General features: G+C 73.9%; 44 protein-coding genes (1 of these 44 cut by a window edge). 27 read left to right on the top strand and 17 right to left on the bottom strand.

Annotation, left to right across the window (positions count from 1 at the left end; all coding sequences use genetic code 11):
• The 4 genes from ABD811_RS14460 to ABD811_RS14475 form a co-directional block, all read left to right on the top strand.
• The coding region (locus tag ABD811_RS14460; RefSeq protein WP_344946694.1) for an FMN-binding protein at positions 1 to 388 on the top strand (388 nt) is incomplete at its 5' end.
• Between the two features lie 50 nt (positions 389 to 438).
• Positions 439 to 1254, top strand: a complete 816-nt coding sequence (locus ABD811_RS14465; RefSeq protein ID WP_344946696.1) for an FAD:protein FMN transferase — start codon at positions 439 to 441, stop codon at positions 1252 to 1254.
• Positions 1255 to 1301: 47 nt separating this feature from the next.
• Positions 1302 to 1427 carry a hypothetical protein gene (locus tag ABD811_RS14470; protein WP_344946698.1) on the top strand — a complete coding sequence of 42 codons (126 nt, stop codon included), beginning with the start codon at positions 1302 to 1304 and terminating at the stop codon, positions 1425 to 1427.
• A gap of 89 nt (positions 1428 to 1516) precedes the next feature.
• Positions 1517 to 1729, top strand: coding sequence for a DUF4303 domain-containing protein (locus ABD811_RS14475; RefSeq protein WP_344946700.1), 213 nt, complete (start codon positions 1517 to 1519; stop codon positions 1727 to 1729).
• Between the two features lie 59 nt (positions 1730 to 1788).
• On the opposite strand, the gene ABD811_RS14480 is transcribed toward ABD811_RS14475, so the two are convergent.
• Positions 1789 to 3459, bottom strand: coding sequence for a serine/threonine-protein kinase (locus ABD811_RS14480; RefSeq protein WP_344946703.1), 1671 nt, complete (start codon positions 3457 to 3459; stop codon positions 1789 to 1791).
• 191 nt (positions 3460 to 3650) lie between these two features.
• On the opposite strand from ABD811_RS14480, the gene ABD811_RS14485 reads away from it, so the two are divergent.
• Positions 3651 to 3818 carry a hypothetical protein gene (locus tag ABD811_RS14485; protein ID WP_344946706.1) on the top strand — a complete coding sequence of 56 codons (168 nt, stop codon included), beginning with the start codon at positions 3651 to 3653 and terminating at the stop codon, positions 3816 to 3818.
• Positions 3819 to 3861: 43 nt separating this feature from the next.
• On the opposite strand, the gene ABD811_RS14490 is transcribed toward ABD811_RS14485, so the two are convergent.
• Positions 3862 to 4251 (bottom strand): MmcQ/YjbR family DNA-binding protein, encoded by a 390-nt coding sequence (locus ABD811_RS14490; protein WP_344946709.1) that lies wholly within the window; start codon positions 4249 to 4251, stop codon positions 3862 to 3864.
• A 233-nt stretch (positions 4252 to 4484) separates the two neighbouring features.
• On the opposite strand from ABD811_RS14490, the gene ABD811_RS14495 reads away from it, so the two are divergent.
• The gene (locus tag ABD811_RS14495) at positions 4485 to 6065 is read left to right on the top strand and encodes a M28 family metallopeptidase (RefSeq protein WP_344946712.1); all 1581 of its coding nucleotides are present in this window, start codon (positions 4485 to 4487) and stop codon (positions 6063 to 6065) included.
• Between the two features lie 59 nt (positions 6066 to 6124).
• Here ABD811_RS14495 and ABD811_RS14500 read toward each other — a convergent pair whose 3' ends face one another.
• Positions 6125 to 8146 (bottom strand): cellulose binding domain-containing protein, encoded by a 2022-nt coding sequence (locus ABD811_RS14500; RefSeq protein WP_344946715.1) that lies wholly within the window; start codon positions 8144 to 8146, stop codon positions 6125 to 6127.
• 490 nt (positions 8147 to 8636) lie between these two features.
• On the opposite strand from ABD811_RS14500, the gene ABD811_RS14505 reads away from it, so the two are divergent.
• The 3 genes from ABD811_RS14505 (at position 8637) to ABD811_RS14515 (ending at position 11576) form a co-directional block, all read left to right on the top strand.
• A complete protein-coding gene (locus tag ABD811_RS14505; RefSeq protein WP_344946718.1) occupies positions 8637 to 9440 on the top strand; it encodes an SAM-dependent methyltransferase in 804 nt (267 codons plus the stop codon).
• 64 nt (positions 9441 to 9504) lie between these two features.
• Complete coding sequence (locus ABD811_RS14510) at positions 9505 to 11094, top strand: class I adenylate-forming enzyme family protein (protein ID WP_344946721.1); 1590 nt, start codon at positions 9505 to 9507, stop codon at positions 11092 to 11094.
• Positions 11091 to 11576, top strand: coding sequence for a hypothetical protein (locus ABD811_RS14515; RefSeq protein ID WP_344946724.1), 486 nt, complete (start codon positions 11091 to 11093; stop codon positions 11574 to 11576). Before ABD811_RS14510 ends, ABD811_RS14515 begins: the two co-directional genes overlap by 4 nt.
• A gap of 61 nt (positions 11577 to 11637) precedes the next feature.
• Here the strand turns inward: ABD811_RS14515 and ABD811_RS14520 are convergent, their stop codons facing one another.
• Complete coding sequence (locus tag ABD811_RS14520; RefSeq protein ID WP_344946727.1) at positions 11638 to 12993, bottom strand: HEAT repeat domain-containing protein; 1356 nt, start codon at positions 12991 to 12993, stop codon at positions 11638 to 11640.
• Positions 12994 to 13148: 155 nt separating this feature from the next.
• On the opposite strand from ABD811_RS14520, the gene ABD811_RS14525 reads away from it, so the two are divergent.
• From ABD811_RS14525 to ABD811_RS14550, 6 genes are read left to right on the top strand one after another with little or no spacing between them, the layout of a single operon-like run.
• Positions 13149 to 17000 (top strand): amino acid adenylation domain-containing protein, encoded by a 3852-nt coding sequence (locus tag ABD811_RS14525; protein WP_344946730.1) that lies wholly within the window; start codon positions 13149 to 13151, stop codon positions 16998 to 17000.
• Positions 16997 to 23566, top strand: a complete 6570-nt coding sequence (locus ABD811_RS14530; protein ID WP_344946733.1) for an SDR family NAD(P)-dependent oxidoreductase — start codon at positions 16997 to 16999, stop codon at positions 23564 to 23566. The genes ABD811_RS14525 and ABD811_RS14530 overlap by 4 nt, the downstream gene beginning before the upstream one ends.
• A gap of 22 nt (positions 23567 to 23588) precedes the next feature.
• A complete protein-coding gene (locus ABD811_RS14535; protein ID WP_344946736.1) occupies positions 23589 to 25112 on the top strand; it encodes an ABC transporter substrate-binding protein in 1524 nt (507 codons plus the stop codon).
• Complete coding sequence (locus ABD811_RS14540) at positions 25109 to 26047, top strand: ABC transporter permease (RefSeq protein WP_344946739.1); 939 nt, start codon at positions 25109 to 25111, stop codon at positions 26045 to 26047. Before ABD811_RS14535 ends, ABD811_RS14540 begins: the two co-directional genes overlap by 4 nt.
• Entirely contained in the window at positions 26044 to 28248 is a 2205-nt protein-coding gene (locus tag ABD811_RS14545; protein ID WP_344946742.1) for an ABC transporter ATP-binding protein/permease, read from the top strand. Before ABD811_RS14540 ends, ABD811_RS14545 begins: the two co-directional genes overlap by 4 nt.
• Positions 28238 to 30655 carry a methyltransferase gene (locus ABD811_RS14550; RefSeq protein ID WP_344946745.1) on the top strand — a complete coding sequence of 806 codons (2418 nt, stop codon included), beginning with the start codon at positions 28238 to 28240 and terminating at the stop codon, positions 30653 to 30655. Before ABD811_RS14545 ends, ABD811_RS14550 begins: the two co-directional genes overlap by 11 nt.
• Before the next feature lie 42 nt (positions 30656 to 30697).
• On the opposite strand, the gene ABD811_RS14555 is transcribed toward ABD811_RS14550, so the two are convergent.
• Positions 30698 to 31636 (bottom strand): NAD(P)/FAD-dependent oxidoreductase, encoded by a 939-nt coding sequence (locus ABD811_RS14555; protein ID WP_344946748.1) that lies wholly within the window; start codon positions 31634 to 31636, stop codon positions 30698 to 30700.
• Between the two features lie 40 nt (positions 31637 to 31676).
• On the opposite strand from ABD811_RS14555, the gene ABD811_RS14560 reads away from it, so the two are divergent.
• Positions 31677 to 32444: a thioesterase II family protein gene (locus ABD811_RS14560; protein ID WP_344946751.1), complete on the top strand. Its 768-nt coding sequence runs from the start codon at positions 31677 to 31679 to the stop codon at positions 32442 to 32444.
• 11 nt (positions 32445 to 32455) lie between these two features.
• Here ABD811_RS14560 and ABD811_RS14565 read toward each other — a convergent pair whose 3' ends face one another.
• The 6 genes from ABD811_RS14565 to ABD811_RS14590 form a co-directional block, all read right to left on the bottom strand.
• On the bottom strand, positions 32456 to 33199 hold the full coding sequence (locus ABD811_RS14565; RefSeq protein ID WP_344946754.1) for a class I SAM-dependent methyltransferase: 744 nt from the start codon (positions 33197 to 33199) through the stop codon (positions 32456 to 32458).
• A 42-nt stretch (positions 33200 to 33241) separates the two neighbouring features.
• The gene (locus tag ABD811_RS14570; protein ID WP_344946757.1) at positions 33242 to 34324 is read right to left on the bottom strand and encodes a saccharopine dehydrogenase NADP-binding domain-containing protein; all 1083 of its coding nucleotides are present in this window, start codon (positions 34322 to 34324) and stop codon (positions 33242 to 33244) included.
• Positions 34321 to 36294, bottom strand: coding sequence for a phosphopantetheine-binding protein (locus ABD811_RS14575; protein ID WP_344946760.1), 1974 nt, complete (start codon positions 36292 to 36294; stop codon positions 34321 to 34323). The genes ABD811_RS14570 and ABD811_RS14575 overlap by 4 nt, the downstream gene beginning before the upstream one ends.
• 155 nt (positions 36295 to 36449) lie before the next feature.
• A complete protein-coding gene (locus ABD811_RS14580) occupies positions 36450 to 37283 on the bottom strand; it encodes an SAM-dependent methyltransferase (protein WP_344946763.1) in 834 nt (277 codons plus the stop codon).
• A gap of 109 nt (positions 37284 to 37392) precedes the next feature.
• The gene (locus ABD811_RS14585) at positions 37393 to 38607 is read right to left on the bottom strand and encodes an MFS transporter (protein WP_344946766.1); all 1215 of its coding nucleotides are present in this window, start codon (positions 38605 to 38607) and stop codon (positions 37393 to 37395) included.
• Between the two features lie 105 nt (positions 38608 to 38712).
• The gene (locus tag ABD811_RS14590) at positions 38713 to 39630 is read right to left on the bottom strand and encodes an NAD-dependent epimerase/dehydratase family protein (RefSeq protein WP_344946769.1); all 918 of its coding nucleotides are present in this window, start codon (positions 39628 to 39630) and stop codon (positions 38713 to 38715) included.
• A gap of 151 nt (positions 39631 to 39781) precedes the next feature.
• Here ABD811_RS14590 and ABD811_RS14595 point away from each other — a divergent pair, with 151 nt between their 5' ends.
• Together ABD811_RS14595 and ABD811_RS14600 are read left to right on the top strand one after the other, a co-directional pair.
• Entirely contained in the window at positions 39782 to 40483 is a 702-nt protein-coding gene (locus ABD811_RS14595) for a TetR/AcrR family transcriptional regulator (RefSeq protein ID WP_344946772.1), read from the top strand.
• A 30-nt stretch (positions 40484 to 40513) separates the two neighbouring features.
• Positions 40514 to 42043, top strand: a complete 1530-nt coding sequence (locus ABD811_RS14600; RefSeq protein ID WP_344946775.1) for an NAD(P)-binding domain-containing protein — start codon at positions 40514 to 40516, stop codon at positions 42041 to 42043.
• A 3-nt stretch (positions 42044 to 42046) separates the two neighbouring features.
• Here the strand turns inward: ABD811_RS14600 and ABD811_RS14605 are convergent, their stop codons facing one another.
• The 4 genes from ABD811_RS14605 to ABD811_RS14620 form a co-directional block, all read right to left on the bottom strand.
• Positions 42047 to 42709, bottom strand: coding sequence for a nitroreductase family protein (locus tag ABD811_RS14605; RefSeq protein ID WP_344946778.1), 663 nt, complete (start codon positions 42707 to 42709; stop codon positions 42047 to 42049).
• A 58-nt stretch (positions 42710 to 42767) separates the two neighbouring features.
• Positions 42768 to 43916, bottom strand: a complete 1149-nt coding sequence (locus tag ABD811_RS14610) for a carboxylate-amine ligase (RefSeq protein ID WP_344946781.1) — start codon at positions 43914 to 43916, stop codon at positions 42768 to 42770.
• Positions 43917 to 43942: 26 nt separating this feature from the next.
• Positions 43943 to 45091, bottom strand: coding sequence for a M20 family metallopeptidase (locus tag ABD811_RS14615; RefSeq protein ID WP_344946784.1), 1149 nt, complete (start codon positions 45089 to 45091; stop codon positions 43943 to 43945).
• 168 nt (positions 45092 to 45259) lie between these two features.
• Positions 45260 to 46297, bottom strand: coding sequence for a cobalamin-independent methionine synthase II family protein (locus ABD811_RS14620; RefSeq protein WP_344946787.1), 1038 nt, complete (start codon positions 46295 to 46297; stop codon positions 45260 to 45262).
• Between the two features lie 245 nt (positions 46298 to 46542).
• Here ABD811_RS14620 and ABD811_RS14625 point away from each other — a divergent pair, with 245 nt between their 5' ends.
• Together ABD811_RS14625 and ABD811_RS14630 are read left to right on the top strand one after the other, a co-directional pair.
• Entirely contained in the window at positions 46543 to 47454 is a 912-nt protein-coding gene (locus tag ABD811_RS14625; protein ID WP_344946790.1) for a formylglycine-generating enzyme family protein, read from the top strand.
• The gene (locus ABD811_RS14630) at positions 47448 to 47714 is read left to right on the top strand and encodes a MoaD/ThiS family protein (RefSeq protein WP_344946793.1); all 267 of its coding nucleotides are present in this window, start codon (positions 47448 to 47450) and stop codon (positions 47712 to 47714) included. Before ABD811_RS14625 ends, ABD811_RS14630 begins: the two co-directional genes overlap by 7 nt.
• Before the next feature lie 14 nt (positions 47715 to 47728).
• Here the strand turns inward: ABD811_RS14630 and ABD811_RS14635 are convergent, their stop codons facing one another.
• Positions 47729 to 48853 carry a DegT/DnrJ/EryC1/StrS family aminotransferase gene (locus ABD811_RS14635; protein ID WP_344946796.1) on the bottom strand — a complete coding sequence of 375 codons (1125 nt, stop codon included), beginning with the start codon at positions 48851 to 48853 and terminating at the stop codon, positions 47729 to 47731.
• A 150-nt stretch (positions 48854 to 49003) separates the two neighbouring features.
• On the opposite strand from ABD811_RS14635, the gene ABD811_RS14640 reads away from it, so the two are divergent.
• The 3 genes from ABD811_RS14640 (at position 49004) to ABD811_RS14650 (ending at position 51877) form a co-directional block, all read left to right on the top strand.
• Positions 49004 to 50239 (top strand): methyltransferase domain-containing protein, encoded by a 1236-nt coding sequence (locus ABD811_RS14640; RefSeq protein WP_344946859.1) that lies wholly within the window; start codon positions 49004 to 49006, stop codon positions 50237 to 50239.
• A gap of 12 nt (positions 50240 to 50251) precedes the next feature.
• Positions 50252 to 51262: an NAD-dependent epimerase/dehydratase family protein gene (locus ABD811_RS14645; protein ID WP_344946799.1), complete on the top strand. Its 1011-nt coding sequence runs from the start codon at positions 50252 to 50254 to the stop codon at positions 51260 to 51262.
• A 150-nt stretch (positions 51263 to 51412) separates the two neighbouring features.
• The gene (locus ABD811_RS14650; protein ID WP_344946802.1) at positions 51413 to 51877 is read left to right on the top strand and encodes an SRPBCC family protein; all 465 of its coding nucleotides are present in this window, start codon (positions 51413 to 51415) and stop codon (positions 51875 to 51877) included.
• A gap of 58 nt (positions 51878 to 51935) precedes the next feature.
• Here the strand turns inward: ABD811_RS14650 and ABD811_RS14655 are convergent, their stop codons facing one another.
• Positions 51936 to 53729, bottom strand: coding sequence for an ABC transporter substrate-binding protein (locus ABD811_RS14655; protein WP_344946805.1), 1794 nt, complete (start codon positions 53727 to 53729; stop codon positions 51936 to 51938).
• Positions 53730 to 54096: 367 nt separating this feature from the next.
• Between ABD811_RS14655 and ABD811_RS14660 the strand changes: the two genes are divergently transcribed.
• The 4 genes from ABD811_RS14660 to ABD811_RS14675 form a co-directional block, all read left to right on the top strand.
• The gene (locus ABD811_RS14660) at positions 54097 to 55290 is read left to right on the top strand and encodes a DUF6004 family protein (protein WP_344946862.1); all 1194 of its coding nucleotides are present in this window, start codon (positions 54097 to 54099) and stop codon (positions 55288 to 55290) included.
• Between the two features lie 108 nt (positions 55291 to 55398).
• Positions 55399 to 56364: a class I SAM-dependent methyltransferase gene (locus tag ABD811_RS14665; protein WP_344946807.1), complete on the top strand. Its 966-nt coding sequence runs from the start codon at positions 55399 to 55401 to the stop codon at positions 56362 to 56364.
• A complete protein-coding gene (locus ABD811_RS14670) occupies positions 56364 to 57014 on the top strand; it encodes an NHL repeat-containing protein (RefSeq protein WP_344946810.1) in 651 nt (216 codons plus the stop codon). The genes ABD811_RS14665 and ABD811_RS14670 overlap by 1 nt, the downstream gene beginning before the upstream one ends.
• A protein-coding gene (locus tag ABD811_RS14675; protein WP_344946813.1) for an ABC1 kinase family protein crosses the window boundary here: on the top strand, positions 57011 to 57671 show its 5' portion. The gene runs 656 nt beyond the window's last position; the window shows 661 of its 1317 coding nt (coding positions 1-661); the start codon lies at positions 57011 to 57013; the stop codon falls past the right edge of the window. The genes ABD811_RS14670 and ABD811_RS14675 overlap by 4 nt, the downstream gene beginning before the upstream one ends.

The raw sequence follows: 57671 nt of genomic DNA on the forward strand, positions 1-57671 counted from the left end.
CGCCGCGCCCGGGGCCGGCCGGTCATCGACCGCGCCCGGCCAGGCGGGCGCGGGCGGCTCGCGTTCCGGCGCGGGCGCCGGGGCCGGCGGTGCGGCCGCCGCGAACGGGCTGAAGAACGGCCTGTTCCGGGGCGGCGCCTCGGTCAACCCCTACGGCCCCATCCAGGTCACCATCAGGGTGGCCAACGGGCGGATCACCGGGGTCGCCGCCACCCACGCCACGTCCCCCGCCAGGACGCTGCAGGTCAACCGGCGCGCCATCCCGCTGCTGCGGCAGGAGACCCTCCAGGCCCAGAGCGCCCGGATCAACGCCGTCTCCGGCGCCACCTACACCAGCCGTTCGTTCGCCGCCTCGCTGCAGTCCGCGCTGGCGGCGGCGCGCGCCTGACCTCGGCGCAGGCGAGACCCCGCAGGACGCACGGAGGGCGGCACCCGAGCATGCACCACATCGAGCACGTCATGGGCACGGCGGTCGGCATCGAGATCGCCGACCTGCTCCCGCGCGGCACGCTGATCGAACTGGTCGAGCAGACCTGCGCCTGGCTGCACGAGGTGGACCGGCGGTTCAGCACCTACCGCGACGACAGCGAGATCACCCGGCTCGACACCGGCGAGCTGACGGCGGAGGAGTGCTCCCCGGACACGCGCGCCGTGCTGGACGCCTGCGCGGCCCTGCGCCGCCGCACCGGCGGCTACTTCGACGCGCGGGCCACCGGGCGGCTGGACCCCTCCGGGTACGTCAAGGGCTGGTCGGTCGAGGTCGCCTCCCGCCGCCTGGCCCGCGCGGGCGCCCTCAACCACTGCATCGACGCGGGCGGGGACGTGCGCAGCCGCGGACGTCCCGAGCCCGGCCGCGCCTGGCGCATCGGGATCCGCCATCCGTGGGAGCCGGACAGGCTGGCATGGGTGGTGACCGGCACCGACCTGGCCGTGGCCACGTCCGGCACCTACGAACGCGGCCACCACGTCATCGACCCGCACTCCGGCGAACCGGCCCGCGAGCTGTGCTCGGTCACCGTCACCGGCCCGGACCTGGCCGTCGCCGACGCCTACGCCACCGCCGCGCTGGCCATGGGACGCGACGGACTGCTGTGGCTGGCGCGGCTCGCCTCCTCCGGTTACGAGTCGGCCGCCGTCACCCACGACGGCCACGCCTACCGCTCCGGCGGGCTCCCCGTGGCGGCCGACACCGAGCCCCCCGAGCTCGCGGACCCGGGCGACGACCCCGCCGAACCGGCCGCCGCGCGTCCCTGAGCGGCCGTGTCCCGTCCCCGCCCAGCCGATCACGGAAGGCCAGCCCCATGCACAAGTTCTTCCTGTTCCTCGTCACCACGGCGCTGCTCGCCGGGCTCGGCGTCGGCGTCTCGATCAGCGTCACCGGTCCCGCACCGCCGCGCGACACCGGTGCGGCCGCCGAACGGCCCTGAGCAACGGCCCTGGGAGCCGCTCACCGGACGGCGTCCCCGCCCCGACCTCACGATCACCCCGCCGGAACGGTGTCTGGGATCCTCACGAGATGTCGTTCGAGGACCTGGTGACGCGCCTGGCCGACGCGGCCCGTGCCGCCTTCACCGAAGTGCGCCGGGAGCACCCCGGCGAGTCGTTCTACTGCTTCGGGCTCTACACCGACGCGTTCGCCGCCTACGTCCTGCCGACCTGCAATCGCCGCGTGGGCCGTGACGTCGACGCGGGTCCGCCCGTCAACCTGTGGACGATCAATGCCGGGTGACGGCTGGAACAGCGGCCGGCCGGCGGATGATCATCCGACCCGCCTGACGGCACGTCCGCTCAGGTCTTCCTTTTCAGCAGGCCGCTGGAGCCGCCGGCGCGGTACTCGACGGTGTCGTCGCCGACCAGCGTGAGGCTCTGCTTTCCCACGCTGGAGCAGGCGTAGCTGGGCTTGCTGTAGGTGACCCGGGTACGGATCACGATCATTCGCTCGCCCGACGACACCAGTTCGCCCACCCCGCGGCATTCGGTGGTCCCGTGGACGGTGCGGGTGGTGACGATCTCGCTGCCCGTCCGTCCCTGCCGGACCGTCATGCGGCGCGTCTGCCCGCCGGTGATCTCGCCCTCCCAGGTACCGACGAGCTTGGCGGGGACGGCGGCGCCCCCGGCGGCGTCCCGCGTGCCCGGCGATGCCTGCCGGGTGGCGGGCGGCTCGGCGGCGCGTCCGGTTCCCGCGGTGCCACGGGGCCGTTCCGAACCGGCCACGGCCCCTTCACCGTCGCCGTCGCCGGACGACGTCGCGACCACGAGGACCACGGCGGCGACGAAGACGGCCGCGGCGCTCGCGATGTAGACCGGCAGCCGCGAGCGGCCCGGGGCGGGCGGCCGCGTCTGCCACGCGGCCGGGTGGCCGGGCGGCGGCGCGCCGGGCGGCACGGTGCCCGGCACCGGTGTGCCCGGAGGCAGGGGCTGGGGCCGTGCGAACGGGGGCGGGGGAGCGGCGTGGACGGCCGGGCCGAGCGGCGGGCTCGGCGGTTGATGGGCGGCGGGCGGCCCGTGCGGGTGGGGCGGCGTCCCGGCCGGATCGTCCGGCAGCCGCCGGGTGGCGTCGGGCTGTTCCAGGTCGAGCAGCCGGACGGCGTATCGGCCGAGCCGCTCCACCAGGCCGGCGGGCAGCCACGACTCCCGGCGGACATCGTCCTCGGCGGCCCGGCGCGCGATCTCGTCGAGCGACGGGCGCTGCCGCGGGTCCTTGGCCAGGCAGTCGGCGACGAGGGAGCGCAGCGGCTCGGTCATCCCGTCCAGGTCGGGTTCGGCCGACACCACCCGCATCATCAGCGCGTGCACGCCGCCGTCGGGGGTGGCGAACGGCTGCCGTCCGGTCGCCGCGAACGCGAGCACCGATCCCAGCGAGAACACGTCGCCGGCCGGGCCGACCCGCTCGCCGCGCACCTGCTCGGGCGACATGAACGCGGGCGTTCCGATGACCGCCCCGGTACGGGTCGCGACGCTGGCGTCCACCGCGCGGGCGATCCCGAAGTCGATCACGCGGGGGCCGTCCAGCGTCAGCAGCACGTTGGACGGCTTGAGATCGCGGTGGACGAGCCCGGCGCCGTGCACCGCCCGCAGCGCGGCGGCCAGCCCGTGCGCCAGGCGCCGCACCGTGAACTCCGGCAGCGGCCCGTGGTCCCGCTCGACGACCTGGTGCAGCGTGGGCCCGGCGATGAACCCGGTGGCCAGCCAGGGGGCGTCGGACTCGGTGTCGGCGTCCAGGACCGGCGCGGTGAACTCGCCGCCCACCTCGCGCGCCGCCCGCACCTCGTGCCGGAAACGGCGGCGAAAGTCCGGATCATGGGCCAGTTCCGCGTGCACCAGCTTGATCGCCACGGTCCGGCCACCGGACGACCTGCCCAGGAAGACCCGGCCCATGCCGCCCGCGCCGAGCCGTGCCAGCAGACGGTAGGAGCCGATGGCGCGCGGATCCTCCGGACGCAGCTCCTCCAAGGTCACGTCCCGGCCTCCAGGGGTCGTATGATCGCGGACGCAGTATAACGACGCTCTGACACGGCGTTGAGGCGGCGCAAGAGCGGCCTGATCTGCGCCTCATCGACCAGACCGGCCGGGACGCGACACTGCGCGACACCTGACGGCGCTTCTTCGGCGGAGCCGCGGACGTCCTGGCCGAGGCGCTGGAACAGACCGTGCCCGGCCTCGGCGACGCCCGCGCCATGTGCGGCACGCTCACCTACATGTGCGGACGCAACTTCTCCATGCTGTTCTCCCGCGAACACCGCCCCGAGGAGGAGGACGAACTGTGCGCCCTCCTCCTCGGGTTGAGCCGCCGCGCCCTCGGCTACCCCGCCTCCTGAAGCAGGTCCGAGCGAGTTCGAGGAGCGCCCCGACCGGTGCGCGTCAGGCGGTGGCGGGCGCGCCGCCGGCTTCGTCCCGGCGCTGCGTGAGGAGCGCGGCCAGGCGTTTGGGAGCGATCAGGCGGTAGCTGTCCTCGACGAGTTCGGCGATCTCGTCCCAGTCCTGGTCGACGTCCATGCGGGCGCCCACCCACCCCTTGTGGCCGACGTACGCCGGGACGAAGAAGCGCTCCGGGTCCTCGGCGACCAGGGCCTCCTGCACCCCCGGGCCGCCCTTGAACATCATCGTCAGCCCGTCCTCGGTGGTCATCACGAACAGTTTGTCCCGCACCCGATACGAAGGCGCGGTGTGACCGCCGAACGGTTTCTCCACCGCCTCCGGCAGGGACAGGCAGATCTCCCGCAGCCGTGCCGCCGCATCCAGGTCTTCCATGCCGGTGCATCCCTTCCACCCCGAAGCAGGTCGCCCAGCCTAGGCGCACCCACCGACAATGCCGGTGGCGGGCGCGCGACGTCGCTTCCCGCCGGACGGCGGTGCGGATCCGGGGTGGACCGCATCGGGTCGGCGGCCACCTCCGGCCATGCGCGCCGCAGGGGAATGGCGCTACGTTCCGAGATCGAGCTCGGGGAAGCGTCATCCCCTTCGTCCCCCTGTGGAGCAGCCGAATGCGTCTACACCCTCGGAACGCCCACCTGCGCCGGGCCGGGTTCCGCGCCGCCACCGCGGTCGCGGCGCTCGCCCTGCCGCTGTCGCTGGCCGCCCCCGCCGGAGCCGATCCCGGCACGGCCGACCAGCGGCGCGTCATGGCGTCGATCACCGCGCCCGGCGCCAAGCGGCATCTGCAGACGCTGCAGTCGATCGCCAATGCCAACGGCGGCACCCGCGCCTCGGGCACGCCCGGCTACGCCGCCTCCCGCGACTACGTGGCGGGGCAGCTGCGCAAGGCCGGGTACAACGTGACCGTCCAGCCGTTCGAGTTCCCCTTCTTCCAGGAGAAGTCCACGGCGCTGCTGAACCAGGTCTCCCCGGACCCGGCCACCTACCGGCCGACCCCGCCGGACGGCAGTTCGCTCGGCGACTTCGCCACCATGACCTACTCCGGGTCGGGCGACGTCACCGCGACCGTGCAGGCCGTCGACCTGACGCTGCCGCCGGCGCCGCAGCCCGGCTCCACCAGCGGGTGCGAGGCGTCCGACTTCGCCTCGTTCACCGCCGGGAACATCGCGCTGCTGCAGCGCGGCACCTGCAACTTCGAGGACAAGGCCCGCAATGCCCAGGCCGCCGGCGCGGCCGGCGTGATCATCTTCAACGAGGGGCAGCCGGGCCGCACCGAGACCCTGCAGGGCACCCTCAACCAGCCCGGCCTCACCATCCCGGTGGTCGGCACCAGCTTCGCGGTCGGTGAGGACCTGGCCTCCCCGGCGGGCACCGTCGTGCGGGTCAGGACCGACACCGAGAGCGAGAACCGCACCACCTGGAACGTGCTGGCCGAATCGAAGAAGGGACGCGCGGACCGGGTCGTCATGAGCGGCGCCCACCTCGACAGCGTCCTGGCCGGACCGGGCATCAACGACAACGGCTCCGGCAGCGCCGCGCTGCTCGAGGTCGCCCTGCGCACGGCCGAGCTGAAACCCAAGAACAAGGTGCGGTTCGCCTGGTGGGGCGCCGAGGAGCTCGGCCTGCTGGGCGCCGAGCACTACGTGGCGAACCTGTCTGAGGCCGACCGCGCCAGGATCCGGCTCTACCTGAACTACGACATGGTCGCCTCGCCCAACTACGCCTTCAAGATCTACGACGGGGACGACTCCGACGGCGTGGGCTCCCCGGCCGGTCCGCCCGGATCGGACGAGATCGAGAAGACCTTCGAGAAGTACTTCGACGCCCTGCGCCTCGGCCACGTCGGCACCGACTTCGACGGCCGCTCCGACTACGGCCCGTTCATCGCCGTCGGCATCCCGTCCGGCGGCCTGTTCACCGGCGCCGAGGGCGTCAAGACCGCCGAGGAGGCCGCGCTGTTCGGCGGCACCGCCGGTGAGGCGTACGACCACTGCTACCACCAGGCGTGCGACGACCTGTCGAACATCAACGACCGGGCGCTCGCGGTGAACCTGGGCGCGATCGCCCACTCCACCCTCACCTACGCCTACAGCAGCGACCTGCCCGGCCCCGAGACCCGGACCGCGACCACGGGCGCCGCCCGCGCGGCCGCCGCCGGCCACGGCCACGACCACGGGCTGACCAAGTAGAACCTTCGGCGCGCGTGTACGCGCGCACGCCCGGGTGCGTTGCGTACACGGGCTCCTTCTCATTCGGCGTGGCAGACGGTGCCGTTGAGGGTGAACACCGACGGCAGGACGTTCGGGCCGCTGTATCCGGCGACGAAGCCCACGTTCACCGTGCCCCCGCCCGCGGCGAGTTCGGCGTTGTGGTCGAGGTTGGTGACCTTGACGTCCCGGCCGTTCTGCTGCCAGGCGCCGTTCCAGCCGCCGTTCATCTGCTGCCATCCGGTCGGCCAGGTGAAGGCGAGCGTCCAGCCGTTGACGGAGGCGGGGCCGGTGTTGGTGATGTCGACGCTCGCGATGTAGCCGTTCGACCAGTCGCCGTTGGCGCTGTAGCGGACGGTGCAGGTGCTGTCCTTCGGCGTGCCGGTGGTGAAGGTGAGCGGAGGCGACGCCCAGGAGACCTTGCCCGCGGTGTCGCGCGCCAGCACGTTGACGGTGTACCGGGTGCCGGGCCTGAGGTTGCGCGCCGTGAACGAGGTCCCCGCGGTCTCGCCGAGCTGCTCGCTGGTCGCGCCGTCCTGCCGGTACACCTCGTACTTGGCGATCGGGTGGTCCCCGGCGGCGGCCGCGGGCCAGGAGATCGCGGCGGTGCGGTCGGTGACCTGCGCGGCGGTGGGGGCGCCGGGCTCGGCCGGCGCGCCGGACGGCTTGCTCGCCGGGTGCAGGACGAGCGTCGTCAGCGAGTAGGGCGGCAGCGTCCGGGTCGTGGCGCCGCCGTCGCGCCCGGAGGTGATCGAGGTGCCGCCGTTGACGTGGGAGTACACGGTGGGAGCGCCGCCGGCCGGGGTGTACCCGACGTAGTCGAGGTTCACCGTGCGCTCGTTGTCGGGGTCCTTGTTCAGCAGCAGCACCGCCAGGTCGCCGTCGGGACGGCGCGCGGCGTGCGCGGTGACCAGCGGATCGTCCGTCCCGGCCTGGACGAACCGGTCACCGGGACGGACGAACAGGTTCATCATCGACAGCCCGTGGTAGGGCGCGAACGGCGTGTTGAGCGGCGGCTCGCACACCGACCCGTCCGGCGTGCACGTCCCGCTGGAGAGCATCCCGAAGTCGCCGTAGTCGGTGTGCCCGGCGACCGTGGACACCTTGTCGATGCCGTTGTGCACGTTCCACCAGTTGACGGTGAAGACGCCGTTCTTCAGCAGCCCGCTGTAGACGTCGGCCAGGAACAGCGCGCCCGGCTGGGTGTTGGGGCCGACCCCCACGTTGGTCTCGGTGAGACTGATGCCGAGGCGCCGGCCGCCGGCGTAGCGGTCGATCTGCCCGCGCAGCAGGTACATGGCGTCGTCGATGTGCGCGGACTTGGCCAGCGCCTCGGCCGCGGTGCCGCCGCCCGGGTACCAGTGCACGTCCACGAAGTCGATCTTCGATCCGGCGATCGACAGCACCGTCTGGTTCCAGCTGCCCGCGTCGCCCTCGCCGACCAGGGCGTCCGGCCAGTTCGCGGGCATGGTGAGCACCGCGCCGACCTTGATCGCCGGGTCGACCGCCTTCATCGCGTCGGCGAAGGCGACGACGCCGCGCGCATACGCCGCCGGGCTCTTGTCCGGGTGGTGGTCGGCCTCCCACGCCGCGCCGTAGTGGCCGTTGCCGTAGTTCTCGTTGCCGACCACCCAGTACCTGGTGCCGTACTTCTTGGTCACGTTGGCGTACCGCACCCAGTCGGCGGCCTCCTCGGGCGTCCCGGTGCCGTAGTTGGCGATGATCATCGGCTCGGCGTCCATCCGCTTCACCGACGCCATGAACGTGTCGAAGTCGGTGCCCGGCGCCACGTAGCCACCCGGAGCGGTGTGGTCCTTCCAGTGATAGATGTCGCCGTAGGAACCGCCCGGGTACCGTTTGACCCGCACCCCGGCCGACTTCATCAGGTCGGACACCGCCGTGGTGCCGAGCTGGGAGTCCCAGATCGCGTCGTTGATCCCGAGTCCGGTCTCCGGCATGGTCGCCAGCCCGCCCCGGACGTTGACGGTGACCGCGACCGCCGTGGACGCCGCGCTGGAATGCCCGGGGCCGACGAGAACGGCGCCGCCCAGAAGCGACGTCACGAGCGCGGCGAGAAAACGGCGAATCCGCATGGGATGTCCCATCGACACAGCGGTGATCAAGTGGCCTCATGCTGAGATCGCCCCACCCCCGTGTCAACGCCGACCCGAGCCGCCGCCCTCTTCCGCCGCCGGCCGGGCCCGCGCTGCAGAAACCGCGTCATGCCTGTTCAGCGCCCCTGTCCCGGCGTCTCCGAGGTGCCCGCCTCCGCCCTCGCGGCCCCTTCCGCCGCTCCCGCGTTCCGTGAAAACTTTCACGCCGGGTCCCACCGCCCGTGTGGACGTCGCGCCGGAGAGGAACCGGCCCCGCGACCGATTCGCCGTCTGGGTTGGAGGTGTTATGTAGCTGATTGCCGGTTAGCTGGTGTTTCGCTGGAGACTGGTGGGAACAGTGCGGCCGGAAAGGCGCGATCTGACACTAGGATGATCGTGAACATCGCACGGCGTGGCCCGTGACTCCTGCGTCAGTACGCACGGCCGGTGAGGAGCGACGGTGGCGGACGAGCGGCCTCGGCCGAAGGGTTTCGACCCGAGTGTGCCGAACATTGCTCGCATGTACGACTACTACCTCGGTGGCAAGGACCACTACGAGGCCGACCGGGTGCGGGCCGAGGAGGCGATGTCCGCCGATCCCACCCTGCTGTCCACGATCAAGGCCAACCGGGCCTTCCTCGGACGTGCGGTGCGCCATCTCGCCGAGCAGGGCATCGACCAGTTCCTCGACATCGGCACCGGCCTGCCCACCCAGCAGAACGTGCACCAGATCGCGCACTCGGTGAACCCCGACGCCCGCGTGGTGTACGTCGACTACGACGAGCAGGTCGTCGCGCACGCGCGGGCGCTGCTCGCCGGGTCGGGAAACGTGCGGATCGTCCAGGCCGACCTGCGCCGTCCCCAGGAGATCCTCGACCACCCCGACACCGGCAAGCTGCTGGACCTCAGCAAGCCGGTGGCGCTGCTGCTGGTGGCGACGCTGCACTTCATCCCGGACGAGGACGACCCGCCCGGCATCATGGCCCACCTGCGCGACGCCCTGGCGCCCGGCAGCCACCTGGCGCTGACGCACGCCTCGGCCGACGGCATCCCCGACGTGGTCGCCAAGGTCGTCGAGGTCTACAAGAAGACCTCCGCGCCCGGAACGCCGCGCACCGCCGAGCAGGTGCGCGCGCTGTTCGGCGACTTCGAGCTGCTCGACCCCGGGCTGGTGTGGGCGCCGCTGTGGCGTCCGGAGCAGCCGGTGAGCACCGAGGAGGCGCTGCGCATCTGGTTCTACGCGGGCGTCGGCCGCAAGTCCTGAGGTCGTGGCGGACCGGCTCCGATCGTTGGTCGTTGGGGAGGACATGGCCGAGGGAGAGGGCGACATGCGAGCCATGACGGTCGGGGCCGCGCTGGCGGACGCGGCGGAACGGGGCGGGGCGTTCCTGCACGACGGCGACGACACCCTCACGTTCGGCCGGTTCGACGAGCTGGCCGACCGGGTCGCGGCCGGGCTGCTGGCGCGCGGCGTCCGGCGCGGCGACCGGATCGGGCTGCTGGGCCCGAACACGCCGCAGTGGCTGGCCGTCTTCTTCGGCGCCGCGCGGATCGGCGCGGTCGTCGTCCCGCTGAACGTGCGGTACCGGGAGCGGGAGCTGTCGTACATGCTCGGCCAGAGCGGCGCCCGCATGGTGGTCAGCGTGGACGCCGTCCCCGGCTTCGACTTCGCGGCGTTCTTCGACGGCTTCCGCGCGCAGCTGCCGGACGTGCGCGACTACGTGTTCTTCGGCGGGGGATTCGCGGGCAGCGTCTCGTTCGACGAGCTGACCGCGACCCCGGTCGACGCGGCGGCGCTGACGGCGGCCCGCGAGGAGGTGACCCCGGACCACCCGCTGCTGATCCTCTACACCTCCGGGACCACCGGACGCCCCAAGGGCGCGGTCATCACCCATTGCGGCATCCTGGCCTCGGCTTCGGCGCAGGCCGAGCACTTCGCGATGGGCCCCGGCGACGTCCAGCTCGGGCACCTGCCGTTCAACCACGTCGGCGGCATCACCTGCACCATCATGACCGCGCTGGTCAGCGGGGGAGCGGTGGCGCTGGTGCCCGCGTTCGGCCCGGACGCCTCGCTGCGCGCGATCGAACGTCACCGCGTGACCGTCCTCGCCGCGGTGCCGACGATGTACGTCCTGATGCTCGGCCGCGACGACTTCGCCGACCGCGACGTGTCGTCGGTGCGGATCTGCATAGCGGGCGGCTCCAACATGGAACCCGCGCTGGCCGAGACGATCCGGCGGGGCTTCCCGGCGGCGTCGCTGTACGGCCTGTACGGGCTGTCGGAATCGTCGGGCGCGTGCGTCCTGTCGCGCCGGGACGACGACCCGGAGACGGTGTCCCGCACCCTCGGCGCGGTGATCGGCGACTTCGAGGCGCGGGTGGTCGGCCGGGACGGGGCCGTCCTGCCGCCCGGGGAGGCCGGCGAGCTGCAGATCCGCGGCGGCTGCGTGGCCGCCGGGTACTGGGACATGCCGGCGGAGACCGCCGAGGTCTTCCTGCCGGACGGCTGGCTGGCCACCGGCGACATGGTGGAGATGGAGCCCTCCGGGCACCTGGTGCTGCGCGGCCGCAAGAAGGAGATGTACATCCAGGGCGGCTTCAACGTCTACCCGGTGGAGATCGAGAACGTCCTGACCGCGCACCCGAAGGTCGCGATGGCCGCGGGGATCGGCGTGCCCGACGACGTTCTCGGCGAGGTCGGCCGCTTCTACGTGGTGCCCCGGCCGGGGGCCGAGCCCCCCACCGCCGAGGAGCTCACCGCCTACTGCCGGGACCGGCTGGCCGACTACAAGGTCCCGCGTCAGTTCGTCGTCACCACCGACGTGCCGCTGACCCCCGTGGGGAAGATCCACAAGTCCCTGCTCAAGGAGCGCCACCTGGCGGACTCCCAGGGCGCGGACGCGAGAGAAGTCTCGTGACCTCCGTGCACCGCACCGGCATCGGGAAGCTGATCTGTGAACGAGGTCCTGGCGCCGTGCGCCTGTGGGGCGTCGAGCGACCTGCGGACAGCTCGCTCTACGGCATGCCGGTCCAGGCGACGATAGTGCTCGAAGGCTCCGAGGAGCTCGACCAGGCCGACCTGCCCCTTGTCGCCGAGGTGCTCGGTGACGTCGACCGTTACCTCGAGGCCGGACTTCGTTTCATGCACGGGACGCTCGTCGGCGACCCGGCTTTCTTCGGCCTCGCCGAGGCGGACATCGATCCCTACCGGGAACTGCGCGCCACGGACCTGCCGGTGGACTCTCCGCAGCTCAACTTCTATGTCGACGAGTGGCACATACGCTTCGCCGAGGGGCGGTTCCCCATCTGCCACCCCTACGGCATCGCGGTCGCCTTCGAGCAGCGGACACCGATCCGGGTCGACGACCTCAGCGACGCCGAGGCATTCGAGATGGAGTGACCGGCGCCGTCCGTGATGCGGGACCGCGGGATGCGGGACCGCGGGATGCGGCGGCCACGGGTCAGCCCGGATCCAGAACGCGCAGGGCGTCGGCGGCGGCCCGTACGTCGGTGTCGGCCAGCAGCGCCAGCGCCGCCGCCCGGCCGTCTCCGGCCGACTCCTTGACCAGCCGCCGCAGCCGTGCGCGCACCTCCGGCCGCCGTGTCTCGGGGTGATGCCTCAGCGCGCTGTAGAAGTACCAGATCAGCACCGGATGCGCGGCCCACCTGCTCAGCAGCGCCTCCACGACGCGGGCCCGCTGCCGGCGTGCCCGCCATCCGTCCAGGTCCAGCGAGGCGAGGCCCTGCAGAGCGCCCAGCCGGACGTCCCCGTCCGAGTCGTCGAGAAGGGCGATCAGGGACTCGGCGTCGTGCCGGTCGCCCGCCGCCCCCAGCGCGCGGGCGGCGGCGCCGCGCACCGCCGGAGGCACCGCCGTCCGGCCTGCCACCAGCGCGCGCAGCCGCCGGACGGCGCCGGGTGTGCCGATGCGGCCCATCGCCCAGGCGGCGACCGGACCGGCTTCGCGGTCGTGCAGCCAGCGGACGGCCGCCGCCAGGCCGCGGTCCCCGCATTGCCCGGCGACACCGAGCAGGACCCTCGCCACGGCGGGGTCGCGTTCGGCGTCGAGCGCGGCGAGCAGGCGGTCGGCCGTCTCCGGCCGCGGATCCCGGGACAGGATCCTTGCCGCGGCCTGCCGCACCTCCGGCTCGGCGGCGGTGAGCGCGGCGACCGCGAGGTCCCGGCGGCCGCGCTGGGCGACCATGGTCAGGGCCGTCGCACGTGCCCTTCCCGGGCCCGAAAGCGCCACCCGCGACAGCGGGGGCAGCAGGACGTCGTCGTGTTCCCGCAGGTGCAGCACCCTCCAGACCACCACGCCCGCGAAGTCCCGGACCGCCCGCGCGGGATCGTCGAGCAGGTCGACCAGCGCCTCGACGTCCCCGGGCTCGCCCAGCCGGCGCAGCGCGACCAGCGCGTTCAGCCTGACGTGGTACTCCTCGTCGCGCAGCAGCCGCCCGAGCGCGGCGGTGACGGCCGGACCGGTCAGCCCCAGGCGGTCCGCCGCCGACGCGGCCCGGCGCAGGACCCGCGCGTCCGGGTCGGCCAGCAGTTCGACCAGAAGGTCGTGGACCGGCCTCTCGACGGCGCGCCGCCCGTCCCGCGGCGCCGGCTCCCCGCGCGTGGGCGCCAGGAGCCTGCCGAGCCCGATCGCCGCGGCCGCGCGCACCCCCGGATCGCCGTCCCGCGCCGCCGCGATGAGGACCGCGGTGTGCTCTGGGCGGCCGATCCGTCCCAGTCCTTTGGCGGCGGCCGCACGCCGCGGCGGGGCGGCCTCTGAGATCTCTCGCACGAAGAACGCGATCTGGTGCTCGGTCCCCACGGCATCTCCCCCTTGCCCAGGGAGACGTCCACGCCACCCGTGCGGTTGTCTCCGCCCGGCTCCTCCGGGAGGGGCAGGATGGTCCCGATGTGTAGGAATATGATAATCGTTATCGTGTTCATCCTGCTTCCTGGTGAAGGGGAGTCATGTTTGAGGTGTCGTCTTCGTCCCTGACTGTCGGGGTCGATGAGGTGGCCGGGGTGGTGGCCGAGGTGCTCGGTGTCGAGGCGGTGGATCCCGATGCGCCGCTGACCGTGCTGGGGCTGGACTCGTTCACCGCCGTACGGTTGCGTCGCAGATTGCGGGAGCTGGGACTGGATCTGCCGATGACGGCGTTTCTGGGGAACGCGACCGTCCGCAGCGTCGCCACGGGGGGCGCCGAGCCCGGGGAGCGTGACGAGGGATTCCCGCTGACGCCGTTGCAGGCCGCGTACTGGATCGGGCGGGATCCCGCGTTCCCGCTCGGGGGCGTGGCGACGTTCTACTACCGCGAGTACGACCGGGTGCCCGGGCCGGAGGGAGCGGAGAGAGATCTTGCCCGGCTCACCGCCGCGTGGAACCGGCTGGTGGCCCACCACCCGATGCTCCGCATGATCGTGGACGGGGAGGGGCGGCAGCACGTCCTTCCCACGGTCGACGAATACGAGATCGAGGTCGTGGATCTGAGGGCGGACGGCGAGCGGGAGGCGGACGCCCGGCTCGCCGCGATGCGCCATGAGTGCTCGCACCAGGTGCGCGACGCGGGGCGGTGGCCGTTGTTCGACGTCCGCGCGGCGTTCCTGCCGGACGGGCGGACGCGGATCCTCCTCGGGGTCGACGTGCTCGCGCTGGACCTGGCGGGCTGGATGCAGATCCTCGCCGAGTGGGGCGACCTGGTCGCCGACCCGGCGGCCGATCTGCCCGCCGCGCCGATCACCTTCGCCGAGCTGGTCGAGCGTCGCGCCGCCGACCCCGCCGAGGCGGAGCGCAGGGAACGCGACCGGGCGTACTGGCGGCGGCGGGCGGACGCGCTCGCACCCGGACCGTCGCTGCCATGGGCGACCGACCTGGCGGAACTGCGCCGGCACCGGTTCAGCCGGTGGGCGGGCGAGCTGTCGCCGGAGGAATGGAGCGCGCTGAGGGGACGCGCGGCCGGACGCGGGCTCAGCCCGACCGGCGTGCTGCTGGCCGCGTTCGGGCTCGTGCTGGCGCGGTGGGGCGCGTCCGCGCCGTTCTGCCTGAACACGACACTGTTCGACCGGCCCGACGACCCGGAGCTGGCGCACCTGGTCGGCGACTTCACCTCGACGATCCTGGTCGAGGTGCCCGACGCGGGCACCCGCGGATTCGGCGAGTTCGCGGCGCGGGTCAACCGGCGGTTCTGGACGGACATGGAGCACCGCGCGGTGTCGGGTGTCGAGGTGCTGCGGGACGCGGGGGTGACCGGGCTGACACCGCGCTATCCCGTGGTGTTCACCAGCGGCGTGGGCCTGTCGGACCCGGAGCGCGACCCGGCCGCGTGGCTGGGCGAGGAGGTCTTCGGCATCTCGCAGACACCGCAGGTGGCGCTGGACCACATCGTCCACGAGGAGGGGGGACGGCTGCGCATCGCCTGGGACGCGGTCGACGGCGCGTTCGCCGACGGGTTCGTGGCGGGCATGCGCGACGCCCACCTGCGGCTGCTGCGGCGGCTCGCCGCCGAGGAGGACGTGTGGGACGATCCGGGATTCGGCTGGGATCCCACCTTCCTGCCCGAGGAGCCGCTGGACCGCAGCCCCTTCGGCGACGCCGGGCCTCTGCTGAACGATCCGCTGCGTGCCGCCGCCCAGGCCATGCCGGACAACGCGGCTCTGCTGGACTCGGCGGGCGGGCTCACCCACGGGGAACTGGCCGAACGCGCCGAACGCATCGGCGGCGTGCTGGCCGCCTCGGGTGTCGGGCCGGGCGATCTGGTCGCGGTCGCCTTCGACAAGGGCATCGACCAGGTGACCGCGCTGCTGGGCGTGTGCGCGAGCGGCGCCGGTTACGTCCCGGTGGAGCCGTCGTGGCCCGCGAGCCGGATCGCGTCGGTGTGCGAGCAGGCCGGGGTGCGGACCGCCCTGGTCCCCGAGGGGTCGGCCGTCGAATGGCCCCCGCAGGTGCGGGTCCACGGGGTGACGGGTGAGGGAGAGCGGGCGCGGCCGCGTGCGGCCAGGGCCGACGATCTGGCTTATGTGATTTTCACGTCGGGATCGACGGGCCGTCCCAAGGGCGTGGCCATCGAGCACCGCGCGGCGCGCACCACCATCGACGACCTGATCGACCGGTTCCCCGTCGGTCCGGACGACCGGGTGCTCGGGCTGTCGGCGTTCAGTTTCGACCTGTCGGTGCACGACATCTTCGGTGTCATGGGCACCGGTGCCGCCCTCGTCCTGCCCGACGCCGACCGTCAGCGCGACCCCGGACACTGGCTCGACCTGATGGAACGCCACCGCGTCACCGTCTGGAACACCGCGCCCGCGCTGATGGAGATGCTCGTCGAGTACGCCGAGATCGAGCCGGAGCGGGCCCGCGCGGTGCTGGCGCCGCTGCGGCTGGTGTTCCTGTCGGCCGACTGGATCCCGGTGACGCTGCCCGACAGGATCCGGGCGCTGGCACCGCGGGCGCGGGTGGTGAGCCTCGGCGGGGCGACGGAGGCGTCGATCTGGTCGATCTGCCACCCGATCGGCGACGTGGACCCGTCCTGGCCGAGCATCCCGTATGGACGGCCGTTGCGCGGCCAGTCCTTCCACATCCTCGACCGGCGTGGACGTCCCTGCCCGGTGGGGGAGGCGGGCGAGCTGCACATCGGCGGCGACGGCCTGGCCCGCGGCTACATCGGCGACGAGGCCCAGACACGGGAGCGGTTCGTCGTCGACCCGGTGCTCGGCCGCCGCCTCTACCGGACGGGGGACCTCGGCCGCTGGCGGACGGACGGCACCATCGAGTTCCTCGGACGCCTCGACCGGCAGGTGAAGATCCGCGGGCATCGCATCGAGCTCGGCGAGGTGGAGTCGGCCCTGAACCGGGCGCCCGGCGTGCGGCACTCGGTGGCGCTGTCGGTGCGCGGCCCCGACGACCGGCCGCGGCTGGTCGCCTACCTGGTCGCCGCCGGTCCGGGCGAGCCGCCGTCCGACGACGCGCTCATCGCCCACCTGCGGGACCGCGTGCCCGACTTCATGGTGCCGAGCCGCATCCTCTGGCTCGAGGAGTTCCCCGTCACCGCCAACGGCAAGATCGACTACGCGGCCCTGCCGAACCCCTATCGGCGTGCGGCCGCGCCTCCCGAGCAGCGGCCCGCACGAGACCCCGCCGCCCCGCCCGCCGCCCCGCCCGCCGGACAGGACGAGGGGCTGGCGGCACTGCTCAGGCAGGCGGGCGAGCAGGGCCTGGACGTGGCGGTGCGCATCTCCGGCGGCACCCTGTCCCCGGCGCGGGCGCTGACGGCCGCGGGGGAGTGGGCCGGCCGGCTGTCGGCGGCGGCCGCGGGCCAGGGCGTCACCCTGCACGAGCGGCTGCCCGCAGACGGGCTGATCGAACTCGGCGTCGTCACGGCACCGATACCCGCTCCACCCCCCGAACCACCGGTTCCGCCGACTCGGCCGTCGGCCGAGACCGTCCGGGCGCCCGAGCCGGAGCCCGCAGCGACGGGCGAACCCGAGGCCGACCCGGAGCTCGAGCGGGTGGTGGCCGAGACGTTGGGCGAACTGCTCGGCGGCGTCCCGGTCGACGTGACCACCCCCTTCATGCGCCTCGGCGCCACCTCCCTCACGCTCGTGCGGGCGCACGCCAGGCTCACCGAACGGCTCGATCCCGGCCTGTCCGTCGTCGACCTGTTCACCAGGCCGACCGTGCGGGACCTCGCCGCGTGGATCACCGCCCGGCGCACGGACCAGGCCGTCGCCCTGCCCGAGCGGCACGCCGTGCGGGAGACCGCCGCCGACCCGGCGGCGCGCCGGGCGCACAACCGCCGGCTCGCCCGCCGGCAGGCCGCCGAGGCCGCGCGATGAGCGGGCGGGAGCCGCTGCCCGACCCGGACGCCGCCGTCGCCGTCATCGGGCTGGCCTGCCGGTACCCGGGGGCGCCGGACGCGGACGCGTTCTGGGACATGCTCGTCCAGGGGCGTGAAGGGCTGACGAGGCTCACCGACGAGGAACTCGCCGCCGGTGGCGTCCCCCGGGCGCTGCGCCGCGACCCCGCCTACGTGCCGGTCGCCGGTCTCATCGAGGGGCAGGACCTGTTCGACCCCGAGCCGTTCGGGCTCACCGACGCCGAGGCCGCGCTGCTGGACCCGCAGCACCGGCTGTTCCTGGAGTGCGCGTGGCGGGCGCTGGAACAGTCCGGCCACGGCGGCGGACGCGGCGCCGGAGCGGTCGGGGTGTTCGCCGGGGCGGCGCAGAGCGCCTACCTGGCGAGCAACCTCGCCGGTCGCTGGGACCCGACGGGCGGCGGCGCCGACCCCGCCGGGAGCCTGCAGACGGCGATCGCGACGCAGACCGACTACATGCCGCTGCAGGCCGCGTACCGGCTGAACCTCACCGGCCCGGCGGTCGCGGTGAACACCACGTGCTCCACTTCGCTGGTCGCGGTGCACATGGCGGCCCAGTCGCTGCTGTCGGGCGAGTGCGACACCGCGCTCGCGGGAGGGGCGTCGCTGATCGTGCCGCAGGGCCGCGGATACCTGCCCATGGCGGACGGTATCTACTCCCGTGACGGCAGGGTGCGCCCGTTCTCCGCGCACGGCAGCGGCGTCGTCTACACCCAGGGCGTCGGCGTCGTGGTGCTGCGCCGCCTGCGCGAGGCGCTGGACGACGGCGATCCGGTCCTGGCCGTCGTGCTCGGCTCGGCGGTCGGCAACGACGGCGCGGCGAAGGCGGGCTTCACGGCGCCGTCCGTGCGCGGCCAGGCCGCCGTCATCACCGAGGCGCAGGCGGTGGCGGGCGTCGGGCCGCGGCAGATCGGTTACGTCGAGGCGCACGGCACCGCCACCCGCATCGGCGATCCGATCGAGGTGACGGCGCTGCGCCGCGTCTTCGGCGACACGGGGCCGGCCTGGTGCGGGCTCGGGTCGGTCAAGAGCAACATCGGCCACGCCAACTCGGCCGCCGGGATCGCCTCGTTCATCAAGACGGTGCTGGCGGTGCGCGCGGGGACCCTGCCCGCGTCCCTGCACGCCGAGCCCGTCAACGAACTGCTGGGGCTGGACGGGTCCGCGTTCGAGGTCGTCACCGAGACCCGGCCGTGGACGGGCCCGAAGCTCGCCGGAGTCAGCTCGTTCGGCATCGGCGGGACGAACGCGCACGTCATCGTCGGCCCGCCGCCCGAACAGCGGCCGCCCGCGGAACACGGCGATCCGCGACCGCACACGATCATCCTCTCGGCGCACGGGCCGCGGGCGCTCCGCGACACCGCCGCCGGCCTCGCGGCATGGGCCGGACAACGGCCGGGCGTCGGCACGGCCGACCTGGCGTACACCCTCCAGACCGGCCGCGAGCACCTTCCGCACCGGCTCGCCGCCGTGGTCGCCGACGGCGAGTCCCTCGAATCCGCGCTGCGGGCGGCGGTTCCGGCGGGCCCCGTCTCGACACCCCCGCGCGTGGTGTTCGCCTTCCCGGGCGGCGGCAGCGCGCGGCCGGGGATGGGAGCCGAGCCGTACGCCGCCGAGCCGGTGTTCGCCGACTGCGTGGACGAGTGCGCGGAACTGTTCGCCGGCCTCCTCGACCTGGACATCCGGACGGTCGTCCAAGGCGAGGCGGCCGACACCGCGCGTGCCCACGGCGCGGTGCACGGGCTGCCCGCGCTGTTCGCGGTGTCGCTGGCGACGGCGCGGCTGCTGGAGTCCTGGGGGATCGGACCGCATGCGGTGCTCGGCCACAGCCTGGGCGAATACACCGCCGCGGTGGTCAGCGGCGCCCTGCCGCTGGCGGACGCCGCGCATCTCATCGCGGTGCGGTCCAGGGCGCTGGCCGAGGCCGCCGGTGACGGGGCGATGCTGGCGGTCCCGTTGCCCGAGCGGGACACGCGCGCCCTCCTCACCCGGCACCCCGCCGTCGATCTCGCGGCCGTCAACGGCCCGAACGCGTGCGTGGTGTCCGGGCCGCGCGCCGAGGTGGCGGAACTGGAGGCCGAGCTGCGCGCCACCGGCCTGGCACCGACCCGGCTGCGGTTCGACGGAGCGGCGCACTCGCGCCTGATCGACCCGGCGCTGCCGGCCATGCGCGACGCCGCCGCCCGGGTACGGGCGGGCACCCCGGCCGTCCCGCTGATCAGCACGGTGACCGGCGCGGTGGCCGACGGCGAGGTCGGCACGGCCGAGCACTGGGTGCGTCAGCTCCGGCATCCGGTGCTGTTCTCGCAGGCGCTGCGGACGACCGTCGACACGGTGGGCGGATCACCCGACGTGCCGGTGGTGCTCGTGCAGGTCGGTCCGGGCGCCGCGCTCGCCACCCTCGCACGCGGGCACGACCTGCCCGGGCTGCGCGCGGCCGTGACCACGCTCGCGGCCGACTGCGCCGAGGGCGATCTCGCCGGAGTGCGGGCCGCCGCCGGACGGCTGTGGACCCACGGCGTGGACGTCGACTTCACCGCCATGCACCGGCCGGGACGGCGCCGCGTGGCCGCACCCGGATACGCCTTCCAACGACGCCGCCTGTGGATCGACCCACCGGAACGGCCGGTCGTCCACGCCGACGGCGACGCCCCCGACGACACCGAGCCGCTGCAGATCCCCGTGTGGCGGCAGACCGCCCCGCTCGACCCCGTCGAGCGGCTGGACGGCCGGTGGCTCGTCGCCGGACGCCACCGGACCGAGGTCGACGAGGTCTGCGCCGTCCTCACGGACGCCGGTGCCGAGGCCGTCCCCCTCCCGGACGTGGACGACGCCTCGGCCGGGAAGTGGACGGGTGTCGTCACGCTCGCCCACGGCGGCGACCCGGACAGCCCGGACAGCCCGGACAGCCCGGACGGCTCGGACGAGCCGGACGCGGTGACCGAGGAGATCCTGCGGCACGCGCGCGTCGCGGAGGTCATCGCCGCCGCCGCCGAGCCGCCCGGTCTGCTGCTGCACGTCACCCGGTCGGCGCAGCGGGTCCAGAGCGCCGACCGGCCCGATCCGGTCGCGGCCGCGTCGCTCGCGCTGCCGCGCGTCCTCGCCCAGGAGCAGCCGGGGCTGCGTTGGCGCGCGCTCGACCTGGACGGCCGGGCGGACCTCGCCGCATCGCTGCGGGCCGAACTCGGTGACGCGACCGCGGCGGGCGGCTCCGGCGCGGAGATCGCCGTCCGCGGCGGCGACCGCTGGGTCCGCGGCATGCGGCCGTGGCGTCCGGCGACCGGGAAGCCGCGGACCGAGCCGGGGCACCTCGCCCTGATCATCGGCGGGCTCGGGGACGTCGGCCTGACCACCGCCGCCCACCTGGCCCGGCAGGGGCTGCGCGTCGTCGTCACGTCCAGGAACGCGCCGCCCGAGGACGGCGAACGCGCCGAATGGCTGCGGGTGCTCGCCGACGAGGGCCTGGACGTCCAGGTGCGGCAGGTGGACGCCGCCGACGCCCGCGAGACCACGGCACTGCTGGCCGAACTCGCCGCGCAGGCGCCGATCGCGGTGGTGGTGCACGCCGCCGGCGTCGTCGCCACCGCCGACCTGGAACCGCTGCGGCGCGTCACGTCCGAGCACGTCACCGGGCACGTCCGCGCCAAGATCGCAGGGGTGCTGGCGCTGCGGACGGCGCTGGACGCGCTGCCGCCCGACCGGCTGCCGCACGTGGTGGTGCTGATGTCGTCGGCGGGCACGCTGGTCGGCGGAATCGGCATGGGGCCGTACTGCGCCGCCAACCGCTACCTGGACGCCTATGCCGAAGCGCACGGCGGCTCCGGATGGGTCAGCGTCGTGTGGGACGTTTGGAAGGTCGGCCCGCTGGGCGGCGAGCGCGAGGTGCGGACGCCGTACGCGCTGGACGCCCGCACCGGCATGGGCGCCCTGGACCGCGTGCTGGCGAGCGGCGAGCGCGGCGTCCTTCCGCCCGTGGTTGCGGTCTCCGCCACCGACCTGCGGGAACGGATGGCCACGGCCGCCTTCACCGCGCCCCCGCCGCCCGGCGCGGCCGAGACCGCGGGCGGCGCGGGCCTGACCGCGGCGCAGCGCGCCGTTGCGGACCTGTGGTCGGAACTGCTCGGCGTTCCGGTGACCTCGCCCGACGCCGACTTCTTCGCGCTCGGCGGCCACTCCCTGCTGGCCACCCGCATGCTGACCACGCTGCGCGCCGGTTTCGGCGTCGAGTTGAGGCTCCGCGACCTGTTCGACCGGCCGACCGTCGCGGGCCTCGCCGAACTGCTGGAAGGCCCGGCCGGCCCGGCACCCGCCCCCGCCCCCGCGTCCGACGGCGCCCGCGAACCGGGCGACGGAACGTTCCCGATGACGCGCGTGCAGCACGCCTACTGGGTCGGACGCGGCGGCGGCTACGCCCTCGGCGACATCGCCTGCCACTTCTACCTGGAGTACGACTGCGCCGGCCTGGACCTGGCCCGGTACGAGGCCGCCTGGCGCAAGGTGATCGCCCGGCACCCGATGCTCCGCACCATCGTCACCGGCGACGGCCGCCTGAGGACGCTCGACCACGTCCCGCCGTACCGGATCCGCGTGCACGACCTGACCGGCGCCGACGAGCCCGTCCGCGCCGAACGGCTGGCCAGGCTGCGCGACCGCGTCTCCCGCGACCCGGGGCCGCCCGACCGGTGGCCGCTGGTGCAGATCCGCGCCGCCCGCCTGCCCGGCGGCCGGGTGCGGCTGTTCATCGGCGTGGACGTGCTGATCTGCGACGCCGGAAGCTACTGGATCATCGACCGGGAGGTCCGCCGCTGCTACGAGGATCCCGACGCCGCGCTGCCGGAGATCGGCGTGGACTTCGCCGCCTGCGCGCGGGCGATGGAGGCGGCCCGGGACGGCGACGAGTGGCGGCGCGCCGCCGCGTACTGGCGGGACCGCATCGACACCCTCCCCGGCCCGCCGCCGCTGCCCGTCACCGACGTCGACGGGCCGCCGCGATTCGCGCGCCGCACGGGCAGGCTCGGCACCGCCGAGTGGGACGCGCTGCGCCGCCAGGCCGCCCGGCGCGGCACCACGCCCACCGCCGTGCTGCTGGCCGCCTATGCCGAGACGCTGGCGGCCTGGTCGGACGCCCCGCACTTCGCGCTGACCCTGACCCTGTTCGACCGGCCGCCGCTGCACCCGGACGTCGACGCGGTGGTCGGCGACTTCACCTCGCTGCTGGTGCACGAGGTGGACCGCCGCACGCCGGGCTCGTTCGCCCAGCACGTCCGGGCCGCGCACCAACGGCTGTTCGCCGATCTCGACCATCGCGCGTACTCGGCGCTGGACCTGTTCGCCGAACGCTCCGCGCGCACCGGCGAGGTCGGATCGGTGCCGGTGGTGTTCACCAGCGCGCTCGGGCTGGAGGACCTGGTGGGCGGGGAACCCGACCTGCAGTGGGTCGGGGAGCAGGTGCACGCGCTCAGCCAGACGCCGCAGACCTGGCTCGACCACCAGGTCCTCGTCCAGCGCGGCGAACTGCTGCTGCAGTGGGACTTCGTCGAAGGCGTCCTGCCCGCCGACGAGGTGGACAGGGTGTTCGCCGGATACGTCGCGCGGGTGCGGCGCCTGGCCACCGAGCCCGGCGCCTGGGACGAACGCCCCGCGTCCGCGACGGTGACCGACGACGTGCTCGTCCCGCTGAGAGACGGCACCGGCGACCGCACCCTGTACCTGCTGCACCCGTCCGGTGGCGACGTCATGTGCTACGCGGAGCTGTCCCGGCTGCTGGACGAGCGGTTCTCCGTCGTCGCCGTCACCGACCCCGGGCTGATCGGCGTCGATCCGCCCGGCGCGGCACTGGACGACCTCGCCCGCGGCTACGCGGACGTGATCCGCCGCGACTCCGCCGGTCCGTACCTGCTGGGCGGCTGGTCGATGGGCGGCAGCGTCGGCCAGGAGGTCGCCCGCCTCCTCCACGAGCAGGGGGAGACCGTCGGCCTGCTGCTGATGCTCGACTCCAACGACCCCACGTACATCACCCCGATCGACGCGGCGGACCCGGACGCCGCCGACGCCGAGGCGACCGTCCGGCTGCTGGGCGCCCTGGAGGCGTTCCGCGGCGTCGACCTGGGCGTCGGCACACCGCGGGCACGGGCGGCGCTGCTCCGCATGCCCCCGGACGGCCGGCACGCGGAGGCCGCGCGGCGGCTGCGCGAGCACGGGCTGCTCGGCCGCCGCGACGACGTCAGAGACCGGATCGAGGTCTTCGCACGGCACCTGCGCGGCCTCGCCGAGCACACCCCGAAACGCCTCGCCGACACGACCACCACCACGTTGCTGGTGCGCGCCGACCGGCCCGCGTCCCGCAACTCCGGCATCGGGATGGGCGTGGACGACACCCCGCCCGGCCGGCCCGACCTGGGCTGGGAACGGCATCTGGCCGGTCCCCTCGACGTCCACGGCGTCGACGCCGACCACTACGGCCTGCTGCGGGAGCCCGCTCTCACCCGCGTCGCCGAACTGATCAACCGGGCGCTCGCCCGGCACTGAAACCGAACGGGAACCCCTCACGATGAATCCGCTCTCCAAGACCGCCGCCGCGGCGCTGGCCGCCGGGCTCGCCCTCACCCTGTCGGGATGCGGGGGCGGCGACGACGGCGCGGCTGCGTCGTCCGGCGGCGACACGCTCCGTTACGTCGCGGTCGGCGCGCCCGCCACCGCGATCAACGACCCGCACGGCGGCATCGGCAACCAGTCCGACCTGATCAGGTTCGCGCTGCTGTACGACGTGCTGACCAAGCCGAAGCCCGACGGCACCACCGAGTACCGGCTCGCCACGTCCATCACCCCGGACGCGACGCTGACCCGGTGGACGGTGAGACTCCGGGAGAACGCCGCGTTCACCGACGGGCGTCCCGTCCGCGCCGTCGACGTGCTGTTCTCGCTGCGGCGCGTCCACCGGAAGGCGGCCGAGAACTTCGGCAGGCTGCGGATGTTCGACATGGCACGGTCCCGCGTCGTGGACGACCACACCCTCCAACTGGTCACCACCAAGCCGTACGCCGAGGTGCCGAGGGCCCTGGAGTCGGTGACGTTCGTCGTCCCCGAGGGAACGACGTCGTTCGACAAGCCGCCCGCCGGATCCGGCCCGTACCGGATGACCGGCGGCACCCCGCAGCACGCGGTCCTGGAGCGCAACGACCGCTGGTGGGGGCCCAGGCCGCCGACGCGCCGCATCGAGGTGCGCGCCGTCGCCGACCCGCAGGCGCGCGCTCAGGCGATCGTCTCCGGGCAGGCCGACGTGGCCGGCAGCGTCGGCCCCGCCTCCGCCCGCCAGGCGCAGGGCAACCCGAACCTGAAGGTGGTGCGCCGGTCGGGCGTCGTGATGTACCCGTTCGTGATGCGGCTGGACCGCGCACCCTTCGACGACCCGAAGGTCCGTGAGGCGATCAAGCTCGCGACCGACCGGCGGGAACTGCTCGACAAGGTGTTCCTCGGTTACGGCGAGGTCGGCAACGACCTGCTCACCCCGGCGGACCCGTCCAGCCCGCGCGACGTCCCGCAGCGCCCCCGTGACGTCGCCAGGGCCAAGGAGCTGCTGAGGCAGGCCGGGCACGGCGACGGGCTGACCCTCACCCTGTCCACCACCACCTCCTACCCGGGGATGGACACCGCCGCCAACCTGTTCGCCCAGCAGCTGCGCGAGGCGGGCATCACCGTGCGCGTGAAGATGGAGCCCCCGGATACCTACTGGACCGGTGTCTTCGCCAAGAGCGACTTCTACACCGGCTACTTCGGCGGCATCCCGTTCCTGGACGTGGCGCGGGTGTCGCTGCTCGGCGACGCCCCCACTAACGAGACGGCCTGGAAGCGGCCCGCCTGGGACGCCGCGTTCGACAAGGCCCTGGCGACCAGGGACGAGCAGAAGCGGCGTGCGGAGTTCGGCACGCTCCAGCGGCAGCTGCGTGACGACGGCGGCTATGTGGTCTGGGCGGCCGGTGACGGCCTGGACCTGACCTCCGCCCGCGTGGCCGGCCTGCCCACCGGCGCCGGGTTCGAGAGCAACTTCGTCGAGCGGGTGCGGCTGACACGGTGACGGCCCGGATCCTCGCCTCCGCCGCGCGCACGGTCGTCGTCCTGTTCCTGGTGTCGGTCGCGGTGTTCGGCGCCACCGAACTCCTCCCGTCGGACGCGGCGCTGACGCGGTCCGGCGGGACGGCCGACGCCGAACTGCGCGCCCGCCTCGGCCTGGACCGCCCGGCCTGGCAGCGCTACGCGACGTGGCTCGCCGGCATGGCGCGCGGCGACGCGGGCCATTCCCTGCTCACCGACCGTCCCGTGGGGCAGATGGTCGCCGAGCGGCTGCCCGCCACGCTCACCCTCGCCGGGTGCGCCCTCGCCGTCGCCGTCCCGCTGATGTTCGCGTTGGCGTGGGCGGTCGGGTACGCGCCCCCGCACCGCCGTGGCACGCTGACCACGATGGTCACCGCGCTGGCGGCGGTGCCGCAGGCGGTGTTCGCGGCGGGCCTGGCGGCGGTGTTCGCCGGTGTGCTGGCCTGGCTGCCGCCGGTGTCGCTGGTGCCCGCGGGCGGGTCCCCGTTGGAGCGGCCGCAGATCCTCGTGCTGCCCGCCCTGGCGCTGGCCGTCCCGTCCGCCGCGTTCGGCGCGGGCCTGCTCGGCGGCGCCGTCGCCGACATCGTGCGCCGCCCGCACGTGACGTCGGCGGTGGCGCGCGGCGTGCCCCGGGCCCGGGTCGCCGCCCGGCACGTCCTGCCCTACCTGATCGCCCCGGCCGTGCGGGTGCTCGCCGTGGTGACCGGCGGGCTGCTGGCCGCGACGACCGTGGTGGAGACGCTGTTCGGCTACAGCGGGCTCGGCGAGCTGCTGGTCGGCGCGATCGGCAACCGCGACGTGCCGGTCGTGCAGGCCGTCGCGATGCCGGCGGCGGCCGTGGTGCTGGCCGGGCTGCTCGCCGCCGACGTGCTGGCCGCGCTCACCGACCCGCGGCGCGCTCCTGGGCGGGCGGTATGAGAAGAGCGCTGATCGCGTGGACGGTCGTCCTGCCGGCCGTGGTGATCGCCGGTGGGGCGTTCGCGCCGTACGACCCGGCGTCCTCGGTCGGCGCGCCGTGGACGCCGCCGGGCGGCGGGTTCTGGCTCGGCACCGACGACGCCGGGCGGGACGTGTTGTCGCGTGTGCTGGCGGGTGGTCGGGCCCTCACCGCCGTCGCGTCGGCCGCCGCGCTGGCCGCCGCGCTCCTCGGCACGGCGGGCGGGCTGGCCGCCGGCTGGGCGGGCGGCCGGATCGACCGGCTGCTGACCGGGCTGGCCGACCTGCTGCTGGCGGTGCCGTTCCTGCTGCAGGCGATGGTGCTGGCCGTCGCCCTGCCGCCGTCCGCCGCCGTGGTCGCCGGGACCGTCTGCGGTGGCGCCCCGCTCGGCCTGCGCGTGATCCGCGACCTGACCCGGCAGGCGCGGGACTCCGGATACGTGGAGGCGGCCCGGGGGCGGGGCGAGCGGACCGCCGCGATCCTCGCGCGCGAGGTGCTGCCCTCCCTGGCCGGAGCCGCCACCGCCGACCTGGTGATGCGGTTCGTCCTGGCGTTGCAGCTCGCGGCGGCGTTCGGGATGCTCGGCATCGGCCCCGAGCCGTCGACCCCCGACTGGGGGCTAATGCTGCGGGAGAACCTGCCCGGAGCCCGCCTGAACCCCATGGCGGCGGCGGCCCCGGCGGCCGCGCTCGGCGTCGTGGCGGTGACGGCGGCGCTGCTCGCGCGGACGTCCCGCACCACGCGCCGCTCCGTGCGCCACGTGGTCGATGCGGCACCTCCCCCCGCCGGTGCCGGGCTCTCGGTCGACGGGCTCGGCGTCGCCGACTCGACGGGACGACCCGTCGTCACCGGTTTCCGCCTGCGCGCCGAGCCGGGCGAGGTCGTCGCGATCACCGGGCCGTCCGGCGGCGGCAAGACCACGGCGCTGCGGGCCGTGCTCGGCCTGCTGGGGGAGGGGCTTCACCAGACCGGCGGCGCGGTGGGCTGGCGGGGACGGCCCGTCCCGGCCGGACGCGCCGCCCGCCGCTGGCGCCGCGCCCACGTCGGCCTCGTCCACCAGGATCCCGTCGCCACGCTCGACCCGCTGATGACCGTGGGCGCCGCCGTGCTCGACGGGCGGCGCCGCGGCCTGCGCCCGGCCGCCCGCGCCACCCTCACGCGGCTCGGACTCGACGCGGAACGGCTCTGGTCGCGCCGCGCGAACCGGCTGTCGGGCGGGCAGGCGCAGCGCGTGGCCCTGGCCCGCGCGCTCCTCACCGACCCCGCGCTGCTCGTCCTCGACGAACCCACCAGCGGCCTCGACCCGGCCGCCCTCGCACTCGTGACGGACGTCCTCGAACGGCGTCGCGGCGACGGGCGCTCCGTCACGCTGGTGGTCTCCCACGACCGGGACTTCGTCGCCCGCGTCGCCGACCGGATCATCGACCTGACCCCGCCCGGCGCCGGTCCCGCCGCCCTCCACAAGGCCTCCGCCGGGCCGCCGTCTGGGGCGGGCGAAGTGCTGGCCGTCACCGGCCTCGGACTGGCCCACGGCCCGACGGCCCTGCTCGACGTCGGCCGGCTGTCGCTGCGGCACGGCGAGTTCGTCGCCGTCACCGGGCCGTCGGGCAGCGGCAAGAGCACACTGCTGCGCGCCCTCGCCGGGCTGCACGCCCCGGAGCGCGGCCGCCTCAGCCTGCGCGGCCGGACACTGCCCTGGCCGCTGGAACGACGCGGCCCCGAGGACGTCCGCGCCGTCCAGTTCGTCGGCCAGGATCCGCTGGGCGCGCTCAACCCCGCCCACCGCGTCGCGACCATCGTGGCCCGTCCCCTTCGCCTCACGGCCGGGACGACCCGGGCCGAGGCGCGCGGGCGCGTCCCGGAACTGCTGCGCGCCGTGGGCCTCGACCCCGCGCTGGCCGCACGCCGCCCGGGCGAGCTGTCCGGAGGGCAACGCCAGCGGGTCGCGCTCGCCCGGGCGCTCGCCGCCGGACCGTCCGTGCTGCTGGCCGACGAGATCACCGCCGCCCTGGACGCCGCGTCCGCCGCCGCCGTCCTGCGGCTGCTGGCCGAGCTGCGCGCCGGCGGCCTGGCGGTGCTGCTGGTGACGCACGACCGCGCGGTGGCGGCGTGCGCGGACCGCGTCCTGCACGTCAACGACCGACAACTCCTAGGAACGGAGTCTTCCAGCCGTGCCCAGTGACGACTTCCTGAAGCCGCTGCGCGACCATCCCTGGATCGATGACGCCCGCCTCGCCCCGGACGGCACCACGGTGCGCCTCCGCCCGTCGGTGTCCGCCCGCGACGACCTCGCCGCCGAGTTCCTGGAGAACTGGGGAGAGGTCTACGACTGGACGTACTCCGAAGGGGAGGGGCGGCACGCCGACGACCTCGACCTGTCCGGATGGCGCGCCTCCGACACCGGCCGCCCGCTCCCCGTCCGGCACATGCGCGAATGGGTGGACCACACCGTCGACCTGGTGCTGAGCCTGCACCCGCGCTGGATCCTGGAACAGGGATGCGGGACCGGGCTGCTCATGTACCGGCTGCGCGACCACGTGGCCGGGTACGTCGGCACGGACGTGGCCGCCGCCGCCGTCCGCAGGCTGGACGCCGACGCCCGGCGCCCGGGCACCGCGTTCGCCCGCGCCGCCGCCCACGAGGCCGCATCGCCGCATGTCGAGGCGGCGATGCGGGCGGCGGGCTTCCCCGATGCCCGGCCCGACTGCGTGCTGCTGAACTCGGTGACCCAGTGCTTCCCGGGCACCGCCTACCTGGCGGCGGTGATCCGGGACGCGATCGCGCTGGTCGCTCCCGGAGGCACCGTGGTCGTCGGCGACGTACGGGACGCGCGGCTGCTGTCCGACTTCTGCCGGTGGGTCGAGCACGCGCGGACCCCCGACGCCGATCCCGCCGAGGTGGCGCGCCGCGCGGCACAGCGGGCCCGGCGCGAACCCGAACTCCTCTTCGACCCGCCGCTGCTCGCCCGGCTGGCCGCGCAGGCCGCCGCCGAGACGGGCCGTACCGTCCGCATGGGCGTCCATCCCAAGACGATGCGGGACGACACCGAGCTGACCCGCTACCGCTTCGACGCCGTCCTGCACGTCGACGCCCCTCCTCGCCCCACCCCGAGGCCGGTCGCCTGGGATGAGCTGCCCGGCGACCGCGCCGCCGCGCTGGCCGGGCTCACCGGCGGCGGAGCGGCGGTGAGCGTCCACGGCATCCCGCGCGACCGCCTGCCCGCGGCCCGGCTCAGGGAGATCGTGGGGGAGCGGGCGGCGGTGGTCGCCGATCCGGCGGATCCTGCCCTTCTCGGGGTGGTGACCCCTCCAGAGGCCGCCGCCGTGCCCGTGGACGAGATCGCCGGACGGCCCGGCACGGCGCACGACCCGTTCGTGCCGTTCACCGCGCGCCGGCTCACCGAGGTGGCGCGCGCCGTCCTGCGCCGGGACGTGACGATCGAGATCGACGCGGAGACCGGCCTGCCGGAACGCGCCGCCCGCGCCGCCGCGGAGGCGACCGGCACCGATCCGGCCCGGCTGCCGCCCTTCCTGCGGAGGCTGGACGGCGTGGCGGTGCTCGCGATGGCGTCCGCGCTGCGTCCGGCGGGCCTGACCCGGCCGGAACACCGGCTCACCGCCGACGAGATCGCCGACGCCGTCCGGGCCGCCGGCCGCCACCGCTGGATCCTGCGCCGCTGGCTGGACGTCCTGGTCGCGCAGGGCATGCTCGTCCGGCACGACGACGGCGCGTACGGCGGGCTGCGGCCGGTGACGCGGCGGGAGGCGGCCGCGGCCGCGGAAGGGCTGGCGGCCGACGGCGCCCGGATCGGCTACTCGGCGGAGACGACGCGCTTCATGCTGTCGGCGATGGCGCGGCTGCCCGAACTGCTGCGGGACGACCTCTCCATCCGCGCTCTTCTGTTCGGCGACGATGATGGCGTCGACACCGCCGACGGCGCCTACCGTGACAACCCCGTCAACCGGTATCTCAACGGTGCCGTCGCCGAAGTCATGCGGTGGGCGCAGCGGAACCAGGGCGCTCCGCTGCGGGTGCTGGAACTGGGGGCGGGCGTGGGCGGCACGACCACCGACGCTCTGGCCGCCCTCGCGCACGGCGACGTCGACTATCTGTTCACCGACGTCTCCCGCTACTTCCTCACCCTCGGCCGGGAACGCTTCGGCGCACACCCCGGCGTGCGTTTCGGGACCTTCGACATCAACGCCGACGCAGCCGCGCAGGGGGTGCCGCGCGCGTCGCTCGACGTGGTGCTGTCGGCCAACGTCCTGCACAACGCCCGCCACATCGCGAAGACGCTCTCCGGGCTCGCGGAACTGCTCGCCCCCGGCGGCCTGTTCGTTTTCGTGGAGACGAGCCGGGAGCTGTATTCGATCCTGACCTCGATGCAGTTCCTCATGTCCGCCCGTCCCGGCGAACAGCGCCTGCACCCCGACGACCCCAGGGCGGACGACGACCGTGTCTTCCTGAGCGACGAGCAATGGCTTGCGCAACTGGAGGATGCGGGGCTGCGGCCGTGGTTCACGCTGCCCCGCCCCGACCATCCTCTGGCCGAGGCCGGGCTCCGCCTGTTCGTCGCGCGCCGCGCCTAGGCGGAGCCCACGCGACACCGGGCTCCGCCTAGGCGTCGTGTGTCAGGAGGACGGGAAACCCAGGCCGGAGCGGAACAGGTCGCCTTCCATCCACAGCGCGGCCCGGACGCCGTCGGCGGCCCCCAGCGAGACGAGGGTGGCGGCGTCCGGCACGGCCGGGAGCTTGGCGGTGTCGCCCGCGGCGGCGACCCCCGGCACGGTGGTCTCCTGCAGTTCGTTGACGCGTACCGTGCCGTCGTCCAGGATCTCGCAGCCGAGCTGTGCCGCCAGGTCGGAGTGCTGCCGGGTGGGGGCGCGGTGGTAGACGGCCTGGCGGCGCAGGACGCCGCCGGCGGCGAACCGGATCGTCATGTCGCCCGGCTCGCCCGCGACCTCGGCGATGGGCTCGGACCGGACGGTCAGGCCGCGTTCGTCCAGCTTCTTGACGATCTGTTCGGGCAGGTCCAGCGGGCCGTTGGTGCACAGCACCACGTCGTCGCTGAACCGGTCGGCGACGTACAGCGCGAGCATCGCCTCCGGCGGGGTGGCGCCGAGGACGGCGAGCGACAGCCCGCTGGTCTCCCAGCCGTGGCAGAACGGGCAGTGGAAGACGCCGCGGCCGAACCGTTCGGCCAGGCCGGGGATGTCGTACGGCTCGTCGACCTGGCCGGTGGCCAGCACCAGGCGCCGCGCGCGTTCGCGGGCGCCGTCGGCCAGCTCGATCTCGAAGTCGTCCTTGACGCCCCGGGCCGTCACGACGGTGCCGGGACGGACCTCCACCGACGGGTAGGCGGCCAGCTCCTCGCGGCCGATCGCCAGCAGCCGCGCGGGCGGGAAGCCGTCGCGGCTCAGGTACATGTGCATCTCCGTCGCGGGGGCGTTGCGCACGCGGCCCCCGTCGACCACCAGGACGCGGCGGCGCTGCCGCCCGAACACCAGGGCGGCGCTCAGCCCCGCGGGCCCGCCGCCCACCACGATCACGTCGTACATGCCGGACTCCATGTGAAAACGATTATCATATGCGGAAGATAAGGAGGGGATCTTGGTCGACGTCGACGAACCGGGCGGCCCGTGGCTGCGCCGCTTCCTGCCGCGCCCGGACGCCGGGCTGCGCCTGATCTGCGTCCCGCACGGCGGAGGCGGCGCCGCGGCGTTCCTCGGGTGGGCCGAGCTGCTGCCGCCGGGCGTCGAGCTGCTCGCCGTCCAGTACCCCGGACGCGAGGACCGGATCGCCGACCCGATGCCGCGCGACATGGACGAGCTGGTCGCCGCGCTCACCGACGCCGTGGCGGCCGTCGCGGACCGCCCGTACGCGCTGTTCGGGCACAGCATGGGCGCGACCGTGGCCTACGAGGTCGCCCAGGAGGCGCGGCGGCGCGGCCTGCGCGGGCCGGTGCACCTGGTGGCGTCCGCGCGTGAGGCGCCGCACGACGAGAAGGGCGGCGACGTGCACCGGGGCGATGACGACGACCTGTACGCCGAGCTGATGCGCCTCGGCGCGACCGACCCGGCGGTGCTGGCCGATCCCGGCCTGCGCGCGCTGATCCTCGCGTACGTGCGGGCGGACTACCGGCTGATCGAGACCTACCGGCCCCGGCCGCTGCCCCCGCTGGACTGCCCGGTCACCGTGTTCCTCGGCGACCGGGACCCCGACCTCACCCCGGCCGAGGCGGCACGCTGGCGGCACGCCACCCGGGCGCGGACGCGTGTCGAGATCTTCCCGGGCGACCACTTCTACCTGGTGCCGCGCCGGCACGCCGTGCTGGCGGCGCTGCGGCGGGTGCTCGCCGCGGCGCCCCGGGCGCGCTGATCCCGGGGATCTCAGCGTCGCCACACGCGCAGCCGCTCCGGGACGTCCGGCACGGGCGTGAGCCCGGCGGCCGACAGCTCCTCGGCCAGCCGCTCGTCGGAGATGACGTGGCAGTCGAACGCGGCGACCTCCTCCCGGACCAGGCGGTCGCCCTCCCACGTCCGGTACGCGTTCACCCAGCGGATCATGTCGTCGCCGATGACGTCCGCCCGCGTCACCGTTTCGTACCGGTGGCGGCCGAGCGAGCGGCCGGGGACCTCGGTGGGCGGCACCGGCTCGGCCTTCTGCGGGTGCTGCGCCTCGACGACCAGCAGCCCGCCCGGTTCCAGCGCGTCCGCCCACCTGCGCCACAGCCGCGCCCGCTCGGCCGGGCCGAAGTGCATGATCACATTGAGCAGGACGACCGCGTCGACATCGCCGGGCGGTGCGGCGTCGGCCGCCTCCTCGGGCAGCACGGTCACCCGCCGCGCGGCCGCGTCCGGCAGCCGCGCCAGCCGGGTCACCAGGGCCGCCCGCATCGCACGGGTCGGCTCGATCGCGAAGATCTCCGCCTCGGGCGGCAGGAAGCCCAGCATGGCCTCGGTGAAGTGGCCGGTCCCGGCGCCGATCTCCGCGACGCGGCGCGCGTTCCGCAGCACGCCGGCGAGGGCCGCCGCGACGGCGTCCCAGTGGGCGAGGGGAAGGATCAGGTCGTAGTAGGGGGCGTTGACGGCGTAACCCAGTCCGCGGTCCGCCCTGGCCGCCTCGTCGGTCATGAATGGGGCCCTTCTGCTTTCGGGGTCGGTTTCTGGGGTCGGTCAGGTCAGCTCGACTCCGGTGACCAGCGGGTCGCCGGTCAGCCGGGTCAGGGTCCGGCGGGGGTCCAGCACGTCGGCGGCGAAGTGGACGCCGGGCGGGACCCGCCCGGCGAGCACGTCGCGGGCGGCCAGCGCCGCGACCACTCCGCTCAGCGCGTAGGAGTCGGGAGTGCGCAGGACGAGGCGGCGCGCACGCCCCGGTGCGGGGGCGCGGTGCACGGCCTGGAACAGCATCGTGTAGTAGGGGCCGGTGGCGGCCAGGTCGGCCTCGGCGGCGGCCACCACCGCCGGAACGTGCCGTTCGGGCGGCGCGTCCTCGTCGGCCCAGGCCACGGCGAGTGCGTGCGGGATCGCGTCGGTGACGTAGACGGTGTAGTTGCGCAGCTCGTCCACGCCCAGGTCGGCGGCGAGCCGGGACGCCTCCGCCGACAGGAACGGCCAGGCGTGCACCCGGCCCCGGAACCCCGGCAGCGCCACCGACCGCAGCGGGCGCAGCGCGTTCGGCACGACCGCACCGTGCCGCCAGGCGGCCAGCGCGGTGCCGAACCGGGGGCCTCGCGTCAGCAGCGCGTCCACCGCCGACACCGGGCCGATCGCGACGGCCCCGCCGACGTACACGTCCAGCCGGGACGGCGGCGGCCCGTCCACCGCGAGCAGGCGGGGCAGCAGCCCGGACAGCCCCGGCATCAGCCCCGCGGAGAAGAGCGCGGCGCGGTCGCCCAGGCCGGGGACGTGCCCGTCGCACAGCGCGTCGGCGGCCACCACGTCGCCCGCCGCGTCGACGTAATGCGCCCCGGCCGCCAGCGCCGCCCGTGCCACCCGGTCGAGCACCTGGTACGACGGTCCCGCGCAGTTGACGACCACGTCGCAGCCGGCGCAGAACGCGCGCAGCTCGGCGTCGTCGTTGAGATCCACGCGCACCGGCTCGGCGCCGGCCCCGGTCACCTGCGCGCATGCCGCGGCCGCTCGCCGCGGGTCGCGCCCGCCGACGCGCAGCCTGCCGCCCGGCTCCCAGGCGGCCAGCCGGTCGACGACGACCCGGCCGACCGCCCCGGAACCCCCGAGCACACCGATCGTCGTCATCCGCCGAAGCCCTGCTCGCGGACGGCGGCCGCCAGCCCGGCCACGGTCGGCGCGTCCAGGAACCGGCGCACCCGCACCGCCACGCCGACGTCCTTCGCCAGCCTGGCCAGGGCCCGCACGGCCAGCAGCGAGTCCCCGCCGAGGGTGAAGAACGGCGTGGCGCGGTCGAGGACGGGGACGTCGAGGATCTCCTCCCACAGCAGCGCGATCCGCTGCTCCAGCTCGTCGCGAGGCGGACCCGCCGTCTCGTCCCCGCCGCCTCGGACCGCGTCGCCTCGGGCCGGGCCGCCGCCGCTCAGGACCGAACCGCCGCCCGTCCCGTCCGGCTCCGACGCGGCGGGCAGGTCGATCTCGCGCTCCCAGCCGGCGCCGTCGGCCAGCGTCTCGATCAGCGCCACCAGGCCGCCGAACGCCGCGTCGACCTCCCGCGGCTCGAACAGCTCGGCCACCAGCGAGAACGCGACGGCCATCTCCTCGCCCATCTCCCAGAACCGCGCCTCCAGCGCCACCTGCGGGGTGCGGAGCTGGTGGTAGAAGTCGTCGAAGTCGAGCGTGCCGAGCGGACCGGCCGACCGGGCCTGGCGTTCGCCGATGGCCGCGTCCATGCCCAGGGTGCTCTGGAACACCACGGGCGCGACCGGCCGGGTGGTGCCGCGCCGGCGGGCCAGTTCCCGTGACACCTCCACCCCGGAGACCAGGTTGTGCGCGGCGTGCTCGCCGAACGTGCGCTGCTGGGCGGCCGCCAGTTCGGCGAACGTCCGGCCCGTGCCGAGCGCGACGGGCACGAGCATGGTCGAGGCGAACGCGCCGATCGTGCGGTGGATGTCGGGGTGCAGCGGCAGCCGGTTGAGCTGCAGGGTGTTGAGCAGCATGCGGCGGTGCCCCGCCCAGCGGGCCAGGACGACGGCGAACGCGGTGAGCATCGCGGCCGACGGGGTGACCTCGTGCGCGGCGCACTGCTCGCGCAACGCCGTCCAGCGCGCCGCGTCGAGCCTGGCCTCGCGGGTGTCCATCAGCGTCGGCGCCACGTCGCGGGGGTCGGTGCGCAGGGGGAGCGCGGGCGGGGAGGGCGCGTCGTCCAGCCGTTCCCACCACCAGTCGCGGTCCGCGGCCCACAGTTCGGTCCGGCGCAGCCGCCCGACCGACGTGACGTAGTCGCCGAAGTCGACCTCCAGCGGCGCGAGGACGGCGTTCCAGTCGGCGGCGAGCGTCAGCAGCTCCCGGTTGAGCACCGTGGCCGACCAGCCGTCCATCGAGATCAGGCTCATCGCGGTGTGCAGCCGGCCCCGCCCGCCGGGCAGCAGGCTGAGCCGCACGTCCAGCCCCGGGCCGGTCAGCGGGTTCGGGCCGGTCGTCGCCATCTCGGCGCGCACCGCCTCCAGCGCGGCGCGGACGTCGGTGTCGTCCGCCGCGCGCAGGTCGAGGACCCGGGGCCGCGGGATCGCGCCGGGCGCGTCGGGCGGCAGGACGTACTGCATGCCGTCCGGGGTGATCCGGGCCCGCAGCGTCGGCTGGTGCAGCGCCAGCCGGTGCAGGGCGTCCGTCAGCGTCTCCTCGGCCTCCTCGGCGTCGACGCCGGTCAGCGCCATGTCGGCGTAGAAGTGCGCCGAGTCGTACGACAGCTCCCAGCCGTCATGCTGGCCGACGAAATACCCCTGCTGCAGCGGCATGAGCGGGAACGGGGCGTCCGGGTCGGCGCGATGCTCGATGTCCACCGGCAGGGCCCGTGCGGCGGCGCCGTCCCGGCCGCGCCGCGCGACCAGGTCGGCCAGCCCCGACAGGGTGATCTCGACGGTCACGTCCGACAGCGCCAGCTCCACCGACAGCCGCCTTCGCACCAGCGCCGACATGCGCACGGCGAGCACCGAGTCGCCGCCGAGCCGCAGGAAGCTCGCGTCCTCGTCGATCGCGCCGGGGTCCATGCCGAGCAGCTCGGCCCAGATCTCCGCCAGCTCGCGGACGGTGGTCATGTGTCTCTCCTCGGGGTTCGCGGGTGGCGGCCGGGGGCCACGACGATCACGGTCTCGACAAAATGATAATCATTATCGTAACCGGTACACGTCGGCCCGCGTCGAGGGTTCCGGCCGTCAGGCCGGGGAGGAGGGCGAAAGGCGCGGGCGGCGGGTCAGGGCTTGCGGGCGACGCCGCCGAGGACTCCCTCGTCGGAGGGCGTCTCGAAGGGGCTGGGGTCGGGACGCCAGTCGTTGATGGGCACGACGCCGGGTTCGACGAGCTCCAGCCCCTCGAACAGGCGCGCGATCTGCTCGGGACGCCGCAGGTGGTACGGCACGGCGCCGCCCTCGTTGTAGCGGCGGGTGGCCTCGACGTTCGCCGGGTTGGTGTCGGCGCTGTCGTTGATCGCCAGGTAGCTGCCGGACGGCAGGGCGTCCATCAGGCGCCGGACGATCGACCGCGCCTCCTCGTCGTCGCCCGCGTTGCCGACATGGCCGAGGACCTGCATGAGGATCAGCGCGACCGGCCGGCCCAGGTCGAGCGTTCCGGCGGCCTCGCGGATGATGGTGGCGGGGTCGCGCAGGTCGGCCTCGATGTAACTGGTGACCCCCTCGGCGCTGCTGGTCAGCAGCGCGTTGGCGTGCATCAGCACCAGCGGGTCGTTGTCGACGTAGACGATCCGCGACTCGGGGGCCACCCGCTGGGCGATCTCGTGGGTGTTGTCGACGGTCGGCAGGCCGGTGCCGATGTCCAGGAACTGCCGTATGCCGGCCTCGCCCGCCAGGAAGCGCACCACCCGCCCGAGGAAGTAGCGCGAGCCCCGGGCCAGGTCGGTGATGCCCGGGTAGACCTGCCGGAACGCCTCGCCCGCCGCCCGGTCCACGGGATAGTTGTCCTTGCCGCCGAGCCAGTAGTTCCAGATGCGCGCCGAGTGCGGCACGGTCGTGTCGATCTTGGGGTGCCCCGAGCCCGGGCCTTCGGGTGGGGGCGTGTCGCTGCCGGTCACGGAACATCCTCCTCGACGGAGATGTCGGGCATTACAGCGATTATCGCTCATTTGCCCCGCGGACTCCCGGCCGCGCCGCGCCCCGCCCGCCGTGCCCTGCCCGCTGATCTCACCGGTCCGGCGGGCGCGGGGCGTCCACGGGAAGGCGGCGCGCGGCCAGGCCGGCCCAGCCCAGGCCCAGCGCGGTGGCGTACAGGACGCCGCCCGCCCCCAGACCCGCCGCGAGCAGGCCGGCGGCGCTGGGCAGCACGATCTGCCCGGTGCGGTTGCCGAGCAGACGCAGCGACATGGCGCGGCCGCGCAGCCCCGGGGGAGCGGACTCGGCCAGCCAGGACATGGTGAGCGGCTGCCCGACGCCCAGCCCGAACCCGGCGACGACCAGCAGCGCGCCCAGCAGCCACACCGGCGAGGACAGCGGGGCCAGGCCCAGCGCGAGTGCCGCCGCAACGGTGCTGACCACCAGCAGGCGGCGGCGGCCGAGCGCGCCGCTGAGCCGTCCCAGGAAGAACCGCGACCCCATGGAGGCCAGCCCGCGCAGCGTGAGGAGCACGCCCACGGTGCCGGACGACAGGCCGCGCTCGGCCCCCAGCGCGGGCAGGTAGGCCAGCGTGATGTCCACGGCGGACAGCACCACGCAACTGGTCAGCAGCGCGTGCGGCAGGCCGGGCAGGCGCAGCAGCGTCCGGGTTCGCGGCCCCTCCCGCCGCCCCTCCGCCGGGGCCCGGCCGGTGCTGGTCAACGCGAGGGACAGCACGATCAGCACGGCCGACACCGCGCACGTCCAGGCGAAGATGCGCCCGGTGTCGGGGATGTCGCGCCGGCCGCCGAGCACGGTGATCAGCACCGGGCCGGCCGACTGCCCCAGCGACGCGGCGAAGGTGTAGTGGCCGAAGGCGGTGTCGTGGGCGCCCCGGACGGCGGTGTTGGCGACCAGCGCCTGCTGGCCGACCACGCAGCCCAGATGCCCGGTGCCCAGCAGCATGGCCGCCGCGACCAGCCCGCCGACGGTGTCCCCGGCCAGCAGGAAGGCCAGGCAGGAGCCGGTCAGCAGGGCCGCCCCGCCGGTCATCACCCGGCGTTCGCCGACGCGGTCGGTCAGCTGCCCGGCGGGCAGCGCCAGGAACAGCGGGGCCAGGGCGAAGGCGGCGGCCAGGGCGCCGAGCCCGGCCGCGGGCACGTCCAGTTCGATCGCGCGGTACGACATGGTGGGCCGCAGCACGAACGTGACCGCCTGGGTGATCACCGAGTGCGTCAGCAGCGCCGCCGTCCGGCCGCGTCCGAGCGTCCCGCTCATGGCCGGGATGGCCTCCGCCGACCGCCTCATCCGCTCCCCGTCCCGACCGCTGTCTTATAACCTCGGCACGCCATTCGGCCTGGCGGGCAGAGATCATAGCGTGTCGCCGGAATCGCGCGTTATAACGGCCGGGCGTCAGGCGGCGGCGATGACCGCCTTCACGGCGTCGTCCATCGAGGTCGGGCGGAGGCCGAAGGTGGTCTCGAAGGCCGAGGAGTCGAGGATGTACGGGCGGTCGAACTGGTACCGCGTGCTGCGCAGCTCCCGCATCATCGGAGAGACGACCCCGATCGCGTTGAAGACCGGGCGCGGCACCCGCGTGATGCGCGGCGCCGGGGCGCCGGCGGCCTCGCACAGCCGTTCGGCGAACGTACGGGGCGTGAACGCCGGGGCGGTGGGGATGTGCCAGGCGCGGCCCCACGCGCGCTCGTCCGTGCCCGCCACGGCCAGAGCATGCGCGACGTCCGGCAGGTACGTCCAGCTGTGCGGGATGTCGGGATCGCTGAGGAACGGGACGCGCTTGCCCGCCAGCAGGGGCCGGACGAAGCGGTCGGTGCCGATGTACGCCTGGTCGCTGCTGCCGGGGCCGTAGAAGTCCGATCCGCGCACCTCGGTCACCCGGGCACGTCCGGCCCGGTGGGAGGCGAGCATGTCCTTCCACATCCGGGCGCGTATCCGGCCCTTGGTGTCGGTGGCCGCCAGGGGCAGGTCCTCGGTCATCGGCACGTCCACCGGCCCGTACCCGTACAGGTTGCCCAGCGTCACCAGGGCCGCGCCCGTGTCCTCGGCCGTGCCCAGCAGCGACGCCGAGACCGGCGGCCACACCGCCGCCCACTCGTGGTAGCGCGGGTTCATGCAGTTGTAGAGAACGTCGGCGCCCCGCGTGACCTCGGTCAGCCGCTCCCGGTCGGCGGCGTCCGCGGCGACCTTGCGGACGCCGTCCGGGCCCGACCCTGACCGCGTCACCACGGTGACGTCGTGCCCTTCGCGGACGAGCAGGTCCACCAGGTGCCCGCCGACCTGTCCCGCTCCGACGATGACGTGCTTTCCCACGGTGTTTCCCTTCCAGGGGAGATCAGAAGTCCGTTACGAGAGCAATGCTCTCTCATGTGAGCGGCGCTCGTCAAGAGCAGTGCTCTCGTTTTGATGCGCCGCTCTGGTAGCCTCGGTCGCACCGTGAGCGGACGGCGGGAAGGGGACGGCGATGACCAGGGCGGGCACGGCGCGGGCACGGGTGCGGGCGGAGCTGACCCGCGAGATCACCGAGATCGCCCGCCGGCAGCTGGCCACCGAGGGGGCCGCGGGCCTGTCGCTGCGCGCGGTCGCCCGCGAGATGGGCATGGTCTCCTCGGCGATCTACCGCTACTTCCCGAGCCGCGACGACCTGCTCACCGCGTTGATCATCGACGGCTACAACGCGGTGGGCGAGGCCGTCGAACGCGCCGACGAGCAGGCCCGCGGACGTCCGTACGGGGAGCGGTGGCTGGCGGTCTGCCGGGCCGTCCGGGAGTGGGCGCTGGCCCACCCGCACGAGTACGCCCTGCTCTACGGGTCGCCCGTGCCCGGTTACAAGGCGCCGCAGGACACCGTCTCCGCCGCCATGCGCGACACGGTGGTGTTCGCGCGCATCGTGACCGAGGCGTACGAGGCGGGAGCGCTGGAGCCGGCGGGCCCGTGCCCGCCGCTCCCGGACGCGCTGCGCGCCGACCTGGAACGCACGCGCGGGCACGTGCGGATGGACGTCCCCGACGAGGTCGCCGCGCGCGCCCTGACCGCCTGGGCCGGTCTGTTCGGAACGGTGAGCTTCGAACTGTTCGGCCAGTTCGACAACGCCATCGACAATCGCGCCCCGTATTTCGATCATGCGATGACCTTGTTGGGACGAATGGTCGGCTTGACCATATGACACTGTTATCCGGTGGTTTAAGATCATTTCATGATCATCGGAAACCATCGGTACGTCATCGTCGGAGCGGGTCCGGCGGGCCTTCAGCTGAGCTACTACCTGCACCGGGAGGGCGCCGACTACCTCACCCTCGAACGCGGCGCCGAACCGGCGGCCTTCTTCCGCCGCTACCCCCGCCACCGGCGCCTGATCTCGCTGAACAAGGTGCACACCACCAGCACCGATCCCGAGATCAAGCTGCGCTGGGACTGGAACTCCCTGCTCAACGACGCGCCCGCGCTGATGTTCCCCGAGTACAGCGGCGAATACCTGCCGCACGCCGACGACCTGGTGCGTTACCTGGAGGACTTCCGGCGTTTCCACGATTTGAACGTCCGCTTCGAAACGGCGGTCGAACGGATCGAGCGGACAGCGGACGGATTCGTCCTGCACACACCGGCGGGCGTGCTGCACGCCCGGTGCGTCATCGTCGCCGCCGGGTGGGGCGCGCCGTTCATCCCCGACATCCCCGGCATCGAGCACGCCGTCGGCTACGAGGACATGAGCATCGAGCCCGAGGAGTACGCGGGCAAGCGCGTGCTGATCATCGGCAAGGGCAACTCGGCGTTCGAGACCGCGCACGCCATGCTCGGCCACGCCGCGATGGTGCACCTGGCCAGCCGCCGCCCGCTGAAACTGGCCTGGAACAGCAAGCACCCCGGCGACGTGCGCGGCCAGTACGGCGCGCTGCTCGACAGCTACCAGTTCAAGACACTGCACTCGGTGCTGGACTGCACGATCGACGAGATCCGCCGCGACGCCGACGGGTACGACGTGCGGATCACCTACACCCACGCCGACGGCGAGCAGGCGCTGCTGCGCTACGACACGGTGCTCCGCTGCACCGGCTTCCGCATGGACACCGGCATCTTCGACGCCTCCTGCGCGCCGGTGACCGAACGCGACGGCCGCATGCCGTCGCTGCGTCCCGACTGGCAGTCCGCCAACGTCGACGACCTGTACTTCGCCGGGACGATCGCCCAGGCCCGCGACTTCAAACGCGCCTCATCGGCGTTCATCGACGGCTTCCGCTACAACCTGCGGACGCTGACCAGGCTGCTGCGCGAACGCTACGACGACGTCCCGCTGTCCTACGACACGGTGCCGGCCGAGCCGGAGGCGCTGACCCGGCTCGTGCTGGACCGGGTGAACTGGAGCTCGGCGCTGTGGACGCAGTTCGAGTACCTGTGCGACGCCCTGGTGCCCGACCCGGCCTCGGGCGGCCTGCGGCACTACATCGACCTGCCCGAGGACTACGCGGCCGACCGGTTCGGCGACCTCTACACCGTCACGCTCCGCTGGGGACGCGACGAGTACGGCGACGTCTTCGCCATCGAACGGCACCCGCAGCCGGACCGCGCCGCGGAGAGCGCGTTCATCCACCCCGTCATCCGCCGGTACCGGGACGGGGAGCTCGTCGACGAGCTGCACCTGCTGGAAGATCTGCTGGCCGAATGGCGCCGCCCCGACCGGCACGTCGCCCCCCTGGAGGAGTACTTCGCCAAGCAGCTGCCGGGCTGAGCGTCAGCACCGGACCATCACCTCGTCGAGGGGCTTGCGCGTCAGGTCGGGCACCCGCGCGCCGGGCGCCGGATAACCGACCGGCATGAGCACGTAGGGACGTTCCTCCCGCGGCCGATCGCAGATCTCGTTGAGGAACCGCATCGGGCTCGGGGTGTGGGTGAGCGTCGCCAGCCCCGCGTGGTGCAGCGCCGCGATCAGCAGCCCGACCGCGATGCCCACCGACTCCTTGACGTAGTAGGGCTTGGGGCTGTGCGGGCCCTGGTGCACCTCGAACACCACGATCAGCACCGGCGCGATCTCCAGGAACGGCTTGTGCCAGTCGGTGCCGATCGGGCCGAGCGCGTCCAGCCACTCCCGGGAGGCGCGGCGGCCGTAGAACTCGCGCTCCTCGGCCTCGGCGGCCAGCCGCAGCCTGCGCTTGCGCTCGGGATCGGTGATCACGACGAACCGCCAGGGCTGCACGTTGGCGCCGCTCGGCGCGCTCGCCGCCGCCCGGATCGCCGTCTCGATCACCTCCTCCGGGACCGGCTCGGGGGAGAACTCCCGCACGGACCGCCGGGTCGCCATCACGTCGCTGAACGCCCGCGCGGCGCGCACGCCCTCCACCCGCGGGACCTGCCGGAAGGGCAGCGGAACCGTCCGGGCCGGTGCCACCTCGGTCATCGAAACGCCTCCCATCGTCGCGGCGTCTCCAGTATCACGGCGGCGCCCCGGGGACGCCTTACGTCGTCATGCTGTTCTGCGCGTCGGGCACACTGGTCTCGCCGATCGGTGCGGTCCGCCGGATCAGATCGTCGACGACGTCGGTGAGCCGGCCGTCGCGGGCGGCCCGGCGCTGCCGGGTCGCGCCGTCGCCGTGTTCGGCCAGCCCGTCCAGCCACGCGGTGACGCGGCGCAGGTCGCCGTGCTCCTCCAGGCCGGGGCGTGCCGTCTCCAGCAGCCGCCGGGCCAGCTCTCGGGCGGGGACGGGACGGCCGGTCAGCACGTCGACGCCCGAACCGGCCATGCCGTCGCGGGCCGCGCGCCAGTAGGCGAGCCGCATGAACTCCGGCTGTAGCTCGGGCCCGGGGTCGCCCCGGTCGACCCAGGGCAGCACGCTGACCACCAAACCGCGCACCAGCGCGGCCAGCGCCGCCGACTCCTCGGCGGTGATCGGCACGTCCGCCACCCGGACCTCCAGCGTCGGCAGCCGCGCCGACGGCCGCACGTCCCAGAAGATCGTGCCGTCGTCCACCAGCGCCTCGGCCTCCAGCAGCGTGGCGACCAGCTCGTCGTAGTGCGCGGCCGAACGGAGGTACGGCGGCGGGCCGGCCACCGGCCAGCGGTTCCACAGCAGGGTGCGCCAGCTGGCGTACCCGGTGTCCAGGCCGCGCCAGAACGGGGAGTTGGCCGCCAGCGCGATCAGCACCGGCAGGTACGGCCGCAGGTGGTTGCTCACCAGCACCGCCCGGTCCCGGTCCGGCAGCTCGACGTGGACGTGCAGGGCGCAGATGTTCAGTTCGTGGTGCAGGCCCCGGAACGTCGCGTTGCCCCGGTCCTGCCGGGGCCCCTCGGTGATCGGGGACGGGATGGACGCGTCCAGCACCGGCGTGCCGCTGGCGATGACACCCAGCCCCTCCTCCGTCGCCGCGGCGGCCAGCGTCGCGCGATTGCGGGCGAGCTGCCCCGCCGCCTCGGCGGCCGTGACACAGGGCGTGGTCCGGCCTTCCAGCTGAATTTCGGTGATCTCCCCGCCGACCCGGGAACCGAGTTCCTTTTCGGCCTGCCGGAGAACCGTCCCGGCGCGTGCCACGGTTTCCCGTGTCCGCCGGTCGACGACAAGGAATTCCTCTTCCACACCGAACCGGCGGGCTTGATCATCCGCGACCATGCGCCTCAGCTTAGGGCGCGGACGCGCTACGGCGTTCGGGCTTTTCGCAAAGGCGTGCGAACGAGACGGCCGACCAGTCCCGCGAGCAGGGCGGCGCGTTCGGGCATGCGCCGCACGTCGACGTATTCGCTGCGCGCGTGCGCGCCGCCGCCGACGCCGCCGAGACCGTCCAGGGTCGGCACGCCCAGCGCGCCGGTGAAGTTGGCGTCCGAGGCGCCGGCCGCGTGCGCGCCCCCGGGCGGCTCGAGACCGAGCTCCTTGGCCGCCTCGCGGGCCGCCGCCAGCAGCCCCCGCGCCATGTCCTCGGTCAGCGGATACCGGTTCACGCCGCCCTCCAGGCTCAGCCGCGCCTCCGGAAGGCGAGGGGCGGACCGGCGGATCATCCGGTCCACGCGGTCGAGCTCCGCGCCCGTCCAGGACCGCACGTCGATGGCGAGAACGGCCCGCTCGGGCACCGTGTTGGACGTGGTGCCGCTGCTCAGCGCCGTGGGCGTGACGCTGGTGCCGCGCGCGGCCGCCGCCAGCTCGCGGACGGCGAGGATCTGGTGGGCGACCTCCACGGTGGCGTTGACGCCCGCGTGCGGCTCGACCCCGGCATGGGACGCCCTGCCGTGGACGACGAGCCGGTAGGCCGACCCTCCCTTGCGCGCCACTTTCAGCTCACCGGACGGCGTGCTCGGCTCGCACACCAGCACGGCCCCCGACCGCCGGGCCTCGGCCTCGATGAGGGGACGCGAGGTCACCGAACCGCTCTCCTCGTCGCCGGTCAGCAGCACGCCGACGTGCGAGGTGTCCTCCAGCAGCGCCAGGGCCGTCAGCATCTGCACGATGCCGGACTTCATGTCGCACACGCCCGGACCGGTGGCGACCCCGCCGTCGACGGCGAACGGCCACCGCTCGATCGTGCCCGCGGGCCAGACGGTGTCGAAGTGGCCGAGCAGCAGCACCCGCTGCTCGGCCGCCGGCCACAGCAGGTGCGGCACCCCGTCCCGGACGATCCGCCGCGGCTCCCGGCCCAGCACCGCGCGGCCCCAGCCGGACAGCAGGTCGGCGCACGCCCGCAGATGCGGGGCCGAACCGGGCGGCGACTCGCACGACACCAGTTCTTCCAGCCGTTCGAGCATCTCCGCCGCCCGGTCCTCGGCCGCCCAGCGCAACGCACTCCGCAATGACATCCGGCAATTCCCCAACTCCGCGCGTCCATGGAGCCCATGGACGCCCAATCCGGTTTTCCGCCGACGCCGTCGAGTATCGGCGCGGATTCGGGCAGGGGTCTTCTCAGAAACTGCCGAGTCGGATTGCCGTGCGGCCCCGCGCAATTCCGCGGAGAGTGCGGCGACCGTTCAGACCCCCAGTCGCGCCGAGGCCAGCGCGGTGCCCTCCAACCGTGCCCTGATCTTGGCGAACGCGGTCTCACGGGAAGTGGACACGTCGTCGGCGAAGGGGGAGAACCCGCAGTCGTCGCAGGTGCCCAGCCGGTCGACGGGCAGGTGACGGGCCGCGGCCAGCACCCGGTCGCGGACCTGCTCGGCCGTCTCGACCCGGGGGTCGACCGGGTCGGTCACGCCGACGAAGATCCGCGCGTCGGCGGGCAGGTGCTCGGCCGCGATGGCGAGGGTCTTGTCGGGGTCGGGCTCGCTGGCGAGCTGCAGGTAGAAGTTGCCCGCCTTGAGCTGGAACAACTTGGGCAGCAGCCCCGCGTAGTCGACGTCGAGGCTGTGCGTGGAGTCCTGGTCGCCGCCCGGGCAGGTGTGCACGCCGATCCGCGCCCGCTCCTCGGGGGTGAAACGCTCCAGCACGCTGTTGTTGAGGGCGACGAAGTCGTCCAGCACCCCGCCGCTCGGGTCGAGCTTGAGCGACAGCCGCCCCTCGGTGAAGTCGAGCTGGACGACGTGCGCGCCGCCGTCCAGGCAGCCGCGGATGTCCGCCTCGGCCTCGTCGGCCAGGTCGGCCAGGAACCGCTCGCGCGGGTACCCGTCGATGCCGTCGGCCGGGTAGAGCAGGCTCAGCGCGGACGGAGCGATCACCGCCTGCTTCACCGGGACGTTCGCGTGCCGCCGCGCGACCCGCAGGTACTCCTCGGCACGGGCGGCGTAACGGAACGGCCCGGCGGTCAGCCTCGGCAGCTGCCGCCGGTGGCCGTCGGCGAACGGGATGACCGCGCCGTCGGGGGCCAGGCCGTCGAGCCCGGCGATCGGGTAGGTGGCGAAACTCGGCTTGGACTGCTCGCCGTCGGTGACGACCGGCGAGCCGAGCTCTTCGAGCCGCCGGATGGTGTCGCGGACGGCCTTCTCCTGGGCGGCGGCCAGCTCGGACGGCGCCGCGTCCAGCAGTTCGGCGGGACGCGGAATGCTGCCGATCGGTTCGGTGGGGAGTGGCATGGTCGCGAGCGTAGATGACCCAATGTGCACGGTCAATCGCGTCCAGCGATCATCAAAGACCGCGTTGTCGGCCCTCTCGTTCCGGTCGCGCCACGGCGCTTGAAGATCAACGTCTCTCGTGGGTGAGCCTTCTCTCGCCCGCGAATCGCTGGGCGTTCCGCTCGCCCCCGCATAGTCTCGGCAAGCGAAAAGAGAATGGCACGGCGAGGGTGGCGAATCCAGGAAACGGGGGATTTGTGGGGGAAATGTCGCGTATTCCCGGAGGATCGTTCCTGCAGGGGTCTCCCTCCTGGATGCTCGACTGGCTGGAGCGGTCCGACCAGCCGTTGCCGCGGCGCTGGTTCGCCGACGAGGCCCCCCGGTTCGCCCGGACGCTGCCCGCCTACCGGATCGACCGGCACCCGGTCACCGTGGCGGAGTTCGCCGAGTTCGTCCGCAGCACCGGCTACGTGACCGACGCCGAACGCCGCGGGTTCGGCATGCTCTACGAGCGGCGGTGGACCGAACGCGAGGGCGTCACCTGGCGTGCGCCGGCCGGGCCCGGAACGGCGGTCGAAGGACGACACGACCACCCGGTCGTCAACGTCTCCTGGAACGACGCCGACGCCTACGCCCGATGGGCCGGAAAACGGCTGCCGACGGAGGCCGAGTGGGAACTCGCCGCCCGCGGCCATGAATTCCGCATATGGCCCTGGGGTGACGACTGGAACGCCCGCAACGCCAACACCGCCGAATTCCACGCCGGAACGCTCACCACCCTCACCGCATGGCGGGAATGGTGGCGCGGAATCCGCGAACGAGACGGCCCGATGCCGTTGACCACCCCGGTCGGGGCTTTCTCACCCGCCGGCGACAGTGTTTTCGGATGCGCCGATATGGCGGGCAACGTGTACGAATGGACGGCGACCACGTCGCACCTGTACGGCCGGACGGCCGACTGCGATCCCGCGCTGCGGTCGGCGCTGGGACGCTACCGCGTCATCCGCGGCGGATCCTGGATGAACTTCCGCTACCAGGCCCGCTGCACCGAACGCCTGCACGGCGACCCCACCGGGTGGTCGAGTTTCGCGGTCGGCTTCCGCTGCGCAAGCGACGACACCGGCCCCCACGACCGGCCCCTCGGTTCGATCCCCGGCCCAGGAGCGCTCTCATGGTGACGATCATCGTGCCGATGGTGTGGACGGCGGACGGGACGACGCGGTTCCAGACCGCCGCCGGCCCGCTCGCGGAGGTCATCAGGCGGTTCGCGGCCGAGCGTCCGGACTGCCGTGACCGGGTGCTGGGGCCCGACGGCGAGCCGCTCATGTACGTCAACGTCTGCGTCGACGACGAGCTGGTACCGCGCGACCGGCGCGCCGGCACCGTGGTGGCGGACGGCAGCACGGTGACGCTCATCGCCCCCATGGCGGGCGGCTGACCGCCCGCCCGCGGTCACAGCGTGGCGAGCACGTCCCGCAGCGCGCGGATCACCTTGTCCTGCAGGCTCCGCGGCAGGGACGGGTACATGGGCAGCGAGAAGATCTCCTCCGCCAGCCGCTCGGTCACCGGCAGCGCGCCCCTGGTGTATCCCAGGTGCGCGAACCCGCTCATCGTGTGCACCGGCCACCGGTAACTGACGTTCAGCGCGATGTCGTACGCCCGCAGCCGTTCGAGGATGTCGTTGCGGCGGGGATGCCGCACCACGTACAGGTAATAGACGTGCTCGTTGCCCTCGGCGGTGGACGGCAGGACGAGCCCCTCCGTCCCGGCCAGGTCGCCCAGCCCCTCGGCGTACCGGCGCGCCACCGCGCGCCGTCCCGCGATGTAGCCCTCCAGCCGCCGCAGCTTCCGCCGGAGGATCTCGGCCTGCACCTCGTCCAGCCGGGAGTTGTGCCCGGGCGTCCGCACGACGTAGTAGGCGTCGTCGGCCATGCCGTAGTAGCGCAACTGCCGCAGGGCGCGGTCGACGCCCCCGTCACCGGTCAGCACGGCCCCGCCGTCGCCGTACGCGCCCAGCACCTTGGTGGGGTAGAAGGAGAACGCGGCCGCGTCGCCCATCGATCCGGCGAGCCGGCCGTGGTGGCGGGCGCCGTGGGCCTGGGCGCAGTCCTCCAGGACGACCAGGCCGTGCCGGTCGGCCAGCCGCCGCAGCGGGGCCATGTCGACGCACTGCCCGTACAGGTGAACGGGCAGCAGCGCCCGGGTGCGCGCGGTGACGGCGGCCTCCACCTGGCCGGTGTCCATGAGGAAGTCGTCCTCGCGGACGTCGACGAACACCGGGACGGCGCCCGCCGCCACGATGGCGACCACGGTGGGCGCGGCCGTGTTCGACACCGTGATCACCTCGTCGCCGGGGCCGATCCCCAGCGCGCGCAGCGCCAGCGTGATGGCGTTGGTGCCGTTGTCGACGCCGGTGCAGTACGCCACGCCGTGGTGGTCGGCGAACTCGGCCTCGAAGTTCCGGACGCTCTCCCCGAGCACCAGCCGGCCGGACTCGAACACGGTCGTCACCGCGTCCAGCAGGTCCGCCTTCTCCTGCCCGTACTCCGGCAGGTAGTCCCACACGCGTGTCGTCATCTCATCCTCGTCCGATGCCGGCGAATCGCCGGGCCGTGAACCGCCCCGGAGGGGGTGAGGGGGCCGTCGCCGTCACGCTAGTGCGGGCGGCGACGTCGAGTAGTGAAACTATCACCTGACGTAGTCGCGGATGGTCGAGGAGTGAGCGTGATCGGGCATGTCGGTGACACCGTCGCGTGCCGCGTGTGCGGCGGCGTCGTGGAGGCGTTCCTCGACCTGGGCGCGCAGCCGATCTCCCAGCGGTTCCGGGACCCGGCCGACGGCTCCCCGGAGGTCTTCTTCCGGCTGGCCGTGGGGCAGTGCGGTTCGTGCACGATGGTGCAGCTCTGCCAGGAGATCCCGCGCGAGGAGATGTTCCACGAGGGCTACCCGTTCCGCTCCTCCGGGTCGCGCGCGATGACCGGGCACTTCACCGCCGTGGCCGAGCGGTTCCTCGAGACCGAGCTGACCGGCCCCGATCCGTTCGTCGTCGAGATCGGCTGCAACGACGGCGTCATGCTGCGGACGATCCGCCGCGCGGGCGTGCGGCATCTGGGGTTCGAGCCGTCCGGTGACGTCGCCGAGGCGGCGCGCGCGGCCGGGGTGCGGGTGCGCGGGGAGTTCTTCGAGGAGGCCACGGCCGCGCGGGCGGCCGAGGCCGAGGGGCCCGCCGACGTCGTCTACGCGGCGAACACCGTCTGCCACATCCCCTATCTGGACTCGGTTCTGCGGGGCGTGGACGCGCTGCTGGCGCCCGGCGGCGTCTTCGTGTTCGAGGACCCCTACCTGGGCGACGTCCTGGCCAGGACGGCGTTCGACCAGATCTACGACGAGCACTTCTACCTGTTCTCGGCGCGTTCGGTGCGGGCGGCCGCCGACCGGTTCGGGTTCGAGCTGGTGGACGTCGAGCGGCTTCCCGTCCACGGCGGCCAGGTCCGCTACACCCTGGCGCGGGCCGGTGCGCGCCGTCCGGCCGCGGCCGTGGCCGAACTGCTGGAGGAGGAACGCTCCCGGGGGCTCACCGACGAGGCGGTGCTGCGCGGCTTCGCGACCCGCACCGCGCGCGTCCGCGACGAGCTGGTCGCCATGCTGACCGCGCTGCGCCGGGACGGCAGCCGCGTCGTCGGCTACGCCGCCACCGCCAAGAGCGCCACCCTGCTGAACTTCTGCGACATCGGACCGGACCTGGTGCCGTTCATCTGCGACACCACACCCGCCAAGCAGGGGCTGGTCACGCCCGGCAAGCACATCCCGGTGCGGCCGCCCGGCGAGTTCGCGCGGCCCTACCCCGACTACGCGCTGCTGTTCGCGTGGAACCACGCCGAAGAGATCATGAGCAAGGAGCGGGAGTTCCGGCGGGCCGGGGGCCGATGGCTGATGTACGTGCCGCGCGTGCACGTCGTCTGAGGAGGTGGTGACATGGCCTCCAGCGACACCGGCCGGTGGGCGCGGCCGCTCGTCGTGGTGCTGGGCGCCTCGGGGTTCGTCGGGTCCGTGGTGACGGCGGCGCTCGCCGACCGTCCCGTGCGGCTGCGTGCGGTGGCGCGCCGGCCGAGCGCGGTGCCCACGGGCTGCCTGGCCGACGTCGAGGTGCGCCGCGCCGACCTGACCCAGAACGCGCGACTCGCCGACGCCGTGGAGGGAGCCGACGCGGTGATCCACCTGGTCGCCGGCGGTGAGTACGGCCCGGGTCGCGATGGGACGGCGGACGCGGAGCGGGTGAACGTGGGCGTGATGGCGTCGCTGCTCGACGCGATGCGCGGGCGGCGTCCGGGGCCGCCTCCGGCGGTGCTGTTCGCCGGGGCGATCCACCAGGTGGGCGTGCCGCCGCGGACGGTGCTCGACGGCTCCGAGCACGACGCCCCGAGCGACCTTTTCGCCCGGCACAAGCAGGCCGCCGAGCGCATGCTGCTCGACGCCACCGCCGAGGGGGCCGTGCGGGGCGTCTCCCTGCGCCTGCCGCCCCTGTACGGGCACAGCCCCGCGACCGGTGCCCTGGGCGGCGGCGCGCTCGCCGTCATGATCCGGCGGGCGCTCGCGGGCGAGCCGCTGACCCTGTGGGGCGACGGCACCGTGCGGCGGGACCTGCTGCACGTCCGGGACGCGGCGGCCGCGTTCCTGGCCGCGCTCGACCACGTCGGCCCGCTCGCCGGACGGCACTGGCTGCTCGGCACCGGCGAGGGCGTGCCGCTGGAGCGGGTGTTCGGATGCGTCGCCGAGATCGCCGCCGCGTGTCGCGGTGGACGGCCGGTGCCCGTGCGCCGGGTGCCGCCGCCCCCGCACGCGGGCCCCGCCGACCTGGCGAGCGTGGTCGTCGACGCGTCGGCCTTCCGGGGCCGGACGGGGTGGCGGCCGAGGGTGCGGCTTCGCGAGGGCCTGGAGCAGACGATCATGGCCGCCATGCGACCGGCACGTCCGGCAGCGAAATAGTCATATCGGAAGAATGCCGGGAATATCGATGGTCTGCTGCCCGCGATATTACCATCGAGGTCGGCCTGAGTCGCTGGCGCCGATGTTATCCTGACCGCGAAGTCGGCCATTGGAAAGGGGCGTGCGGGAATGTCGGTGGACGGACTCCGGATGACGAATCCGCCGGTCGTGAAGACCGGAATGCTCATTCGCCGGCCGGTCGGCGAGGTCTTCGAGGCGTTCGTCGATCCGGCGATCACCACGAGATTCTGGTTCACCAGGAGCAGTGGCAGGCTGACCCCCGGGGCGCAGGTGAAATGGGAATGGGAGATGTACGGCGTCTCCACCCACGTCAAGGTGCGCGAGGTCGACAAGGACGCCCGGATCCTCGCCGACTGGGGGGTCGAGGAGTCGCCCACCACCATCGAGTGGAAGTTCTTCCCGCAGGACGACGGCACCACCTACGTCCAGATCACCAATGACGGCTTCGCCGGGGACGGGGACAGTGCGGTCGCCGCGGCCATCGACTCGATGGGCGGCTTCACCATGGTCCTGTGCGCGCTGAAGGCGCTGCTCGAACACGACCTCCGGCTCACCATCGTGGCCGACGCCCACCCGGTGGACATCAAGATGTGAGAACGGCGGACGAGGGCGCAGCGGCCACGCGCGTGCGCCCTCGTGCCGCTCGCCCCCCTCACGCGCCGGACGGCGCGTCCCCCAGCCACAGATTGGTGAGGTCGCCGTTCAGCACCGGGTAGGGCAGCCAGTTGCGCACCCGGGTCGAATGGAACCAGTACTGGTGGGCGAACAGGATCGGCACCACCGCCGCGTCCCGCATCACCTCCTCCTCCAGCCGGCGAAAGAACCCGGCGGCCCTTTTCTGGCTTTCCGAGGTGAGCGCGGCGTCGAGCAGGTCGTCGACCTTCTCGTTGCGGTAGCGCCCGAAATTGGAACCCCAGTCGCCGTTGTCGGCGACGCCGCGGCTGCCGAACAGCGGCTGCAGATACGTCCGGGCGTTGTTGCCGTACCAGTCCGGTTCCCAGCCGGTCAGCGCGATGTCCCACGCGCCTTCCCGCGCGGCCGAGGAGGACGACAGATAGTCGTCGAAGAACTCGTTGATCGACGCGGGTACCGTTTTCACCCGGATGCCCGCGCGTGCGAGGGCTACCTTGACCGTTTCCGCGGTCTCGGGGTGGATGTCCGCGTCGCGGAACACCAGTCTCAGCGTGAGTCCCTCCGGATATCCGGCCTCGGCGAGCAGCCGCCCGGCCCGTTCCGGGTCGCCGCGTCCCCCCTCGGTGCGGTAGGGGCGGAACTCACGGTGCGCCGTGCACAGCGGCGGGAGTATCTGGTCGGCGATGTCGTTCAGCCGGGGACCGCCCCACACCAGTGACACCGCCGCCTTGTCCACGGCGTACTGCAACGCCTGCCGGACCTTCCGGTCGCCGGTGGCGTTCCCCTCGTTCGGGCTGACGACGTTGATGACCAGGTAGGGGCTGAGCAGGCCGGCCGGACAGACCTCCAGCCGGGGATCGCCGGTGCGCAGCAGGTCCGGCAGTCTCGCGGTGAGCGGCTGGACGTCCCAGAGCATGTCGGCGGCGCCCGACGCGACCAGCTCGTAGGCGTCCTCCTCGGAGACGCCCTGGCGGATGTCCACCCCGTCGACATGGGCGGCGCGAAGGCCGTCGGTCTCCGGCGCCCAGGCGGGATTGCGTCCGAGCGTGATCCGCCGCCCGCGGACGTGGCGGGTCACCTCGTACGGGCCGTTCGACATGAGCGTCTCGTTCAGCTCCGGACTGCCCGGCACATGCGGCAGGTATTCGGCCGGCGCCGGAGTGGCGAACGGCAACGCCAGCATGTTCAGGAAGTCGGTCGCCGGGTGCCTGATGGTGAAGACGACCTCGGTCGTGCCGACCGCGCGCATCCCGCGGACGCCGGTGTGCTCCATGCGTTCGGCGATGGCCTCGGGCGTGCGGGGACCCCTGGCCAGCGCGTCGCGGAACTCGGCCATGCCGTCGATCGTGCTCAGGAAGTACGGCAGGCCGGGGCTCGGCGCCATCGGGTGGGCGAGCCGTTTGATCCCGCGGACGACGTCCTGCGCGGTCACCGGCCGGGCCCCGGACGGGGTGTTCCAGCACACCCCGTCCCTGAGCGTGAAGGTGTAGCGGGTGCCGCGCGCGGCGACCCGTCCGTTGGCGGCGCTCGGCACCTCGGTGGCGAGATCCGCGACGATCCTTCCCGCCGCCTCGCGGTCCCGTCCGGCCGGGTACCCGACGAGCTGCCGGGTGTAGGCGCGGACGATCCCGCGGGTGACGGTGTGGTACGCCAGGGCCGGGTCGAGATGGTCGACGTCCCCGGCACCGACCATGGTGAGCACCCCGCCGCGCCGGGGCCTCCCGGGACCGTCCGCCCTCCGGTCCGGATCGCTCCTCCGGACCGGAACGACGACCCGCCGCGCGCGGCCGGTGAACCTCTCCAACATCCGCATCAGCTCCTCGAGGACGGCATCACTAGCGAATAATAAAGTGAATGCTCGCGTCAATGAGAGGAGTCACCCGTGTCCCTGGAACGTCATCCCATGGTCGACGCGCTGGTCGTGACCTCGGTCGGGCAGTCGCAGGCGGAGGAGGTGCGTGACCAGTGGCGACGCGCATCCGCGGTGGCGTGCGGGCCGGTCGGCGGGGCGTCCGCGAGCGGGCCGGCGCCGGCCTCCCCGGAGGTGCCGCCCGCGGACGATGCCTTGACAGAAAACTATAGAAAAATATAGTGATAGGCGCCTGGGTCCGTCACCGGGGTCCGCAGCCCGGGCCCGGTGAGGATCGACTCGACAGACGCTGGAGGTGTCTGGCTTGAGCATGTTCCGCGAGACGTACGAATCCCTCGACCTCGAACCCAAGCCGATCCGTCCGCACATCCTGGCCGCCGCGACGGTCGTCTTCGGCGACGACTACTACGCCGGCCGCCGGGAGACCATCAACCTGTCCGGCTTCGTCCAGCTCAACAAGTGGCCGATGCCCGGCTTCGAGCACCGCGTCGACGAGCGCGGCCACGCCGAGCTGGACCTGGAACTGATCAGCGCGCCCGAGGTCGGCATCAAGGGCTTCAGCTACGAGCTCGACGACCGCATCCAGGTCCTGTCGAACCCGTTCCTGCCCAACACCGGGCACGTGCGGCAGATCGTGCCGGGGAAGAACTTCCCCGCCGAGTTCTACATCCGCCGCTTCGGCATCCTGGAGACCAGCACCCTGCGGCTGGCCCACCGCAACGTCATCGACATCTACGGCGTCGTCGACGGCATCCCGCCGTACAAGAAGCCGCTCACCGGCCCGTACCTGGGCAGCCCGCGCGGCGACGGCCCGTTCGACGTCGTCCAGGCGCCCAACGTGGTGCGCGGCACCACGCTGCCCGAGGCGTGGTACCCCGCCGACGACCAGAACGAGCCCGTGGGGCTGACGCCGACGGTGTTCTTCGCCGCCAGCGCGGGGCCGTGCATGTCGATGCTGGTCGACCCCTCGCTGATCATGCAGGTGTCGCTGGAGGGCGCGATCGACGTCGAGGTCGACGGCCGGACCGAGACCATCGAGCTGGCCGGCGACCACCGCATGGCGGCCGGGACGGAGATCCTGCTGTTCGGGCCCGACAAGCACGACGGGCAGGGCGTGCTCGCGCAGCTGGCGCGGGTGGCGATGGTCGGGCACAGCGCCGCCCTCGGCGGCCGGGTGATGCTGCGCGCCAGCTGGCCGCGGCCCTCCGGGGGGACGCTCGGCGAGGGCACCGAGGAGGGCCTGAGCCGGGTGAGCTTCCCGGCCGAGCTGCACATCGACGCCGAGTTCGAGATCGTCACGCCGAGCGGCAACCTGTACGCGGCCGGGCCGGTGCACGTGGCGGGCAGGCTGCGCGACCTGGAGGCGACCGGCAGTGAGCTGGCCATGACCGGCGCGGACACGGCGCTGGTCACCGATGACGGGACGGTCCGGGCCAGGCTCGCCGGCGTCCGCCTGGCGATGCGCGACGCGCACGTCGGGGAGACCGCAGCGGTCAACGTCTGAGGTCGCGCGCACGCCGCGCACGTGTCCGCCCCGTCCGCCGGCCGCGGCCGGCCGGCCTCTCCCGGACGGCCCCGAGACGTCCGGGAGAGGCCCGAGAGGGAGTGCCGAATGGACCAGCGACTCTTGCTGATGCACCAGGCGATGCTCGCCGACCGGCCTCGGCTGGAGGCCTACGACCGGGCGCTCGCACGCGCGGTCCGGCCGGGCGACGTGGTGGCCGACGTGGGGGCGGGCACGCTCGTGCTGTCCCTGCTGGCGCTGCGGCACGGCGCCGGGCGCGTCTTCGCGGTGGAGGCCGACCCCGCCACGGCCGCGGTCGCCGCGCGGATCGCCGAGCACAACGACCTCGGCGGCCGGCTGACCGTCGTGCGCGCCGACGCCCGGACCGTGCGGCTGCCGAAGCGGGCCGACGTGGTCGTCGCCGAGATGATGGGCAACCTCGGCCCCGAGGAGCAGATGATGGAGGTCCTCGACGCCTTCGCGCGCGGCAACCTCGCCCCCGGCGGCCGGGTCGTCCCGCAGCGGCTGGTCACCCACCTGGCCGCCGTCGAGTTCGACGGCGAGGGGTGGGGGGTGTGGGGCGAGGACTTCTTCGGGCACCGGCTCGACGTCGTCCAGGAGTGCGCTCCGCCCGGCGCCCAGCTGCACTTCTTCCAGCGCCGCCCGACGCTGCTCAGCGAGCCGGTGCCGATCGCCGACAACCGGATCGGGGACCGGTCCGCGGCGGTCGTGCGCCGCGTCCGCGACCTGGTCGTCACCCGGCCCGGCACGCTGCACGCCGTCGCCGGGTTCTTCACCGCCACCCTCGCGGAGGACGTGCGGTTGTCGAACTTCCCGTCCTACCCGGGGTGCAACTGGGCGGTGTGGATCTGGCCGCTGCGGCACACGCCGGTCGCCGCGGGCGACGTCCTGCGCGTGCGGGTGCGCCGTCCCGAGGGCGTGCGGGTGGCCACCGACTGGCGGCTGGAGTGCGGGCTCGATCGGGCGGTCCGGCCCGCCGCCTCGCGCGGACCGGGGGAGTGCGGCGCGCAACCGGGGGACACGGCCTCGCCCGGCGCCGTGGGGAGACCGTGATGCCGTACGCGGCCGGTACGGTGCGCGACATCCCGGTACGCGGCCTCAAGCTGTGCGGGCTGACCTGGAGCGGGACGTTCCTGTGGTGCTCGGAGGCCGTCCAGAACCTCATCATGGCGGTGGACCCGGCGAGCGGCGAGGTGGCGCGGCGCCTGCCCTGCCGGGACGTCCGCACCGACCTGACCACGCTGGGCGGCTACCTCGTGCAGGTCGCCGGGCCGCACGGGGTGCTGCGCGTCCTCGACCCGCACTCCGGCGAGGTGGTCGGCGAGCTGCCCAACCCCCGTCCGGGAGCCGTGCTGTGCGGGCTGGAGGCCACCCGGCACGGGCTGTGGCTGGGGTACGGGGACCTGCGCCGCATCGACCTGCGCGGCGTGGACGACCTGCGGCTGGTGGACAGCTTCCCTGTGCGCCACGCCGTCGCGGGCGTCACGGTGTCGGACGGCTATCTCGCCTACGCCGACCAGCGCGCGGGCACGATCAACCTCCTCGACCTGGACCGCGGCCGGGACGTGGCGTCGGTCTCGGTCCCGGGCAACCCGACCGGGATCGCCTGGGACGGCAGCCTGATCTGGTACTGCGATCACGCGACGTTCCAGCTGCGCGCCATCGAGGTCCCGGGCATCGCGCGGGCGGAGCGGGCGCCGTGACGGGCCTCGCGCCGCACGCGACGCCGGGAAGGTTCGCGTTGGCCTGCCGGGCGGTGCGGGTCGTGGCCACCGCCGTCGTCGTCCTGGTGCCGGGCGTGCTCGCCGGGCTGGCGCACGCGTCGCTGCGCGGCCGCTCGTCGGGACGGCGGTACGTCTACCGGCGCCTGACCGCGCTGCTGACGGCGCTGGGCCCGGCGTTCGTGAAGGCGGGGCAGGTGCTGGGCACCCGGCGGGACGTGCTTCCGGCGGCGTTGTGCGACGAGCTGTCGGTGCTGCAGGACGCGGTGCCGCCGCCGGGCCCCGCGCAGACGCGGCGGGCACTCGCCGAGGCGTACGCGGCGGACCCGGCCCTGACCGGCCCGGACGGCGTGTTCGCCGAGATCGACGAGCGGCCGGTCGCCGGCGGCAGCGTCGCCTGCGTGCACCGCGGGGTCCTGGCGACCGGCGAGCAGGTCGCGATCAAGGTGCGGCGGCCGGACGTCGACCGCGTGATGGCCCGGGACCTGGCGCTGGTGCGTGCGGCGTCCCGCCTGGTCGCCCGGCTGCCGATGCTGCGGGGCGTGCCGGTCGCCGCGGTCGTCGAGGACATGTGCGCGGCCGTGCACGGCCAGCTCGACCTGGCCCGCGAGGCCGACGGCCTGGCCCGCCTGCGCGACA

Origin of the sequence: Actinomadura miaoliensis, assembly GCF_039536785.1 — a bacterium.
GTDB lineage: Bacteria > Actinomycetota > Actinomycetes > Streptosporangiales > Streptosporangiaceae > Spirillospora > Spirillospora miaoliensis.

Bases quoted from the DNA above. Each gene is read 5' to 3' on its own strand.
- ABD811_RS14470 (WP_344946698.1), top strand. From the start codon at position 1,302: ATGCACAAGTTCTTCCTGTTCCTCGTCACCACGGCGCTGCTCGCCGGG.
- ABD811_RS14575 (WP_344946760.1), bottom strand. From the start codon at position 36,294: ATGACCACCGTCCGCGAGCTGGCGGAGATCTGGGCCGAGCTGCTCGGC.
- ABD811_RS14475 (WP_344946700.1), top strand. From the start codon at position 1,517: ATGTCGTTCGAGGACCTGGTGACGCGCCTGGCCGACGCGGCCCGTGCC.
- ABD811_RS14635 (WP_344946796.1), bottom strand. From the start codon at position 48,853: ATGACGACACGCGTGTGGGACTACCTGCCGGAGTACGGGCAGGAGAAG.
- ABD811_RS14495 (WP_344946712.1), top strand. From the start codon at position 4,485: ATGCGTCTACACCCTCGGAACGCCCACCTGCGCCGGGCCGGGTTCCGC.
- ABD811_RS14545 (WP_344946742.1), top strand. From the start codon at position 26,044: ATGAGAAGAGCGCTGATCGCGTGGACGGTCGTCCTGCCGGCCGTGGTG.
- ABD811_RS14605 (WP_344946778.1), bottom strand. From the start codon at position 42,709: ATGACCGAGGTGGCACCGGCCCGGACGGTTCCGCTGCCCTTCCGGCAG.
- ABD811_RS14650 (WP_344946802.1), top strand. From the start codon at position 51,413: ATGACGAATCCGCCGGTCGTGAAGACCGGAATGCTCATTCGCCGGCCG.
- ABD811_RS14565 (WP_344946754.1), bottom strand. From the start codon at position 33,199: ATGACCGACGAGGCGGCCAGGGCGGACCGCGGACTGGGTTACGCCGTC.
- ABD811_RS14510 (WP_344946721.1), top strand. From the start codon at position 9,505: ATGCGAGCCATGACGGTCGGGGCCGCGCTGGCGGACGCGGCGGAACGG.
- ABD811_RS14600 (WP_344946775.1), top strand. From the start codon at position 40,514: ATGATCATCGGAAACCATCGGTACGTCATCGTCGGAGCGGGTCCGGCG.
- ABD811_RS14555 (WP_344946748.1), bottom strand. From the start codon at position 31,636: ATGGAGTCCGGCATGTACGACGTGATCGTGGTGGGCGGCGGGCCCGCG.
- ABD811_RS14465 (WP_344946696.1), top strand. From the start codon at position 439: ATGCACCACATCGAGCACGTCATGGGCACGGCGGTCGGCATCGAGATC.
- ABD811_RS14530 (WP_344946733.1), top strand. From the start codon at position 16,997: ATGAGCGGGCGGGAGCCGCTGCCCGACCCGGACGCCGCCGTCGCCGTC.
- ABD811_RS14490 (WP_344946709.1), bottom strand. From the start codon at position 4,251: ATGGAAGACCTGGATGCGGCGGCACGGCTGCGGGAGATCTGCCTGTCC.
- ABD811_RS14665 (WP_344946807.1), top strand. From the start codon at position 55,399: ATGGACCAGCGACTCTTGCTGATGCACCAGGCGATGCTCGCCGACCGG.
- ABD811_RS14660 (WP_344946862.1), top strand. From the start codon at position 54,097: ATGTTCCGCGAGACGTACGAATCCCTCGACCTCGAACCCAAGCCGATC.
- ABD811_RS14595 (WP_344946772.1), top strand. From the start codon at position 39,782: ATGACCAGGGCGGGCACGGCGCGGGCACGGGTGCGGGCGGAGCTGACC.
- ABD811_RS14655 (WP_344946805.1), bottom strand. From the start codon at position 53,729: ATGCGGATGTTGGAGAGGTTCACCGGCCGCGCGCGGCGGGTCGTCGTT.
- ABD811_RS14620 (WP_344946787.1), bottom strand. From the start codon at position 46,297: ATGCCACTCCCCACCGAACCGATCGGCAGCATTCCGCGTCCCGCCGAA.
- ABD811_RS14625 (WP_344946790.1), top strand. From the start codon at position 46,543: ATGTCGCGTATTCCCGGAGGATCGTTCCTGCAGGGGTCTCCCTCCTGG.
- ABD811_RS14670 (WP_344946810.1), top strand. From the start codon at position 56,364: ATGCCGTACGCGGCCGGTACGGTGCGCGACATCCCGGTACGCGGCCTC.
- ABD811_RS14585 (WP_344946766.1), bottom strand. From the start codon at position 38,607: ATGAGGCGGTCGGCGGAGGCCATCCCGGCCATGAGCGGGACGCTCGGA.
- ABD811_RS14610 (WP_344946781.1), bottom strand. From the start codon at position 43,916: ATGGTCGCGGATGATCAAGCCCGCCGGTTCGGTGTGGAAGAGGAATTC.
- ABD811_RS14630 (WP_344946793.1), top strand. From the start codon at position 47,448: ATGGTGACGATCATCGTGCCGATGGTGTGGACGGCGGACGGGACGACG.
- ABD811_RS14535 (WP_344946736.1), top strand. From the start codon at position 23,589: ATGAATCCGCTCTCCAAGACCGCCGCCGCGGCGCTGGCCGCCGGGCTC.
- ABD811_RS14645 (WP_344946799.1), top strand. From the start codon at position 50,252: ATGGCCTCCAGCGACACCGGCCGGTGGGCGCGGCCGCTCGTCGTGGTG.
- ABD811_RS14615 (WP_344946784.1), bottom strand. From the start codon at position 45,091: ATGTCATTGCGGAGTGCGTTGCGCTGGGCGGCCGAGGACCGGGCGGCG.
- ABD811_RS14570 (WP_344946757.1), bottom strand. From the start codon at position 34,324: ATGACGACGATCGGTGTGCTCGGGGGTTCCGGGGCGGTCGGCCGGGTC.